At 63.9% G+C, this 56,907-nt stretch carries 52 protein-coding genes and 2 tRNA genes (1 of these 54 only partly in view); 26 read left to right on the forward strand and 28 right to left on the reverse strand.

Going from position 1 to position 56,907, the window contains the following annotated elements:
- Positions 1-72 precede the first annotated feature (72 nt).
- The 3 genes from dhaL to BM075_RS11450 form a co-directional block, all read right to left on the reverse strand.
- Positions 73-1,839 (reverse strand): dihydroxyacetone kinase subunit DhaL, encoded by a 1,767-nt coding sequence (dhaL, locus tag BM075_RS11440; RefSeq protein ID WP_093359998.1) that lies wholly within the window; start codon positions 1,837-1,839, stop codon positions 73-75.
- Positions 1,840-2,000: 161 nt separating this feature from the next.
- Positions 2,001-2,957, reverse strand: coding sequence for a sugar phosphate isomerase/epimerase family protein (locus tag BM075_RS11445; protein WP_093360827.1), 957 nt, complete (start codon positions 2,955-2,957; stop codon positions 2,001-2,003).
- A gap of 174 nt (positions 2,958-3,131) precedes the next feature.
- A complete protein-coding gene (locus BM075_RS11450) occupies positions 3,132-4,022 on the reverse strand; it encodes a 2-hydroxy-3-oxopropionate reductase (protein ID WP_093360828.1) in 891 nt (296 codons plus the stop codon).
- A gap of 98 nt (positions 4,023-4,120) precedes the next feature.
- Between BM075_RS11450 and BM075_RS11455 the strand changes: the two genes are divergently transcribed.
- From BM075_RS11455 to BM075_RS11495, 9 genes are all read left to right on the forward strand, one after another.
- Complete coding sequence (locus BM075_RS11455; protein WP_218152851.1) at positions 4,121-5,068, forward strand: FadR/GntR family transcriptional regulator; 948 nt, start codon at positions 4,121-4,123, stop codon at positions 5,066-5,068.
- Positions 5,069-5,082: 14 nt separating this feature from the next.
- On the forward strand, positions 5,083-6,132 hold the full coding sequence (locus tag BM075_RS11460) for a TRAP transporter substrate-binding protein (RefSeq protein WP_093360830.1): 1,050 nt from the start codon (positions 5,083-5,085) through the stop codon (positions 6,130-6,132).
- A gap of 108 nt (positions 6,133-6,240) precedes the next feature.
- Positions 6,241-6,852, forward strand: a complete 612-nt coding sequence (locus tag BM075_RS11465) for a TRAP transporter small permease subunit (RefSeq protein WP_093360831.1) — start codon at positions 6,241-6,243, stop codon at positions 6,850-6,852.
- A gap of 1 nt (position 6,853) precedes the next feature.
- A complete protein-coding gene (locus tag BM075_RS11470; RefSeq protein ID WP_218152852.1) occupies positions 6,854-8,182 on the forward strand; it encodes a TRAP transporter large permease in 1,329 nt (442 codons plus the stop codon).
- 397 nt (positions 8,183-8,579) lie between these two features.
- The gene (locus tag BM075_RS11475; protein WP_093360832.1) at positions 8,580-9,926 is read left to right on the forward strand and encodes an ABC transporter substrate-binding protein; all 1,347 of its coding nucleotides are present in this window, start codon (positions 8,580-8,582) and stop codon (positions 9,924-9,926) included.
- Positions 9,927-9,999: 73 nt separating this feature from the next.
- Positions 10,000-11,247, forward strand: coding sequence for a sugar ABC transporter permease (locus tag BM075_RS11480; RefSeq protein ID WP_093360833.1), 1,248 nt, complete (start codon positions 10,000-10,002; stop codon positions 11,245-11,247).
- Positions 11,248-11,305: 58 nt separating this feature from the next.
- Positions 11,306-12,520 carry a carbohydrate ABC transporter permease gene (locus BM075_RS11485; protein ID WP_093360998.1) on the forward strand — a complete coding sequence of 405 codons (1,215 nt, stop codon included), beginning with the start codon at positions 11,306-11,308 and terminating at the stop codon, positions 12,518-12,520.
- A gap of 3 nt (positions 12,521-12,523) precedes the next feature.
- Positions 12,524-13,780 (forward strand): MGH1-like glycoside hydrolase domain-containing protein, encoded by a 1,257-nt coding sequence (locus BM075_RS11490; RefSeq protein WP_093360834.1) that lies wholly within the window; start codon positions 12,524-12,526, stop codon positions 13,778-13,780.
- Positions 13,780-14,832 (forward strand): ABC transporter ATP-binding protein, encoded by a 1,053-nt coding sequence (locus tag BM075_RS11495; RefSeq protein WP_093360835.1) that lies wholly within the window; start codon positions 13,780-13,782, stop codon positions 14,830-14,832. Before BM075_RS11490 ends, BM075_RS11495 begins: the two co-directional genes overlap by 1 nt.
- Before the next feature lie 133 nt (positions 14,833-14,965).
- Here BM075_RS11495 and ubiV read toward each other — a convergent pair whose 3' ends face one another.
- From ubiV to BM075_RS11515, 4 genes are all read right to left on the reverse strand, one after another.
- On the reverse strand, positions 14,966-15,889 hold the full coding sequence (gene ubiV, locus BM075_RS11500) for a ubiquinone anaerobic biosynthesis protein UbiV (protein WP_093360836.1): 924 nt from the start codon (positions 15,887-15,889) through the stop codon (positions 14,966-14,968).
- Between the two features lie 4 nt (positions 15,890-15,893).
- Positions 15,894-16,892: a ubiquinone anaerobic biosynthesis protein UbiU gene (gene ubiU / locus BM075_RS11505; protein WP_093360837.1), complete on the reverse strand. Its 999-nt coding sequence runs from the start codon at positions 16,890-16,892 to the stop codon at positions 15,894-15,896.
- Positions 16,889-17,425, reverse strand: coding sequence for a ubiquinone anaerobic biosynthesis accessory factor UbiT (ubiT, locus tag BM075_RS11510; RefSeq protein WP_093360838.1), 537 nt, complete (start codon positions 17,423-17,425; stop codon positions 16,889-16,891). Before ubiT ends, ubiU begins: the two co-directional genes overlap by 4 nt.
- 153 nt (positions 17,426-17,578) lie before the next feature.
- On the reverse strand, positions 17,579-18,025 hold the full coding sequence (locus BM075_RS11515) for an iron-sulfur cluster assembly scaffold protein (protein ID WP_093360839.1): 447 nt from the start codon (positions 18,023-18,025) through the stop codon (positions 17,579-17,581).
- Positions 18,026-18,092: 67 nt separating this feature from the next.
- Between BM075_RS11515 and hisI the strand changes: the two genes are divergently transcribed.
- Positions 18,093-18,452 carry a phosphoribosyl-AMP cyclohydrolase gene (gene hisI / locus BM075_RS11520; protein ID WP_093360840.1) on the forward strand — a complete coding sequence of 120 codons (360 nt, stop codon included), beginning with the start codon at positions 18,093-18,095 and terminating at the stop codon, positions 18,450-18,452.
- A gap of 13 nt (positions 18,453-18,465) precedes the next feature.
- Here hisI and gluQRS read toward each other — a convergent pair whose 3' ends face one another.
- The 5 genes from gluQRS to gyrA form a co-directional block, all read right to left on the reverse strand.
- Positions 18,466-19,326 carry a tRNA glutamyl-Q(34) synthetase GluQRS gene (gene gluQRS / locus BM075_RS11525; RefSeq protein WP_093360841.1) on the reverse strand — a complete coding sequence of 287 codons (861 nt, stop codon included), beginning with the start codon at positions 19,324-19,326 and terminating at the stop codon, positions 18,466-18,468.
- A gap of 10 nt (positions 19,327-19,336) precedes the next feature.
- Complete coding sequence (locus BM075_RS11530) at positions 19,337-19,525, reverse strand: hypothetical protein (RefSeq protein WP_093360842.1); 189 nt, start codon at positions 19,523-19,525, stop codon at positions 19,337-19,339.
- Positions 19,526-19,541: 16 nt separating this feature from the next.
- The gene (gene trmFO, locus BM075_RS11535; RefSeq protein ID WP_093360843.1) at positions 19,542-20,909 is read right to left on the reverse strand and encodes a methylenetetrahydrofolate--tRNA-(uracil(54)-C(5))-methyltransferase (FADH(2)-oxidizing) TrmFO; all 1,368 of its coding nucleotides are present in this window, start codon (positions 20,907-20,909) and stop codon (positions 19,542-19,544) included.
- A 67-nt stretch (positions 20,910-20,976) separates the two neighbouring features.
- Entirely contained in the window at positions 20,977-21,498 is a 522-nt protein-coding gene (locus tag BM075_RS11540; RefSeq protein WP_143089863.1) for a hypothetical protein, read from the reverse strand.
- A gap of 334 nt (positions 21,499-21,832) precedes the next feature.
- Positions 21,833-24,601, reverse strand: a complete 2,769-nt coding sequence (gyrA, locus tag BM075_RS11545; protein WP_177208318.1) for a DNA gyrase subunit A — start codon at positions 24,599-24,601, stop codon at positions 21,833-21,835.
- Between the two features lie 188 nt (positions 24,602-24,789).
- Here gyrA and BM075_RS11550 point away from each other — a divergent pair, with 188 nt between their 5' ends.
- Positions 24,790-25,059 carry an usg protein gene (locus tag BM075_RS11550; protein WP_093360999.1) on the forward strand — a complete coding sequence of 90 codons (270 nt, stop codon included), beginning with the start codon at positions 24,790-24,792 and terminating at the stop codon, positions 25,057-25,059.
- 17 nt (positions 25,060-25,076) lie between these two features.
- On the opposite strand, the gene BM075_RS11555 is transcribed toward BM075_RS11550, so the two are convergent.
- Both BM075_RS11555 and BM075_RS11560 read right to left on the reverse strand, forming a co-directional pair.
- A complete protein-coding gene (locus tag BM075_RS11555; RefSeq protein ID WP_093360846.1) occupies positions 25,077-25,538 on the reverse strand; it encodes a disulfide bond formation protein B in 462 nt (153 codons plus the stop codon).
- Complete coding sequence (locus tag BM075_RS11560; protein WP_093360847.1) at positions 25,535-26,113, reverse strand: YqaA family protein; 579 nt, start codon at positions 26,111-26,113, stop codon at positions 25,535-25,537. Before BM075_RS11560 ends, BM075_RS11555 begins: the two co-directional genes overlap by 4 nt.
- A 69-nt stretch (positions 26,114-26,182) precedes the next feature.
- Between BM075_RS11560 and ypfJ the strand changes: the two genes are divergently transcribed.
- The 3 genes from ypfJ to BM075_RS11575 all read left to right on the forward strand — a co-directional run bounded on the left by ypfJ (position 26,183) and on the right by BM075_RS11575 (position 28,637).
- A complete protein-coding gene (gene ypfJ, locus BM075_RS11565; RefSeq protein WP_093360848.1) occupies positions 26,183-27,043 on the forward strand; it encodes a KPN_02809 family neutral zinc metallopeptidase in 861 nt (286 codons plus the stop codon).
- A 142-nt stretch (positions 27,044-27,185) separates the two neighbouring features.
- A complete protein-coding gene (locus BM075_RS11570) occupies positions 27,186-28,475 on the forward strand; it encodes a flavin-dependent oxidoreductase (protein ID WP_093360849.1) in 1,290 nt (429 codons plus the stop codon).
- A 76-nt stretch (positions 28,476-28,551) separates the two neighbouring features.
- A tRNA-Leu gene (locus tag BM075_RS11575) sits at positions 28,552-28,637 on the forward strand.
- Positions 28,638-28,874: 237 nt separating this feature from the next.
- Here the strand turns inward: BM075_RS11575 and BM075_RS11580 are convergent.
- The 9 genes from BM075_RS11580 to BM075_RS11620 form a co-directional block, all read right to left on the reverse strand.
- Positions 28,875-28,949: transfer RNA gene (locus BM075_RS11580), tRNA-Glu, on the reverse strand.
- A gap of 104 nt (positions 28,950-29,053) precedes the next feature.
- Positions 29,054-30,796, reverse strand: coding sequence for a single-stranded-DNA-specific exonuclease RecJ (gene recJ, locus BM075_RS11585; RefSeq protein WP_093360850.1), 1,743 nt, complete (start codon positions 30,794-30,796; stop codon positions 29,054-29,056).
- Positions 30,797-30,803: 7 nt separating this feature from the next.
- Complete coding sequence (glpX, locus tag BM075_RS11590) at positions 30,804-31,766, reverse strand: class II fructose-bisphosphatase (RefSeq protein ID WP_093360851.1); 963 nt, start codon at positions 31,764-31,766, stop codon at positions 30,804-30,806.
- Between the two features lie 177 nt (positions 31,767-31,943).
- The gene (locus BM075_RS11595; RefSeq protein WP_093360852.1) at positions 31,944-33,230 is read right to left on the reverse strand and encodes a homoserine dehydrogenase; all 1,287 of its coding nucleotides are present in this window, start codon (positions 33,228-33,230) and stop codon (positions 31,944-31,946) included.
- A gap of 64 nt (positions 33,231-33,294) precedes the next feature.
- The gene (locus tag BM075_RS11600; protein ID WP_093360853.1) at positions 33,295-33,636 is read right to left on the reverse strand and encodes a hypothetical protein; all 342 of its coding nucleotides are present in this window, start codon (positions 33,634-33,636) and stop codon (positions 33,295-33,297) included.
- A gap of 149 nt (positions 33,637-33,785) precedes the next feature.
- Entirely contained in the window at positions 33,786-34,697 is a 912-nt protein-coding gene (locus BM075_RS11605; RefSeq protein ID WP_093360854.1) for a pirin family protein, read from the reverse strand.
- A gap of 131 nt (positions 34,698-34,828) precedes the next feature.
- Complete coding sequence (locus tag BM075_RS11610; RefSeq protein WP_143089864.1) at positions 34,829-35,374, reverse strand: TadE/TadG family type IV pilus assembly protein; 546 nt, start codon at positions 35,372-35,374, stop codon at positions 34,829-34,831.
- A gap of 77 nt (positions 35,375-35,451) precedes the next feature.
- The gene (locus BM075_RS11615; RefSeq protein ID WP_093360856.1) at positions 35,452-36,039 is read right to left on the reverse strand and encodes a TadE/TadG family type IV pilus assembly protein; all 588 of its coding nucleotides are present in this window, start codon (positions 36,037-36,039) and stop codon (positions 35,452-35,454) included.
- Positions 36,036-37,688: a Tad domain-containing protein gene (locus BM075_RS11620; RefSeq protein ID WP_177208319.1), complete on the reverse strand. Its 1,653-nt coding sequence runs from the start codon at positions 37,686-37,688 to the stop codon at positions 36,036-36,038. The genes BM075_RS11615 and BM075_RS11620 overlap by 4 nt, the downstream gene beginning before the upstream one ends.
- A gap of 388 nt (positions 37,689-38,076) precedes the next feature.
- On the opposite strand from BM075_RS11620, the gene BM075_RS11625 reads away from it, so the two are divergent.
- Positions 38,077-39,507, forward strand: coding sequence for a Glu/Leu/Phe/Val family dehydrogenase (locus BM075_RS11625; RefSeq protein WP_093360858.1), 1,431 nt, complete (start codon positions 38,077-38,079; stop codon positions 39,505-39,507).
- Positions 39,508-39,626: 119 nt separating this feature from the next.
- On the opposite strand, the gene BM075_RS11630 is transcribed toward BM075_RS11625, so the two are convergent.
- Complete coding sequence (locus BM075_RS11630) at positions 39,627-39,926, reverse strand: SH3 domain-containing protein (protein WP_093360859.1); 300 nt, start codon at positions 39,924-39,926, stop codon at positions 39,627-39,629.
- Positions 39,927-40,121: 195 nt separating this feature from the next.
- Between BM075_RS11630 and dnaG the strand changes: the two genes are divergently transcribed.
- From dnaG to BM075_RS11655, 5 genes are all read left to right on the forward strand, one after another.
- Positions 40,122-42,086: a DNA primase gene (dnaG, locus tag BM075_RS11635; protein WP_093360860.1), complete on the forward strand. Its 1,965-nt coding sequence runs from the start codon at positions 40,122-40,124 to the stop codon at positions 42,084-42,086.
- Positions 42,087-42,218: 132 nt separating this feature from the next.
- Entirely contained in the window at positions 42,219-44,222 is a 2,004-nt protein-coding gene (gene rpoD, locus BM075_RS11640; protein WP_093360861.1) for an RNA polymerase sigma factor RpoD, read from the forward strand.
- 241 nt (positions 44,223-44,463) lie between these two features.
- Positions 44,464-44,895, forward strand: a complete 432-nt coding sequence (locus BM075_RS11645) for a hypothetical protein (protein ID WP_093360862.1) — start codon at positions 44,464-44,466, stop codon at positions 44,893-44,895.
- A gap of 11 nt (positions 44,896-44,906) precedes the next feature.
- The gene (locus tag BM075_RS11650) at positions 44,907-45,341 is read left to right on the forward strand and encodes a hypothetical protein (RefSeq protein WP_093360863.1); all 435 of its coding nucleotides are present in this window, start codon (positions 44,907-44,909) and stop codon (positions 45,339-45,341) included.
- A 3-nt stretch (positions 45,342-45,344) separates the two neighbouring features.
- Positions 45,345-45,764 (forward strand): secondary thiamine-phosphate synthase enzyme YjbQ, encoded by a 420-nt coding sequence (locus tag BM075_RS11655; RefSeq protein ID WP_093360864.1) that lies wholly within the window; start codon positions 45,345-45,347, stop codon positions 45,762-45,764.
- A gap of 3 nt (positions 45,765-45,767) precedes the next feature.
- Here BM075_RS11655 and BM075_RS11660 read toward each other — a convergent pair whose 3' ends face one another.
- Complete coding sequence (locus tag BM075_RS11660; protein WP_093360865.1) at positions 45,768-45,971, reverse strand: dodecin family protein; 204 nt, start codon at positions 45,969-45,971, stop codon at positions 45,768-45,770.
- A gap of 185 nt (positions 45,972-46,156) precedes the next feature.
- Here BM075_RS11660 and nrdR point away from each other — a divergent pair, with 185 nt between their 5' ends.
- Both nrdR and ribD read left to right on the forward strand, forming a co-directional pair.
- A complete protein-coding gene (gene nrdR, locus BM075_RS11665) occupies positions 46,157-46,624 on the forward strand; it encodes a transcriptional regulator NrdR (RefSeq protein ID WP_093360866.1) in 468 nt (155 codons plus the stop codon).
- Between the two features lie 7 nt (positions 46,625-46,631).
- Positions 46,632-47,765, forward strand: a complete 1,134-nt coding sequence (gene ribD / locus BM075_RS11670; RefSeq protein WP_245758825.1) for a bifunctional diaminohydroxyphosphoribosylaminopyrimidine deaminase/5-amino-6-(5-phosphoribosylamino)uracil reductase RibD — start codon at positions 46,632-46,634, stop codon at positions 47,763-47,765.
- Between the two features lie 26 nt (positions 47,766-47,791).
- Here ribD and BM075_RS11675 read toward each other — a convergent pair whose 3' ends face one another.
- From BM075_RS11675 to BM075_RS11685, 3 genes are all read right to left on the reverse strand, one after another.
- Positions 47,792-49,849, reverse strand: a complete 2,058-nt coding sequence (locus tag BM075_RS11675) for a capsular polysaccharide biosynthesis protein (RefSeq protein WP_093361002.1) — start codon at positions 49,847-49,849, stop codon at positions 47,792-47,794.
- A gap of 9 nt (positions 49,850-49,858) precedes the next feature.
- Positions 49,859-50,989 carry a polysaccharide biosynthesis/export family protein gene (locus BM075_RS11680; protein WP_245758826.1) on the reverse strand — a complete coding sequence of 377 codons (1,131 nt, stop codon included), beginning with the start codon at positions 50,987-50,989 and terminating at the stop codon, positions 49,859-49,861.
- Between the two features lie 172 nt (positions 50,990-51,161).
- Positions 51,162-51,881, reverse strand: coding sequence for a hypothetical protein (locus BM075_RS11685; RefSeq protein WP_093360867.1), 720 nt, complete (start codon positions 51,879-51,881; stop codon positions 51,162-51,164).
- A 468-nt stretch (positions 51,882-52,349) separates the two neighbouring features.
- On the opposite strand from BM075_RS11685, the gene BM075_RS11690 reads away from it, so the two are divergent.
- The 4 genes from BM075_RS11690 to BM075_RS11705 all read left to right on the forward strand — a co-directional run.
- Positions 52,350-52,937: a riboflavin synthase gene (locus tag BM075_RS11690; protein WP_093360868.1), complete on the forward strand. Its 588-nt coding sequence runs from the start codon at positions 52,350-52,352 to the stop codon at positions 52,935-52,937.
- Positions 52,938-53,257: 320 nt separating this feature from the next.
- On the forward strand, positions 53,258-53,605 hold the full coding sequence (locus BM075_RS11695; RefSeq protein WP_177208320.1) for a TadE/TadG family type IV pilus assembly protein: 348 nt from the start codon (positions 53,258-53,260) through the stop codon (positions 53,603-53,605).
- The gene (locus tag BM075_RS11700) at positions 53,605-55,032 is read left to right on the forward strand and encodes a hypothetical protein (protein WP_093360870.1); all 1,428 of its coding nucleotides are present in this window, start codon (positions 53,605-53,607) and stop codon (positions 55,030-55,032) included. Before BM075_RS11695 ends, BM075_RS11700 begins: the two co-directional genes overlap by 1 nt.
- Positions 55,033-55,203: 171 nt before the next feature.
- Positions 55,204-56,907, forward strand: partial view of a M3 family oligoendopeptidase gene (locus BM075_RS11705; RefSeq protein WP_093360871.1) — the 5' portion only. It continues 120 nt past the right edge of the window; the window shows 1,704 of its 1,824 coding nt (coding positions 1-1,704); the start codon lies at positions 55,204-55,206; the stop codon falls past the right edge of the window.

The following is a 56,907-nucleotide window of genomic DNA, read 5'->3' on the forward strand; positions in this document are numbered from 1 at the left end:
GGGCGGGGTGGCTTGGGGGTGTTGAGGGGTGCGGCGGCCGCCTTGGGGGGGCGGGCGCCGCGGTGGGTTGGGTCAGGCGGTGCCGGTGGCGAGCGCCTCGGTCATGGCGGCGAGCACCACGTGGGTGGAAGCGGCGCCGGGGTCGACGTGGCCGATGGAGCGGGTGCCGAGCTTTTTGGAGCGGCCGCGGCGGCTTTCCATGTCGCGGGTGGCCTCCGCGCCGGCCTTTGCGCCCTCGGCGGCCGCCTGAAGCACGCCCAGGGCGTCCGCCCCGTCTTTGGCCGCCTTGCGGGCGGCTTCGGCGGCGGGTTTCCAGGCGTCGATCATGGTCTTGTCGCCGGGGGCCGCGCCGCCGCGGCTCAGGATGCCGTCCAGCATCCCCTCGACCCAGGCCGCGGTGGCCTCCGCGTCGAGGTTGAGCCGGTCGGCCACCGCCTTGCCGGCGGTGTTGAAGGCGGTGGCGTAGAGCGGCCCGGAGGAGGCGCCGACAGCGTCGAGGAACGCCTTGGCCGCCCGGGTGCAGGTCTGGCTGATGGTGTCCTCGGGTGTGGCGGCGGCGAGTTCGGCGCGCACCGCGGTCCAGCCGATGTCCATCGTCACCCCGTGGTCGCCGTCGCCGATCACCCCGTCGAGTTCGCTCAGGTGGTCCTTCTCACGGGCGATCGCCTCGCCGGCGGCCTGCATCATCGCCCGGAAGAGTTCCGGCGTGACCGTGCCGCCGGCCTCCAGGCTAGCGCGGTCGACGCTCTCGGCGCGGGCGGCGGCGGCGTAGTCGCGGGCCGTGCGGGTGGCGCCGGCGACCGGTGCGGGCGGGGCGCCGACGGTGAGCGCGGGCGTCCGGCAGGGGTGGTCGAGGAGGCGCTTGAGGTCCGTGTCGAGCTTCATCAGCGTCACCGAGGCGCCGGCCATCTCCAGCGAGGTGCAGTATTCGCCGACCCAGCTGTGGTGGATCGTCACCTGCCGTTCGGCCAGGATCTGCGCCACCCGGCGGTGGACCAGGTAGAGCTCCATCGGGCCGGTGGAGCCCAGCCCGTTGACCAGCACCGCGACCTCGTCGCCCGCCGCGAGGGGCATCTCGCCCAGGATCTTCTCCATCATCTCGTCGGTGACGCTGTCGGCGGTATCGACCTTGGCGCGGCGCATGCCGGGTTCGCCGTGCAGGCCCATGCCGATTTCCATCTCGTCGTCGCCGATCTCGAAGTTGGGCTTGAGCGTCTGCGGCATCGAACAGGCCGAGAGCGCCACGCCCATGGAGAGCGTCGCGGCATTGGCGCGGCGGGCGGCGGCCTCCACCTCGAACAGGGAGAGCCCCATGTCCGCGGCGGCGCCGGCCACCTTGAAGACGAAGAAGTCGCCCGCGATGCCACGCCGTTCGCCCGCCCGTTCCGGCGGTGCGGAGGCCACGTCGTCGATCACCGCGACCGAGCGGACGTCGATGCCGATCTCGGCGCATTCCTCCGCCGCCATGTCGAAGTTCAGCACGTCACCGGTGTAGTTTCCGTAAAGAAAGACCACGCCCGCGCCGCCGTCGGCGGCCATCGCGGCCTCCTTGATGTGCTCCGGGCTCGGCGAGGCAAAGACGTTGCCGACCGCCGCCGCATCCGCCAGCCCACGGCCCACGTAGCCCGCAAACGCCGGCTCGTGACCGGAACCGCCACCCACGACGATGCCCACCTTCCCGTCGCGCGGCCCATCCACCGCCACAACGGCCCGGCCCGTCTCGCCCTCCAGCCGCAAAAGGTCCGGATGCGCCGACAGCATCCCCTCGATCATCTCGGGAATGATCGCCTCAGGCGAATTCATCAGCTTCTTCGTCGCGTGATCCCGGGTCTCAGACATCTCTCTCCTCCGTCAGTCCATATGCGGTCGGTGAACTCCATGCATATTGCATGGACCGATTTGCCGTCACTCTCATGCTGATCCGGCCGCCGGATGTCGGCGGCCGGTTTGCGTGGATCCCCGGGCGCAATCCGAGGGGTCAGGTCAATATGTGCCGAGGCTCAGGCCTTCATGCGCTCGCGGGGCAGGATGCGCCGGAGATAGGCACGGTTCCGGCCGCTGATGCTCAGGCCGTCGCCGCCGTAGTTTTCGCACAGGAACGGGCTGTTGAAACCGTATTCCAGCGCTTTCCGGATTGCCGCCCGGTAGTTGATGACGCCGAATTCGAGCGGGATCGGTGCGGTCACGATGGCGCCGGTTGTCTCGTCTTCGGTGCGCAGGTAGTTCTTCACGTGCCAGTAGCGGGCGAAGGGCGCGACCTTCTCCATCATGGACCACCAGTGCTCCACCGGGCGGTGCAGGCGCACAAGGTTGCCGAGGTCGGCGCAGATGCCGACGTTCGGCAGGTCGACATCCTGGACGAACTCCACCGAGCTGTCAGCCGTGCCCATGTAGGTGTCTTCGTACATCTCAAGGGCCAGTTCGAGGCCGACTTCTGCCGCGTGCTTGCCGAGTTCCTTCACTCGGGACACCGCCAGGTTCCAGGTGTCCTTGTCGGCGGGAGCCTTGTCGCCATCGACGGTCCAGAACCAGAGAGCTTTCTGCTGCGCGGGCGTCAGCAGATCGAAGAAGCCGAAGCAGACCGACTGCGCGCCGATCTTGGCGGCGGTGTCGATCACCCGGTGGGCGTATTCAACGTGCTCGGCACCCTTCTCAGGGTGGATCAGGTTCTTGCGGGAGGTCGAGATGCCGGGAATGGTCAGGCCCTTGCCGTGCACGACCGACATGAATTCGTCGAGGCGGGAGTCGCTGAGGTCGGCGACCCGGAGCCAGGCATCGGTCGGGTCGAGCTCGGTGAAGCCAGCGTCCGCCACGTCTTCAAGAGTCGCAGCCCATTCTTCCGCGGACTGGTCCTGAACCGAACTGCCATCGGGCAGGGTGCCGGGATAGTTGATCATGGCGGCCGCGATGGGCCAGTTGGCGCGCGTGTAAAGCTGCGAAGAGGGTTCGTACGACATTATCTGGAGTCCTTGTGGTTCACATTTCGCGCGACGGCCCCGGCTTGGGTCGTCTGGCGGTTGCGGCGCGGCGGTGTCGGACCTGGCCGGCACAGGTGCTGTCGGGGGCGTTCGCGGGCGTCCGAAGTGCCGGAGCGACCGGGCGGACGCGGCGTCCGCCCCCGAAGGGCCGGGTCAGGGTTTCTGGCCGATCTCGAACCCGGCCGCGGCTTCGAGCGCGCGCACGATGGCGGAGTGGTCCCAGGCGATCCCGCCTTGTCCGACGCAGCCATTCCAGAGCGCATGCGTGGTCGCGGTGTTGGGCAGCGGAACGCCGAGCGAATAGCTTTCGGCCAGCGCGAGGTTGAGGTCCTTGCGGTGCAGCTCGATCCGGCCGCCCGGCTCGAAGTTTCGTTCGATCATCCGCTTGCCGTGGATCTGAAGGATGAGCGAGTCGGCCCAGCCGCCGGTCAGCGCGTCGCGGACCTTCCACGGGTCGGCCCCTGCTTTCGCAGCGAGCAGCAGAGCCTCGGCCACTGCTTCGATGGTGTTGCCGACGATGATCTGGTTGCAGATCTTGGTCATCTGGCCGATGCCGTTCGGGCCCACCAGCGTGACGTTCTTTCCCATCAGGTCGAGGAACGGCTTGGCCCGGTCGAAGGCTTCCTGATTACCGCCGCACATGATGGCAAGCGTGCCCGCCTCGGCGCCGACATCTCCGCCCGACACGGGGGCGTCGATGTATTCGCAGCCCAACTCGTTAATCTTGCTGGCGAATTTGCGAGTCTCGGCCGGAGCGATGGAGCTGTTGTCCACGACGATCTTGCCGGCGCTGAGGCCCTCGGCAATGCCACCTTCCATGAACAGGACTTTTTCGACGTCGGGCGTGTTGGGCAGCATCGTGAAGATCACGTCGGCCTTCTCGGCCACTTCCTTGGGCGTGCCGCAGACGACCGCGCCTCCCTCCACGAGTACGTCCGGCACCTTCTTGATGTCGCAGACGAACAACTCGTGACCACCCTTCTGGAGATTGGCAGCCATACGGCCACCCATAATTCCCAGACCAACAAAGCCGAGCTTGCTCACGATAGCCTCCCTTAGAAGTTTACTAGCTGGACAATGTGTCGTAAAAGGTCTGACAAATGTCAACGCCATCTCTGACAATTGACGAGAACAAAGGGGATATGGCACGTTTTGACGCAGGCATGGTGGGTGGCTTGCAACTGCGTGTCAGTCTTAAGTACCATCATTGTCAGGCCAAGGGAGGGGCTGCGAAAATGGATCGGCCATCGGTCAACAAGGAAACGCCCCTCGGCCGGCAAATCGCGGCCGCTCTCGGACGCGACTTGCTGTCCGGAGTATACCGTCCCGGCGACGTCCTCCCAACGGAGATCGAACTGTCCGAGCGTTTCGGTGTCAGCCGGGCGTCTGTGCGCAGCGCTCTGCAGTCCCTGGCGGCCTGCGGTATCGTGGAACGCTACGTCGGGCAGGGAACGGTCGCGCAGGAGTTCTCGGATTGGAACGTGCTCGATCCCGTCGTGACGGCGATGCTCGCGGACCATGATACACCCCATCCCGAACTGGTCCGTAGCATTTTCGAGTTCCGGTACACGGCGGAGCCGCTGATCGCGGCGGTCGCGGCGAAGAATGCGCGTGCGCGCGACCTCCTTGCGATGGAAGAGGCCTACGAGGGGATGGAGCAATGCGTGGTGTCGAACGGTTCGCGCCGGGGCAGCTTCACGGAGCATGACGTCAGCTTCCATGTGGCCATCTACCGGGCGACTCACAACACGGTTTGGGCGCACCTGGCGCACATCCTGCGCCCCGCCATCACCATCGTGGTGAAGCGAAGCAACGACACCACCGAAGAGCTTCGCGAAACGCTGCAGCGGCACCGTGAACTGATGGAGTACATTCGGCTGCGGGACCCTGCGCGCGCCTTCAGCGCCGCGCTCTGGGTCATGCAACTGACCGCCCATGACCTTGGCGTGACACCGGAATTCGGGATTGCGTCCGAGTCGGACGCGACGGACCCCTTGCGCGCGTTTTTCGCCGGGGGAAAAGAAAACTTGCAGGGCGGCACTCGAATGCAGCCGCCTGCGGAAGGTTCAAACGAAGACGAAACCCCATAATGGAGGAGAGACCCATGGGAAGATCTGTGACGAGACGTGCGTTTGCGGGGCTTTGCGGCCTGGCCGCGACAGCTATTACGGCAACGGCCATCGCGCCTACGCCCGCCATGGCGCAGGCCGAATACCAATGGACGTTCCAAACGTCCGAAACCGCTGGTGAGCCCCAGTTCAAACTGAAAGAAAAGTGGGCCGAGAACGTCAAGAAGATGAGCGGCGGCCGGATCGAGATCACGATTCTGCCGATCGGCGCGGTGGTGCCCCACAACCAGACGCTGGACGCCGTGGGCGCCGGCATCCTGCAGGGCCACTTGACCGACCCGAGCTACTTCTCCGGCAAGGACCCGGCATTCGGCATGATCGGCAACCTGGTCGGCGCCTGGGGCGACCCGCTGGAATTCGTCGAATTCCTGAAGCACGGCGGCGGTGAAGAAATCTACGCCAAGCTGGTCGAACCCTACGGGCTGCACCTGATCGGCGGCGCTGCGACCGGCGTGGAAGCGCTCGTCAGCTCCAAACCGATCCGTACGGTTGACGACCTGAAAGGCCTCAAAGTGCGCGCACCCGAAGGGATGGTCTACGACATCTTCACCAAGGCTGGCGCGACCCCGGTCAACCTGCCTGGCTCGGAAGTCTACACCTCGCTCGAGAAAGGCGTGATCGACGCGGCCGACTACACGGTCTTCGCCACCAACCACGCGCAGGGCATGCACGAATTCGCGAACTATCCCAGCTATCCGGGCTTCCACTCGGCGCCCATGATCGACATCTCGATCAACAAGCAACTCTGGGACAGCCTCTCCGAAGACCTGCAGGCGATCCTCGATACGTCCATCGACGCCTTCGCATTCGACACGCTGTTCGAGCTCAAGAAGCTCGACCTCGCGGCGGTCGAGGAAGCCAATGCCGATCCGAACATCGAGATCATCGACCTTCCGGCGGAAGAGCGGGCGAAATTCCGCAACATCGCTCGTGAAGAGTGGAAGACCTGGGCCGACAAGAACGAGATCACCGCGGAATACTACGAAGCTGTGACCGAGTTCCTGACCTCCCGCGGCCTGATGTAGGTCAAACCAACGACGGGCGCGGGGAGGACGGAGACGTCCCTCCCGCGCCACTCTTCTTCACGACGTTCGCCAGCGGCCGCAACCGCGTATCGCCCGAAGGTACATCCAATGAAAAAAACACCCGACACGGTTCCCGTGGGCGTGTCGCCCGGGGAACCTGCGCCGCCGCGCAATCCCGAACCTACGCCGATAACCTGGCTGGACCGCATCATTGCGCGCTGCAGTACAGCGGTCGGCTGGCTCGCCTTCGTGGCAATGGCCATCTCCGTCTACGAAGTCTTCATGCGCTATGCGCTGCATTCGCCCACGTCCTGGGTGCACGAAACCACCGTCATGTTGATCGCGATCATCTTTGCGTTCGGTGGCCCGATTGCCCTGGCGCGGAACAAGCACATCCGTGTTCGCTTCGTATATGACAACGTCGGCCCGAAAGGACGGTATGTCCTCGACCTGATCAATGGTGTGCTGACGCTGATCTTCACCTTCGGTATCTCCTACGCCGCCTGGGTCATGTTCTGGACCGCCTCGCACAATCCGACCGGGGCCTGGCAGCTGGAACGGTCCGGCACCTCCTGGAACCCGCCGTTCCCGGCGCTGATCAAGGCGGTGATCCTGTTCGCCGTCGCGCTGATGATGGTGCAGGCGATACTTCACCTCATTCACACCCTGCGCCACGGCCCGGACTACTCGGCCGAGACGACAGACATGGAGGGCAACTGACATGGGCGGTCTCGGCATGAGTGCCATGGGTATCGAGGCAGGTACCTATATCCTGGTCAGCAGTATCTTCCTGCTGCTTCTGACTGGTCTTCCCCTGGCGTTCGTCACCGGCCTGGTGGCGATGGTCTTTACCTTCGGCTGGTTTGGACCCAACGCGCTGCCCCTCATCACCGGGCGGATTTACGGGTTCATTACGGAATATTCCCTTGTCGCGGTGCCAATGTTCGTCTTCATGGCGTCATTGCTCGACAGGTCGGGGATCGCGAGGGACCTATTCATATCCATGCGGATCCTCGCCGGGCGCCTTCCCGGCGGCGTCGCGGTGCAGACGATCGTCGTCGCATTCTTCCTGGCCGCAATGTCCGGGATCATCGGTGGGGAAATCGTGCTGCTTGGGGTGCTCGCCCTGCCGCAGATGCTTCGGTTGGGGTACGATAAGAGTATCGCCATCGGTGTTGTCTGCGCCGGCGGCTCGCTTGGGACAATGATCCCGCCGTCGATCGTACTCATCATCTATGGCCTGATCGCCAGCGTCTCGATCGCGGACACCTTCGCCGCCGCCGTGACCCCCGGCATCATCCTGATGGTGTCCTACGTCGCGTACGTGCTCTTCCGCTGCTTGCGCAACCCGGAGCTCGGCCCGCCGCTGCCCGACAGCGAACGGCTGCCGAAAGGCGAACGCGGCAAGGTCATCTTCACGGGTATGTTCTGGCCGGTCATCATCATCGGCACAGTGCTGGGGACGATCTACGGCGGTATCGCCTCCGTTACCGAAGCCGCGGCGATGGGCGTGATGGGCGTGCTCGTTGCGACGCTGTTCCGCGGAGAGTTCTCGACGAGGCTCCTGCGGGAAGGGGCGCAGCACACGATCGACACCTGCGGCATGATCATCTGGATCGGCATCGGGGCGGCGATCCTGGTAGGCGTCTACAACCTGATGGGCGGCAACCGCTTCGTCTCCGCCTCCATCCTGGGGCTGGACGCCTCGCCTACCGTCATCATTGTGGTCATGATGGTGATCCTCGGCATTCTGGGTCTGTTCCTGGACTGGATCGGGATCGCGATGCTGGCATTGCCAATCTTTGTGCCGATCATTGTCGAACTCGGCTACGACCCGGTGTGGTTCGGCGTCCTGTTCGCGATCAACATGCAGGTCTCGTTCCTCAGCCCGCCGTTCGGCCCGGCCGCCTTCTACCTCAAGGGCGTGGCCCCGCCGGAGATCTCTCTGGGCGACATCTTCAAGTCGCTGCTGCCGTTCATCGGGATCCAGATTGCTGTCTTGACGCTTCTGGTTGCCTTCCCGGAAATGGCGCTGTGGATCCTGGACTGACACTGGCATCACAGTTGCAGCAGAAACAAAGCGGGGCCAATCGGCCCCGCTTTTTCGTTTGCGGCGGGTGCGCGAGCTCTGGTGAACGATGCCGTGTGTCCTTCCTTGGCCACTTGGCTTTGACGTCGCAGACTCCCGCTGGGCCGTAGAGGGGCCATTTCAACGTCACCGGGATATTTGCGAAATACTGCATCCTCCGGTTGAACGAAGTTGCGCAAATCTTGGGCAAAAAGTCGATTTCTATTGATCAAACCGCTTTGGGCGCTGTTTCATGACCAAGAGGGAGGAGGCCGGCCGCGCGTTGGCCGGGTGCCGCATCGTGGCGGATTCTCCCGATATTCCCGGTACCTGTGCGCGCCGGGTCAGGTTGATCCTGAAGCATCTAGGGAGGAAAACAATGATCCGTACAACAGCTCTGCTTGGCGGGACTGCCATGTCGCTCGCGCTCTCGGCGCTCACTGCGCAGGCCGACAGTATCCGTTTTTGGACGACGGAGATTCAGCCCGCGCGCCTTGAGCGGCAGCAGGCCATGGCGGAGCAATTCACGGAGCAGACGGGTATCGACGTGGAGGTCATTCCCGTCGAGGAGAACGAACTCTCCACGCGCGCGACGGCTGCCTTCGCGGCGGGGGACCTGCCGGACGTGATCTATCATCCGCTGTCCTACGCGCTGCCCTGGGTCGAGGCGGGGATTCTTGATGCCGAGGCCGCGACCGAGGCGATCGAAGACCTCGATCCGGCGACCTTCGCGTCGGGCACCCTCGAGATGGCCCGCACGGAGGATGGCTGGGCCAGCGTTCCCTCCGACGGGTGGACGCAGATGATCATCTACCGCAAGGACCTATTCGACGAGGCCGGGCTGGAGCCGCCGACCACCTACGACACCGTGCTGGCCGCGGTCGAAGCGCTTCACAACCCGCCTGAGATGTACGGGTTCGTTGCCGCCACCAAGGTCGACGACAATTTCATGAGCCAGGTGCTGGAGCATGTGTTCCTGGCCAATGGCGTTTCGCCCGTTGGTGAGAACGGCTTCGAGCCACTGGACGTGGACAAGACGACAGAGGTGCTCGACTTCTACAAGGCGATTGCGGACGCTTCGCCCGCCGGCGAGCTGTACTGGAAGCAGTCGCGCGAGATCTACTTCGCGGGCAACGCGGCCATGATCATCTGGTCGCCGTTCATTCTCGACGAGCTTGCGGGCCTGCGCGACAGCAACCCGCCCACGATCAACGATGATCCGACCAGCACCGAGCTCGCGTCGCTCTCCGGCGTCGTGACAACGTTTGCCGGACCCTCGAACATGGATGGCGCTGCCTGGTCTAGCACCAACCTCTTCGGCATAACCAACGACGCCGACACGGAAAGTGCGATCGACTTCGTGAAGTTCTCGATGGACGAGGGCTATACGGAGACGCTGGCCATTGCACCCGAAGGCAAGTTTCCCGTGCGCAAGGGCACGGCAGAAGAGCCCAGCAAGTTCTCCGATGCCTGGGCGGAACTGCCGGTCGGTGTGGACCGCACGGCGCCTCTGTCGGAGCTTTATGCGCCGGAGATCATCGAGGAGATCGTTGCCGGTCTCGACGTGGCGCAGCGGTGGGGCGTGAAGGAGGGTCAGCTCGCGCTGGCGTCCAAGATGGTCAACTCACAGGCCATCAACCGCCTTGTCCGGGAGTACATCGACGAACAGCGAGATGCGGCTGCGACGGTCGAGGCCATGAATGAGGAACTGGGCAAGATCCAGTAACCGCTCCGGGCCGTGCGCCCGGCGCAAATCTGCCGGCGGCGTTCCGCGCCGTCGGCGGCAAACGGAGAGCACCATGACAGCCGCAGTCCCTCCCAAGGGCACCGGCCCGCTCGCCCGGCGCGAGGCGCGTCTGGCCTGGGGCCTTCTGTTCCCGACAATCTTCAGCGTGGCCGCAGTAATCATCCTGCCGCTGATGTCGATCTTCTGGATTTCGTTCAAGCCCATCGAACTGGCAGACCTGCGCCCACCGGCGCCGGTGGTGCGCGAATCCCTACGGGGCCGTCCGGCCGCGGCGGGGGACATGGCGGAGGTCGAATACAGGCTGCGTAACTCCAGCCAGCAGGAGGTGATCTCCGGCGTCACCCTGTCGGACGCCTGGCCCCCAGGTGTGACGCTGGTCGGAGATCTGCCGGAGGGATGCGACCTTACGGGGCAAAAGCTTTTCTGCGACTTCGGCGACATCGATCCCGGCTTCAGCGACCGCTTCCGCGTCGAGGTGCAGGTGGGGCAGGCGTTCTTCGATTGGGGCGGTGATCCGGAGGACAGCGAACCCGTCGTCACCGGCAGCGCCCAAAATGTGCTGACCAACGCGGATTTCACGTTGGAGAACTTTCACCGCATCTTCGACGGCGGGGAGTTCTGGTCGGTCCTCGGCGTGACCCTGGCCTATACGATCTTCGGCACAATCGGAGCACTGGTTGTCGGCCTCTTCGCCGCAATGCTGCTGAACCGCGAGTTTCGGGGGCAAGGTGTTCTACGCGGCCTCTACCTGTTTCCCTACGTGGCCCCGGTGATTGCCGTGGCCTTCACCTGGGTGACGCTCTTCGACCCGACCTCCGGCTCCGCCAATGAGCTGTTCGTCCGGATGGGGCTGACGGACACCGGCATCAACTTCTTCGGCCAGCGGCCGCTGGCGCTCATCATGGTGATCCTGTTCGAGATCTGGCGCTACTTCCCGCTCTCGTTCCTGTTCATCCTGGCGCGCCTGCAGTCGATAGACGACGACATGTACGAGGCGGCCGACATGGACGGGGCCTCTCCCTTCCAGAAGTTCTGGTATCTCAGCCTGCCGATGCTGCTGGGGATCCTGTCCGTCTTGTTCCTGCTGCGCTTCATCTGGACCTTCAACAAGTTCGACGACATCTTCCTGCTGACGGGGGGTAGCGCGGGCACGCGGACGCTGACGGTGAACGTCTACGAACAGGCCTTCGCCGTCTCCAATATCGGGGCAGGGGCCGCGGTCGCGGTGGTGATCTTCGGCATGTTGCTGCTGTTCTCGATCTTCTTCTTCAAGTTCATCAGCCGGGAGGAGGGGTTGTGATGCGCAGCCGACGGAAGTCCATGCCGTACACCTCTGTTCCGACGGGATGGAGGGTACCATGACGTCTCTCAGGCAGGGCCGGTTTGTCGCCCCGATCATAGGCATTCTCTGGCTTCTGGTGATCGCGACCACGGTCGCGGTGGCCATGTCCTTCGCCACGGGCGCCGCGTTCCGGCCGGCGCTGGCGGGGTCGGTCCTGATCGGGGCCGGGCTCGGGGTGGCGGCACTTGCCGTGGGCAACGTCTGGGCTCTGATCGGCGGCGGCACCGTCGCTGCCTTTTTGCTGACCCTCGCCGGGTTCGGCGCGGTACAAGTGGGCGAGGGCGTGGGCCTAGGCGGCATTCTGCTGGCGTCGGTGCTGACGGGCATAGGGGCGGGCTGGCCGCTGCATTCGATGCTGGACGGTCATCCTGTGGGCGACCTGACCCGGCACGAGTTCGAGGAGGTCGTGATCCGCTTCCTGACGGGCTTCGGCTATGTCTTCTTCACCGCCATCGTGGTCATTCCGTTTTATGTGATGGTCATGACCTCGCTGAAGTCGCAACAGGCGCTGCTCGCCAACCCGCTCGACTTCACCGTTGACCTCGGGGCGGGCTGGGACTTGTTCCGCAGCTACCGCGAGCTGTTCCAGGACTTCCACTTCGGCTCCTACCTCTGGACGTCGTTTTACGTCTCCGTCCTGACGGTGCTCATCACGCTCCTTTTCTCCGTCCCGGGGGCCTATGCGGTGGCGCGGCTGCGCTTCACCGGGCGGGCCGCATTCTCCCGCTCGATCCTGCTCATCTACATGGTACCGATGATCGTGGTCGCCCTGCCGATCTACATTGCCTATTCCGTCACCGGGCTGCGCAATACCATCCTGGGCATCGTGCTCATCTATCCGGTCACCACGATCCCGGTGTCTCTCTACATGTTGCAAGGCTACTTCCGGGGCCTTCCGTCGGAGGTGGAGGACGCCGGGTTGATGGACGGCCTCTCCCGCCTGCAGGTGATCTGGAAGATCACGCTGCCGCTCAGCCTGCCGGCGCTGGCATCGGTCTCGCTTTACGTCTTCATGATCGCGTGGAACGAGTTCCTGCTGGCCTTCATGCTGCTCGATGACCCGTCGAAATTCACGCTTACCCGGGGGGTGGCGATGCTGAATTCCTCCGAGGTGCCGCGACAGCACCTGATGGCGGGAGCGGTGATCGCTACGGTGCCGATCATGGTGCTGTTCCTGGGGCTGGAGAAGTTCATGACCCGCGGGCTGACCGCCGGCTCGGTGAAAGGCTAGGGCATGAGCGTCGCCGAAACGGATGCCGCGGCCCGGGAGATCCTGCGCGCCAACGACCGCGGGCGTTATACGGTCCCGACGGATATTCTCTACCCCTTCCAGTGGAACTGGGACAGTGCCTTCGCCGCCTGGGGGTTCGCCAGTTTCGACGTGCCGCGCGCCTGGGTGGAGCTGGAGACGCTCCTGTCCCACCAGTGGGAGAACGGCATGGTGCCGCACATGATCTTCCACGAGGAAGCGCCTGGCTACTTTCCAGGCCCCGGCGTCTGGGGGGTGAAGCGCAGCCCTCCCACCTCCGGCATCACCCAACCGCCGGTAGCCGCGACGCTGGCGCGCTCAATTCTGGTCGCCGATCCGGACTACGGGCGGCCACACATGGAGGCCATCTTTGACAAGCTCTTGCGCTGGCACCGATGGTTCATGACCGAGCGGGCGGAGCAGGGGATGATCGCGGTGACCCACCCATGGGAGACCGGCCGGGACAACGCGGCCGACTGGGACGCGGCGATGGCTCGGGTCGATACCTCCGGCGTCGGCTCTTACAAGCGACGCGACCTCGAGGAGGTGGCCGCCGAGCAGCGTCCGACCAAGGCCGAGTACGACCAGTATCTCGCCATGGTCTACTTCGGCCGCGACTGTGGCTGGGACGAGACGGAAATCCGTGCGAACGGGCCGTTCCGCGTGGCTGACGTGGGCATGACCTTCATCCTGCTGCGAGCCTGCCGGGACCTCCTCGTGCTGGCACAGGAGTTCGGCAGGCCTACGGATGAAATTGCCGGCTGGATCGAAACCCTGGAGCAGGGCGCGCGCAACCACTGGAACCCGGCGGGCTACTACGACTCCGTCGATCTCAGAACAGGTGCCTTCACCAACGCCCCCGGCAGCGCGAGTTGCCTCTGCTGGTACGCAGGCGTCGACGATGCGCGCATGTTGGAGCGCCTTGGCCGCTTCCGTTCCGCGGTGCGCTATACCGTGCCCTCGCTGGACCCCAGTCACCCCGGCTTCGCGCCGACGCGGTACTGGCGTGGTCCGGTGTGGGTGGTGATGAATGCGCTCGTCGGCGCAGGCCTTGCGGAGATGGGATACGTGGGAATGGCGGAGAGGGTCCGCAGCGACACCGCCAACGTCATCACCCGCTCCGGATTCTACGAATATTTCAGTCCGCTCGACGGGGCGCCGGCGGGCGGCGGGCGATTCACCTGGACGGCCGCCGTCTGGCTCGCCTGGGCCTCGCCTCATGCCAAAGGGAGAATGATCTGATGGGCTCGATCACGTTGGAGGCCGTCGAAAAGTGGTTCGGCGACGTGCAGGTCATCAAGGGCGTGGACCTTGAAATCAAGGACGGCGAATTCGTGATCTTCGTCGGCCCGTCCGGATGCGGCAAGTCCACGCTGCTTCGGATGATCGGCGGGCTGGAGGAGACGTCGCGCGGGCGTATCCTGATCGACGGCGCGGACGTGACCGCCCAGCCCCCCGCCAAGCGGGGGCTGACGATGGTGTTCCAGTCCTATGCGCTCTACCCGCACATGTCGGTGGCCGAAAACATGGGCTTCAGCCTGAAAACCGCGGGCGCACCAAAGGCGGAGATTGCCGAGAAGGTGACCCATGCGGCGCAGGTTCTGAAGTTGGAGCCCTATCTCGAACGGCGCCCGAAAGACCTGTCCGGCGGGCAGCGGCAGCGCGTGGCCATCGGACGCTCCATCGTACGGGATCCAACGGCGTTCCTCTTCGACGAACCGCTGTCGAACCTCGATGCCGCACTCAGGGTGGAGATGCGCTACGAGATCGCCAAGCTACACCAAACGCTGAACACCACGATGATCTACGTCACGCACGACCAGGTGGAGGCGATGACCCTGGCAGACCGGATCGTGGTGCTGGAGGCCGGCAGGATCGCCCAGATCGGCTCGCCCAAGGAACTCTACGAGCATCCCGGCAACCTCTTCGTCGCGCAGTTCATTGGCTCGCCGAAGATGAACATTCTGCCCTGCCGGACGGAGGGAGGGCGGTTCCACCTCGAAGGCGGCCGTGGCGGGGCGTACCCCCACAGCACGCCCGCGGCCTTCATCGGTGTTCGGCCGGAACACATCTCCATTGCCGAAACAGGCGCGGGGGCCTGTGACGGCGTGGTGGATGTGGTGGAATATCTTGGGGCGGACACGTTTCTGATCATCGACGCGGGGCCGCTCGAAAAGATCACGGTGCGCGTCTCGTCGGAAGATGGGCACCGGCCTGGAGACCGGGTGGGCCTGGTCTTCGACGCTCGATGGCAGCTCTTCTTCACCGAGGATGGGTTGGCGGTCACGGGGTGAAGGGGCAGGTGGGCTTTTTCGGATAGAACACGTAGCGGCGTTTTGGATGTGGATCGACGGCCCACGCATGGTCGGCCGTCGATCTTTTTTTATAGCTATTTAAGGTTCCAGATGGGTTTCCTGAGCCGTCACCTCAAGCCAATTCCCGAGACGCGGCCTGAATCCTGCGGTGCCCAGCCTCGCCGTGCCAGAAGCCATTTGAGAAGGGCGCGGTCATCTCGATGCCGTCGAACCGGGCCTGCGCCTCGTCCGGGCCGATCGTGCCCGTGCGGAGAGAGTCGAACACGGTGGCGACGGCAACCATATCGGCCTCCTGCGGCAGCAGGCGCAGGTCGGTGACGCCCATGCGCGCCATCTCGGGAACCTCGGCAAATAGGTTCACGTAGGAGTGCGACTGCGTCTGGATTCCGTTCACCCGCAGGAACGCCTCGCCGTTCCGGGTGTCCAAAGGCAAACCGTCGGCGTGTTCTTCACACACGAACTGGCAGTTGTCCTTCGTCCGCCCATAGGCCCGCGCGTGGTAGCAGCGGGCCGAGGTGGCGAGCCCCGCGCGGCCGAAGACCTGCACTTCAAGGCCGATGCCCAGTTCCGCCGCCCGCGCCGCCATTGCCTCGACCGATGCCGACGGCATTTCCACCGGCACCGTCACATGCGTGGCGCCCCGGTCGGCCAGGTGGGACATCGTCTGTTCGTTGTAGACATTCAGGAACGGCCCGATCCGGTGGGCCCGGCCGGCCGGCAGATGAAACAGGCCGGCGGCGTTGTTGATCTCGATCTCGAACGGCCCGTCCTGCGCCAGGTCGCGCTCCGCGTTCCGTTCGCGTTTGAGCATGACTTCCGCCAGCCCACACACCACGACCCGCTTGCCCCCGCGCTCTAGGCGTTCGGCGGTGGCCTCGATATGCTGGTCGAAGAACGGTTGGCGTTTGGAGCAGATCACTTCGCCTAGGTAGACCGTATCCACCGGGGCCTCATCGGCGATGCGGGCGTAGAAGTCCTGCTTCTTCTCGGCGGACCAGAAATAGTGAATCGGTCCGATCGTCAGTCTCGGGGTCATGATGTCACCGCCATTTCTTGGTCTGGAACGCGCCTTCGGTCTGCTTCTGGCCCTCTGTCAGGGCGGCAAGGTCCGCCAGGGCAGGCGCGCGACCGGCGCGGATATCGTCGACGGCTGCGCGGAAGGCTGCGACGACTTTCTTGACGTAAGCCCGGCTGCGTTGCCGCCCCTCGATCTTGAAGGCATTCACGCCAGCGTCCATCAACTCCGGCAGCAGCCGCGACAGGTTCAGGCTGATCGGCTCCTCGAAGGCATAATAGCCTTCCGGATGTGCCTCGTTACAGTAGCGGCCCTTGCAGATCGTGGGATAGCCCGCGCTCTCCTGCGGGTCGAACCGGTCGATGGTGAAGGGGCCGAGCCGGCTCGACATGCTGCCATCCGGATCGCGGCGGTATTCCACGAGGTGCGCGGGGGAGCAGACGCCGTCCATATTGGTCGACAGGCCGGTGGCATAGTTGGTCAGCGAGCACCGCCCTTCGACCATGAGCCCATGGTTGCCGAAGATGAACGTCTCGATCTCGCACGGGATCTCCTTCTTGATCTCGCGGATCTCCGGGATCGTCAGGATGCGCGGCAGCACCACCCGCTTCACCCCGAATTCCCGGACGTAATAACGGATTGCGTCCGGGCTGGCCGCGGCCGCCTGCACAGAGAGGTGGAGCCGGACGTCAGGGTGTGACTCGGCGATATAAGCGGCCACCCCCATGTCGGCGACGATGAAGGCATCGACGCCGAGCTGTGCGCCCAGGCCGGCCGCGTCCCGCCAGAGATCGAAGTTCCCGGCCGCCGGATAGGTGTTGAGTGCCAGCAGGACGCGCGAACCGCGTTCGTGCGCATATTGCACAGCTTTGCCAAGCTCTTGCGACGTGAAGTTGAGGCCCGGAAAGTTCCGTGCATTGGTCGCGTTCTGAAAGCCGCAATAGATCGAGTCCGCTCCCGCGTCCACGGCCGTCCGCAGGGATGCGGGCGTGCCGGCGGGGCAGACGAGTTCACCTGCCGTCATTCTGTCATTCCGTCGTTGTGATCGTTGGTGTCGGCGAGCCCGCGCAGTTGGGACAGGGCGAACCGCCCCGGCGCGCCGAACATTTTCGCCACGTCCTCCGCGATGGAGCCCTCCACGTCGTCAAGGGCGTTGCGCAAGGTGACAACCGCCTCCGTGTCGCCAGAGATGACGAGTTCGCGCGAGAAAAAGATCGCGTCTCCGTCTACATCTGCATCCAACAGCCGGAGGAGCGTAAAGACATCACCGGCGATATGGGCCCGGTGTGGCGGCAGGCGGTCCTTCCGCACCGCCCGAAGCAAGAGCGCCCGCGGGTTTGGCCGTAGATGCAACGCCAGCGGCAGGTCCGTCAGGTCGATGACGAAATCGGTCCGTTGGTGCGGACCGAGCCGATCGAAGAGTTCCGGGTGCAGGCGGGCGACGCGACGCACGATCCGGTAGAGCACCGGTTGCAGCGGCAGGAGCGGGACGGGCAGGTCGGCAAGGGCCGGCAGCGGCCAGGGGCGGCGGGATGTCTCGAGATCGGATGTCAACATAAAGCGCAGGTACCACAATGGGTTGGGCGGAGCCGCTGGGGCGCCCGCCGTACCGTGCGGGGGCGTTCCACGACAGGTCCGATCTACGCCTCCACTCCCGGGGGAACAATGGACAAGATGTATCAGCAAGGGGGTTTGCCAATAGGCGCGGGGTTACGCGGCCTTCTCTGCCTCGACAAATGCATCCGCCGCGGCTTCGAAAGCCAGGAGGATGGAGGCATGGCGGTTCTTGAACTCCCGCGCGGGCAGAAGCACTTCCAGATCCGTGAACGGCGCGTCGGGCACGGGGCCATCCTGCCGCAGCATCGCCGAAAGCTGATCCCGCGCGCGCTCGATGTCCGCCCGACCGCAGCCGATGACATGCGCTCCCAGAACCGACGCCGATGCCTGCCCAAGCGCGCACGCCTTCACGTCCTGCGCGAAATCGACGATACGGCCTTCGCGCACCAACAGGTCGACCGTGACCGTCGAGCCGCACAACGGCGCCCGCTTGCGCACGGTGGCAGTCGGCCGGTCCAACCGGCCCAGATGCGGGATGTCAGCGGCCAAGCTCAGGATACGTCCTGAATAAAGCTTGACGAGATCGAGATCGCTGGCCATGTCGTTTCCTCTGACGCGCGTATCCCAATAGATAATCCCCGACGCGCGAAATGCAAAGGAGCATCCTATGGCCTTTGATCCGCAGAGCCTGCGCTTCAACGCACAGGGGTTGATCCCCGCGATCGCACAGCAGGACGGTACCGGGGAGGTGCTTATGATGGCGTGGATGAACGCCGAGGCTGTAACGAAGACGCTTGAGTCTGGTCGCGTAACCTACTGGTCCCGCTCCCGCAAATCGTTCTGGGTGAAGGGTGAAACCTCAGGCCACGTCCAGGAACTCGTGGAGATGCGCGTGGACTGCGACCGTGATTGCTTGCTGCTCATCGTCCGCCAGACGGGGCCGGCCTGTCACACCAATCGCCGGAGCTGCTTCTACACCGCGGTGCAATCCGGCGAGGAAGTTGAAATCCTGACGCCAATCGATTGACGTTTCAGAGTTTTCAGGGTGTCGTCAGGCCGACAATCTCTCGAATGTCGTGCGGCGAAAGCCCCTGATCGCGATAAGCTGAAATTGCCCGAGCGTCATCGCGTTTTGCCAGGCGTTTCCCGGTTTCGTCCCGGATCAGCTTGTGATGCTGATAGGCCGGCACCGGCAGGTCGAGCAGGCGCTGCAGGACGACATGGATGGCTGTCGCCTCGAACAGATCCTGACCGCGGACAACATGGGAGATGCCTTGCGCGGCATCATCTATCACCACGGACAGGTGGTAGGACGTGCCCATGTCGCGGCGCGCTAACACAATATCCCCGACGCAGTCGATAAGGTGCACAGCGGAGCAGGACACTCGGCCAGTTTCGCCGTCGGGTCCGCTGCCGTTCTCGTTAAACTCAATTTTATCAATAAACTGCACTGCCTTCCTCATGTCGAGGCGCAATGCCTCGCCCGGGAGAGCGCCGATCCGATCGCCGTGACGGCAGGTACCGGGGTAAACGATGCCGTCGGGGCCTATGGGAGGGGCGCTGCCTTCCTGCGGCGCACTAGCGGCCTCCAGGATGTCGCGCCGGCGGCAGGAGCACGGGTAAAGCAGGCCGCGCTGCCAAAGGCGCTCCAACGCGGTCCGGTACACGTCGAGCCGTTCCGACTGACGCATCACCGGTACCGGCCAGTCGAGGCCGAGCCAGTGCAGGTCGTCATAGATCTGCGCCTCCCACTCCGGACGTGCGCGGCTCCGGTCAATGTCCTCAATCCGTAGGAGGAATTGCCCACCGGAGGCTTGTGCCAGCTCGTGTGCAAACATCGCCGAATAGGCGTGGCCAAGGTGCAGAGGTCCGGTGGGCGAAGGAGCGAAGCGCGTTCTCACGGGCGGGCGGTCACCCCGTGCGTTTCACGTTACTCTGGTGGATGATGAGCCACGCCAGGATGATGAACATCGGATGGGTCAGCCCGCCGCTGAAGATGATGGCGGGCACCCAGATCAGAAAAACCACGATGGATGTGATCGGCCAGCCGGCGAGCAGGATTGACAGGGGCGGCAACAGGATAGCGAGCAGGTAGTTCATCGATGGGTCCTTCCAGTCAGTCTGCCGTGGCGGGCTGGGGCTCGAACGAGGTCAGCCACTCGCGCCAGGCGGCCTTGGCACGGTCTGTATAGATTTTGTAGCGCTCCTTGCGCCCCTTGCGACCGCCTCGGGCCTCGACAGGTCGAAAAAGTCCGAAATTGACGTTCATCGGCTGGAACGTCTTGGCGTCCGCCCCGCCGGTGATGTGGCTGAGCAGCGCCCCCATGGCGGTGTCTTCAGGCACCTGTGGCAGCGTGCGCCCCTGAACCTCTGCCGCGGCCATGCGCCCGGCAAGCAGGCCCATCGCAGCGCTCTCCACGTAGCCCTCGACACCGGTGATCTGGCCGGCAAATCGAATGTGTGGCTTCGAGCGGAGGCGCATTTGCGCGTCGAGCAGCGTGGGCGAATTGATGAAGGTGTTGCGATGGATCCCGCCGAGCCGGGCGAAGCGTGCATTCTCCAGCCCCGGAATCATCCGAAACACCCGGGTCTGCGCCCCGTGCTTCATCTTCGTCTGGAACCCGACGATATTATAAAGCGTGCCCAATGCGTTATCACGGCGCAGTTGAACCACTGCGCAAGCTTTCTCGTCCGGCTTGTGGCTGTTCGTCAGCCCCACGGGCTTCATCGGGCCATGCCGCAATGTCTCCCGCCCGCGCTCCGCCATGACCTCGATCGGGAGGCAGCCGTCAAAATACTGCGCCGTCTCCCCGGGGCGGAACTCAGTTTTCTCGGCATCCAGCAGCGCGTCGATAAAGGTGTCGTATTGCTCGCGCGTCATCGGGCAGTTGAGATAGGCCGTGCGCTCTTCCTCCGTCTCGCCCTTGTCGTAGCGGGACTGCATCCAGGCAACGTCCATATCGACGGAATTGAAATGGACGATGGGGGCGATGGCGTCGAAGAAGGCAAGGCTCTGTTGACCGGTTTCGGCGGCAATGGCTTCGGCGAGCGCTCCAGAAGTCAATGGGCCCGTTGCGATGATAACAGGGCCGGCGTCGGGGCCGGGCAGGGCGGCGATCTCGTCTTCGACCACCTCAATCAGTGGATGCGACCGCAGCCGGCGTGTGATTTCCTCGGCGAACGCCTCCCTGTCGACGGCCAGCGCTCCACCCGCGGGCAGGGCGTGGGTGTCGGCGGTGGAGATGATTAGGCCACCAGCCGCACGCATCTCCCAATGCAACAGACCCACGGCGTTGTTCTCGTCGTCGTCGGACCGGAAGGAGTTGGAGCAGACCATCTCCGCGAGATTGCCCGTGCGGTGGGCGAACGTGCCAACCTTGGGCCGCATCTCGTGGAGCACCACGGGCACGCCGGCCTGCGCGGCCTGCCATGCGGCTTCGGAACCGGCCATGCCGCCGCCAACGATGTGAATTGCGCGTTTCATGGGGGCGATCTAGGGGATCGCGCGCTCGTTTGGAAGAAGCCCGAAAAAAGAAAGTGGAATTTCGCGCTCAGTTCGACCGCGCAATCTCGAATTCTTCACGGAAGATGTCCTCGAGCTCCTCAACCGAAACCGGCTGTCGCAAGTGCGACCCGCGAACTTCGGGGGGCTTCCTGCGGCTCCGGGCCGGGGGGGCAGTCGGCGTTTCGGGGACGACGACGGTGGGCGGTTCTGCCTGCCGGCGGACTGGCGTGCGTTTCGCGTAGTTTCGCGGATCGGTTTCGGCGTAGGTCAGGATGAGGGCAGCGATCAGGGCAAGGTCGCGCCAGAACCCGCCGAGCTCGCTCGCCATTCCCAGTTCGAGCATTTTGACGTAGCTCGAACAGAATGTGAGGATACCCAGGGTGAGCGCCGCGCCGCGCAACCACACGCCGATCATCACGAGATAGGCCAGGGCAAAGACAAGCGCACCGCCAGCCAGACGCGCCGCGTCGATCGGAATGAAATGGGCGAACAGGGGTGTCAGATCCGTGCCGGGAATAATGCCGATTGCGCCCGCCAGGAAATAGGACGCAATTACAATACGGAGCATATTCTGCACCGCGGAACTCAGAACCACTCTGTCCCTCGTAATGAAATACATAGGCTTGGCCCTGCGTTGCGCCGCTTTCGGGGCATCTAGCGAGCTGTCTTTCATGCAGCAATCCCCTGACGACAATTCCGGCTCTCTGGGCAGAATCGTGCCGAACTACGGCTAACAGAGGGTTAAAAAGGGGAAATAAAGGTGAATGAATGTGTTCACATCCGGCGACAGATTGTTTCCATGTGGCCAGATAATGGCGGGGCAGGCCGCCTGTCTCACAAGGACATGGGCCTGCCCCGATGCAATTGGGGACACATTGGCGCCCCCAATTTGGCAGATTCAATCAATCCTCGGCATGCTCGCCGTCGCTGTCTTCCAGCGCTTCGGACTCCGCCCCCTGTTCAGCAATGCGGGCGACCGAAACCACTTTCTCTCCCTCGGCGGTGTCGAAGACGCGCACCCCCCCGGCTGTGCGAGAGCGGAAAGAGATGCCCTCAACCGGGCATCGGATCGACTGGCCGGTGGATGTGGCTAGCATGATTTGGTCATCCGGATCGACCGGGAAGCAGGCCACCAGCGGGCCGCCCCTCATGGCACGGTCCATGGCCGTCACGCCGATGCCGCCGCGGCCGCGCACGGGGTAGTCGTGGCTCGAGCTGATCTTGCCTGAGCCGCCGGAGGTGATGGTCAGGATGAGATCCTCGGCCGCCGACATCTCGGCGTATCGCTCCGGGGAGAGCTGCCCGGCTTCCACCTCGACCTCGTCCTCATCGACCTCGGCTTCCTCGGTGGCACCGGCAACCAGGCGACGCTGTTTGAGGTAGGCCGCGCGCTCCTGCGGGCTGGCCTCGAAATGGCGAATGACCGACATGGAGACGACGCGGTCCCCATTGTTCAGGCGGATGCCCCTTACGCCCACGGACGCACGACTGTTGAAAACGCGAACGTCGGTTGTGGGGAACCTGATCGCGCGGCCGGAATCCGTGACGAGCATGATGTCGTCCTCTTCCGAACAGATGCGCGCGTTGATGAGGTGGGTGTCCTCATGCTCGCCCTCGAATTTCATCGCGATCTTGCCGTTGCGCATGACGTTGGTGAAATCCGACAGTCGATTGCGCCGGACGGTGCCCGCGTCGGTGGCAAAGACGATCTGAAGGTCGCCCCAGGCATCTTCCGGCCGATCCACCGGCATGATGGCGGCGATGGAGACGCCCGTGGGGATCGGCAGGATATTGACGATGGCCTTGCCGCGGGCGCCGCGCCCTCCGGAGGGCAGGCGCCACGTCTTGAGCTTGTAAGCCATTCCATCGGTGGTGAAGAACAGAAGCTGCGTGTGGGTGTTTGCGACGAACAGGGTCGTGACCACGTCGTCGTCCTTGAGCCCGCCACCAGACAGACCCTTGCCACCCCGCCGCTGGGAGCGGAAGTCGCTAAGCGGCGTGCGCTTGATGTAGCCGGACTGGGTGACCGTTACCACCATGTCTTCGCGCTCGATGAGGTCCTCGTCCTCCATGTCGCCGGCCCATTCCGCAATTTCGGTGCGGCGCGGTACAGCGAAGAGCTCTTTCACTTCCTTCAGCTCGTCGGCGATGATCCCCATGATCCGGTCCCGGGAACGCAGGATCGCGAGGTACTCCAGGATCTTGCCCGCCAACTCCTCCAACTCGTCGGTGACTTCCTTCACGCCCATCGCGGTGAGCCGCTGGAGACGCAAGTCTAGGATGGCACGGGCCTGGGTTTCGGACAGGTTGTAGGTCCCGTCCTCGTTCATCTTGTGGGTCGGATCGTCGATCAGCCGGATGTAGTCGGCAATATCTTCTGCCGGCCAGCGGCGGGTCATCAGCCGTTCGCGGGCCTCAGCGGGGTCGGCGGAGCTTCGGATCGTCGCGACGACCTCGTCCACGTTCGAGACCGCGACGGCGAGTCCGCAGAGGATATGGCTGCGTTCCCGTGCCTTGCGGAGTTCGTACGCGGTGCGCCGCGCCACGACTTCCTCGCGGAAGTCGATGAAGGCGGTCAGGAACTGGCGCAGGGTAAGCTGCTCCGGCCGGCCGCCGTTGAGCGCCAGCATGTTGCAGCCGAAGGACGTCTGCATCGGTGTAAAGCGGTAAAGCTGGTTCAGCACCACGTCCGGTGTCGCGTCGCGTTTCAGTTCGACCACGACGCGCACGCCGATGCGGTCCGACTCGTCCTGAACGTGGGCGATGCCCTCGATCTTCTTGTCGCGGGCCATCTCGGCGATCTTCTCGATCATCGTGGCCTTGTTCACCTGGTAGGGGATCTCGTCCACCACGATGGCATAGCGGTCTTTGCGGATTTCCTCGATGCGGGTCTTTGCCCGCAGAATGACGGAGCCGCGCCCTTCCATATACGCCTTCCGCGCGCCGGAACGGCCGAGCATCACGCCGCCGGTCGGAAAATCGGGGCCAGGGACGTATTCGATCAGGTCCTCGGTCGACAGGTCCGGGTCTTCGATCAGGGCAAGCGTCGCGTCCACCACCTCGCCCAGATTGTGCGGCGGAATATTCGTGGCCATGCCAACGGCGATACCGCCGGCGCCGTTGACCAGCATGTTGGGGAACCGCGCCGGCAGGACGGTGGGTTCCCTGTCCTTGCCGTCGTAGTTGTCCTGAAAATCGACCGTGTCCTTGTCGATGTCGGCCAGCAGGAAGGCGGCGGGTTTGTCCATCCGCACTTCGGTGTAGCGCATGGCTGCGGCCTGATCGCCGTCCATCGAGCCGAAGTTGCCTTGGCCGTCCAGCAGCGGCAGGGACATGGAGAAGTCCTGCGCCATCCGCACCAGCGCGTCATAGATCGCAGAGTCGCCGTGGGGGTGGTATTTCCCCATCGTGTCGCCAACCGGACGGGCCGACTTGCGATAGGGCTTGTCGTGCGTGTTTCCGGTCTCGTGCATCGCGTAGAGGATGCGCCGGTGCACCGGTTTCAATCCGTCGCGAAGGTCCGGAATCGCGCGCGCAACGATCACGCTCATGGCGTAATCGAGGTAGGAGGTCTTCATCTCCTCCGCGATGTCGATCGTCGGCCCGTCGTAGGTCGGGCGTTCCGGGCGGGCTTCTTCTTCGTTTTCAGGGGGTTCGGGTGTATCGGTCATTCTCTGCCTGCGATTTGGGCGCACCGCTATATTTTGTTGGCGCATCATAGCCGATCCGCGAGATCGGGTGCAATGGTCGCGGCGAAAAACCCTTGGCAGCCGGGGTGTCCCAGTGCCACCAGATTGTTTTCTTTGCCGAACGTATCGAAGGCGGCATCATTTATCCACAGGCGCGTTGCAGGAGCAAAATGATGTCACGAGAAACAGAGTTGATGCTGGCCGGGTACGGGCTCACAACGGCGGAGATGTTCTATCGCATGCCGGATTACCAGAACGTCCTGAACACCTTCATCTGGCAGGATTACGACCTGGCACCGGATCACCCGAAGCTCTTCCGCTTCATCGAGTTCTGGCAGGAGGAGATCGAAGGGCCGCTGCATTCGGTTCGCTTCGTTCATCGCAAGCAGATCTCGCCCGGAGAATGGCGCAACGTTCGCGGCGAATTCATCCTGCATTGACGGCACGGGCGCGCGCGTCAGGCCCGGCGCCACGCGAGCAGCCAAAGCACGATCAGCCCGAGCGACAGAAGCACGTTGTAGTTGGCGAAGCTGAGCCCGAGGATCGAATAGGAGATCTCGTCGCACTGCACCACGCCAACGGTAAAGTCCGTGCTCAGCAGGTCCTGCCCGGACAGCCCGGACAGGTCCTGTCCGCCGGTGCAGTCGGTCGGCCCGGCCCAGAGCTTCCGTTCGACCCCGCTGTGATAGATCGCCAGGCCAATGCTCACCGTGGCGACCAGCGCGCCGGCGGCAATCACAAGGCGTTTCGGCCAGATCAGCGCCAAGGCCGCCAGCACCACCAGAATGGCGTGCGGCCAGCGCTGAAGGATGCAAAGGTGGCACGGCAGGATCGCCATCACGTATTGAAAGAAGAACGCTCCGGCCAAGCTCGCAACCGAGCCTGCAAGGGCGAGAGCAAGGGGCAGTCTGGGGCTCACAGGTACCTCACCATGTAGGCGCCGCCGACGAGCAGCACGACGAACGCGGTCAGGACAAGTCCGAGCCGCTTCTCGATGAATTCACGCACCGGCGGGCCGAATTTCCACAGCAACGCCGCCACCAGGAAGAACCGTCCGCCCCGGGCGATGATCGAGGTTATCATGAAGGTCCAGAAGGGCATCCCCGTCCAGCCGGACATGATGGTGATGACCTTGTAGGGGAACGGTGTCAGCCCAGCGATCAGCACGGCCCAGAAGCCGAAATCGTTAAACCGCGTGTTGAAGGCTTCCATCTTGTCTGCCTTGCCGAGGTGCTCCAGTATGGGTCGGCCCACCTGTTCGAAGGCAAAGGCGCCGATCGCATATCCGAACATGCCCCCCAGCACGGACGCGACCATGGCCACCAGCGCAATACGGAAGGCGCGGTGGGGCGTGGCGAGGATCATGGGGATCATCAGCAGGTCCGGCGGGATCGGAAAGAAGGAGCTTTCGATAAATGCCACAGCCGCCAGAGCCCACATCGCGTGTTTTCCGGCTGCCAAGGAGATCGTCCAGTCGTAAAGTCCGCGTAGCAAGGGCCGAGATCCTGTTGTTACCATGTCGCAATCATCACGGGGCGGCCCCGGGGTCAAGGAGAGCGTAGAATGAAATGGCAAGGGCGGCGCGGAAGCCGCAACATCGAGGACCGGCGCGGCCGCTCCGCCAGCGTGGGACGGGTCGGCGGTGTGGGCGGCGTCGGCCTTTTGCTGATCGTCGTGATCGGCTGGTTTCTCGGCATCGACATGACGGCTCTGCTCGACCCGGGCGCGCAGTCGACGCCCGGCGGCTACTCCACGAGTCAGCCGCCGTCGGCCGAGGAGGAAGCCGCGGCGCAATTCGTGTCGGTCGTCCTCGCGGACACCGAAGACGTGTGGTCCCAGGTGTTCCAGCAGCAGGTGGGCGAGCCGTACCAGGAGCCTGTCCTCGTGCTGTTCTCCGGTGTCACGCAATCACCCTGCGGCAATGCTTCCGGGGCAACGGGGCCATTTTACTGCCCGCTCGACCAGAAGGCCTACCTCGACACCGCCTTCTTCGCGGAGCTCCGGGACCGGTTCGGCGCCAGCGGTGATTTTGCCGCTGCCTATGTCGTCGCCCACGAGATCGCCCACCATGTCCAGAACCAGCTCGGCATCCTCTCCCAGGCCAATCGCATTCGCGCGCAGGTCGGCCAGGCGGAGTCCAATGCGATTTCGGTGCGCATCGAGTTGCAGGCTGACTGCTTAGCTGGGGTCTGGGCGAGGCAGGCCAACGAGCAACTCGGCTCTCTGGAACGTGGCGACCTGCAGGAGGCGCTGAACGCCGCGCGCGAGATCGGCGACGACACGTTGCAGCGTGACGCCGGACGCGTTCCGCGCCCGCACACATTCACCCACGGCACCTCGGAGCAACGCCAGCGATGGTTCGCGACCGGCTTCGACACCGGCGATGTGCGCAGCTGCGATACATTTTCGCAGGATCAGCTGTGATGCACGCACAAAGCGCGATGCCGTGTTGCCTGCGACTCATGGCTCGCGGCTTTGTGCGGAATAGCCGGTTGCAATCCACGCGATGACAGCCGAATAGGTGAAATTCACCCATCCACGCCAAAATCCAGGGGACTAACCAGCGATGACTGTTCTGATCTGCGGCGCCGGTGTCGCCGGCCTCACTTTAGGTCTGTCGTTGCAACAGGTCGGGGTCCCCTTCCGTATCATCGAGGCGATCGCGGAACTCCGCCCGCTCGGCTTCGGTATCAACCTTCAGCCGCACGCGGTGCGCGAACTCTACGACCTTGGGCTCAAGTCCAAGCTCGACCGCGTCGGCCTTCGCACGGAACGCATCGCCTATTTCAACTCTCGCGGGCAGGAGATCTGGTCAGAGCCGCGCGGGGTCGAGGCGGGCTATCTCTATCCGCAATACTCCATCCACCGCGGCGGGCTGCAGATGATGCTGCACGAAACCCTTTTGGAGCGGTGCGGCCCCTCGGCCATCCTGGCCGGCGCGAAGGTGAGCGAATGGTACGAAACGCCCCGGGGGCTGGAAGTGGTGCTGACGGACCGCAAGTTCGGCTTCGAGCTGGACCGGCTGCGGGGCTCGGTTCTGGTCGCCTGCGACGGCGCCCGCTCCTCGATCCGCAAGACCGTGTTCCCCGATCAGGGCGCGCCGAACTGGCGGCGCACGATGATGTGGCGCGGAGTGTCCCACGGGCCGCGGTTCCTCGGCGGGCGGACGATGACCATCTCGGGCGAAAAAGGCCTGAAGTTCGTCGCCTATCCCATCGGCAACAAGGGGCGTGATCAGAGCTTTATCCACTGGATCGCGGATACGGCCGTGGCCCTTCATCCCGACCAGGACGGGCAGGGCCTCGGCGGCCACGGCAAGATCGAGGACGTCCTGCCGAGCTTCGAGGACTGGCATTTCGACTGGCTGGACGTGCCCGAGCTGATCCGCAGTTCCGAAACGCTCTGGGAATGGCCACTGACCGACCGGGACCCGATGCCGAGCTGGACCGAGGGCCGGATCGCCCTGCTGGGCGACGCGGCGCACTCCATGTATCCCATCGGCTCCAACGGCGCCTCCCAAGGTATTCTGGACGCCCGCGTGATGGCGCGCGAGCTCAGCCAATTGGGCGAGAACGCCCATGCGCTGCAGAGCTACGACGAGATCCGCAGGGAGGCCGTCAACGAGATCATCCTGGCCAACCGAGGCGAGGGCCCTGATGCGGTGCTCGACGCCGTGGCCGAACGTGCGCCCAACGGCTTCGAGGACATCGACGATGTGATGAGCGTTTCCGAGCGGCGGCACTTCTCGGACCATTACAAAGAGGCCACCGGCCTGACGGTGGAAGAGGTCAACGCCCAACCCTCCATTATCGGCCCGATCGGCAAGACCCCGGTGATCGGACCGTCGGGAGACTGAGGGCCGATTTTCGTGCAGTCCCGGCGCGCTTTGGGGCTGGCGCAATTTGGCGGCTGCGGCTAGACAGGCCCCGGTGGCCCGAGTGGCGGAATGGTAGACGCAGCGGATTCAAAATCCGCCGGTAGCGATACCGTGCGAGTTCGAGTCTCGCCTCGGGCACCAAAGCTTTCATTCTCATGCAAATCTGACAACCGACTGCCCTGCCGAAGGCGGGGCTTTGGCGGATATTGCGTTGGCAAGTTGCTATGGCTGGAAGCCTCCGGAAAACCAAAACTGCGCACGAGGCTGTCCTTCCACCAAGTGCATATAGTGCGAGGCGCTATGAAAAACCGTAGGTCGGAGGCCGGGCAAAACATCGCCAAAAGCCCTAGAGTGACGGTGTCGCGATTAGGGGGAAAGTGGCAGTCCGTAGGGGAATCGAACCCCTCTTTCCAGGTTGAAAACCTGGCGTCCTAACCGATAGACGAACGGACCGTGCCGGCTGGTGCGGCGTTTCTTAGAAAACCTCGCCCACCCACGCAAGGGGATTCGGACGATCATTCGAAGAAATCTGACGAGGGCACTAGGGCGGGCGGCCCTCAGGCGGGGGCGGCGTCTTCGAGCCTGAGTTGCGGGCTGCGGCGGCCGTTCCATTCGTTGATTTCCAGCCGCCCCGCGAGGTGGAACCGAGCCCCTCCATGTGACGATAGACGCTCCCCCAGAGGCGTATCGAAACAGCTGAAAGCGATCGCGTCCATACGGGCACCGAGGCCGTCGCCGAAACTCACCTTGAGGTGGTTCTCGCCCACCCGGCGCACATGCAAGATCTCCACGTCGGGGAGCGCGAAACGCGGGGCAGGGGCTGCGGCGCCAAAGGGGCCCGCGGCCTCGATCCGCTCGATCAGCTCGATATTGGCCGCACCGGGCATCAGGAGGCCGTCGAGCGTCAGGTCCCGTGGCCCGCCGGTTCCGGCGCCCTGCTTTTCCAACAGCTCGGAGAGCCGTTCCATCGCGGGTTCCAGCAGGTCTGCGGCGACCGTCAGGCCCGCTGCCATCTTGTGCCCGCCGCCCTTGATTAGCAGCCCCTCCTGCGCGACGCGCTGGATCGACGCGCCAAGGTCCACGCCGCTGATCGACCGTCCGGAGCCCTTCCCCTCGCCGTCGGCCAGACCGATCACCACGGAGGGGCGGTTGGTCGCTTCCTTCATGCGGGAGGCGACGATGCCCACCACGCCGGGGTGCCACCCTTCGCCGGCGGCCCAGACGAGCGGGCCGTCGAGGCCCCGGGCCTCGGCCTGTGCCATAGCTTCCTCGGAAACGCGGGCCTCGATCTCCCGACGCTCGTGGTTGAGCTGATCCAAACGTTCGGCGAGTGCCTGCGCTTCGGCCGGGTCATCGGTGGCAAGAAGGCGCGCACCAAAGTCGGCCTGTCCGATCCGCCCGCCGGCATTGATCCGCGGGCCGAGCATGTAGCCAAGGTGATAGGCGCGCGGCGCCTCCTTCATACCCGCCACATCTGCGAGGGCTCGAAGGCCCGGCCGCTCCCGGCGCGCCATGATTTGCAGGCCGGCACGGACGAGGGCGCGGTTCACTCCGACAAGTGGTGCTACGTCGGCCACTGTCGCCAGCGCAACGAGGTCGAGCAGCGCCATCAGGTCCGGCCCCGCCGAACCACCTTCGCGCATGAGGCGGTTCACCTCCACCAGCAACAGAAAGACGACCGCGGCGGCGCAGAGGTGCGCAAGATCCCCACTCTCGTCCTGTCGGTTGGGATTCACGACGGCAAGGGCGGGGGGAAGGGTCTCGCCGCCCAGGTGATGGTCGAGCACAACGACGTCCGCATCCGTCGCTGCCGCAATCGCCTCATGACTGAGCGTGCCGCAGTCGACGCAGACGATCAGGTCGTGCCGCGCGGCGAGCTGGCGCATGGCTGGCGGGTTGGGGCCGTAGCCTTCATCGATCCGGTCAGGAACATAAAGCGTAGCGCCGCGACCCACCTGTCGCAGCCAGGTCAGAAGCAGCGCGGCGGAGCTGCCGCCGTCCACGTCGTAATCCGCGAAAACCGCGATGCGCTCGCGCCGCTCCACCGCAGCAAGCACACGCGCGGCGGCCGTGCTCATGTCCTTGAGCGTTCGCGGGTCGGGCAGCAACTCGCGCAGGGTAGGCGCGAGGAACGCCTCGCACGTTTCCGCCGTCACGCCGCGGCGGACCAGAGTGTGGCACAGCGGCCCGGGGAGCCGGGTCGCCTGCGCCAATGCTTCCGCAAGGCGGTCCTGTTCGACGCTCGGACCGACCCACATCCGGCCGGTCAGTGAGCGGTCGACGCCGAGGAATGCCGCCATGCCCGCCTTACACCGGGTTGGAATAGGTGATGCGGCGCACCGATCCTGTCTTGGAGCGCATCAGAAGGGTCTCGGTGGTGAACATGTGCGGGCGGCGCTTGACGCCGGGCAGGATGCTGCCGTCGGTCACGCCGGTTGCCGCAAACACCACGTCGCGGGTCACCATCTCGTCCCGATTGTAAATCTTGTCGAGATCTTCGATGCCAGCCTTGCGGGCGCGGGCGATTTCGTCGTCGTTGCGGAACAGGAGCCGGCCGTACATCTGGCCGCCCATGCATTTAAGCGCGGAGGCTGCCAAGACGCCTTCGGGCGCACCGCCGGCTCCCATGTACATGTCGATTCCCGTCAGGTGCGGCTCGGCGCAGTGCATCACACCGGCCACGTCGCCGTCGGTGATCATTCGGATCGCCGCGCCGGTGGAGCGCACCTCGGCGATCAGGTCCTTGTGCCGTTCGCGTTCGAGAATGCAGACGTTGATATCGCGATTTTCACAGCCCTTCGCCCTGGCGAGCGCGCGCACACGTTCGGCCGGCTCCATCTTCAGCGTGACCACGTCTTGCGGATAGCCGGGGCCGATCGCAAGCTTGTCCATGTAGACGTCGGGTGCGTGCAGGAGCGAGCCGCGGGGGCCCATGGCGACCACGCAGAGCGCGTTCGGCATGTCGAGCGCGGTGAGGGTCGTGCCTTCGAGCGGGTCCAGCGCGATGTCGACCTCGGGGCCGACGCCCTCGCCGACTTCTTCGCCGATGTAGAGCATGGGCGCTTCGTCCCGCTCGCCTTCGCCGATCACCACGACGCCGCGGATTTCCAGCATGTTGAGCTGGTCGCGCATGGCATTCACCGCCGCTTGGTCGGCCGCCTTTTCGTCACCGTGGCCGATCAGGTGGGCCGAAGCCATGGCTGCCGCCTCCGATACACGGGCGAGGGCGAGCGAGAGCATACGGTCATGAAATTCGGGCGGGTGATGCATTTGTGTGGTCCTGCGTAATAAAACGGATGTTCAGCTTCGGGCGTATCTGTGCCCGTGGCGTCGGCGCAAGCGCTGATAGCGCTATAGCGGCAAACCGCCTCGCATATGCGTCAACTTTTCCTCTGGCGCACGCCGGCACGACGTTTTTCGAGCGGGCGAGGTGCACAGATGGCAAAATCAGACGTCTTCTATCCGGATCGCCACGGGCTCGCCTTGAACCACGCCAGTCCCGGGCAAAGCCGCGAGTGCAGTGTCGAGCGCGTCGCGCCCGGTTCTGTGGGTGACGATCACCACAGGTGCGGCCGTGGCGTCATGTTGCGTCTGGCGCATTCGGTCGATGCTGATTCCGGCATCGCCCAGAACGGTCGCGACCTTGGCCATCGCGCCCGGTTTGTCGGTCAGCAGCATCCGCAGGTAATAGGGTGCAGGCGCCGAGGTGCGTGCCGGAATGGCCTTCTCCAAGTGTTTGGCCGGCTGGCCGAATGTGGTGAGACGGGTGCCGCGGGCGATCTCCACGATGTCGCTCATCACCGCGCTGGCGGTTGGGCCTTCGCCCGCGCCCGCGCCGCGCAGCACGATCTGGCCGGCGGCGTCGCCTTCCAGCACGACCATGTTCGTGCCGCCCTGGAGTTGGCCCAGGGGGCTATCCGCGGGAACGAGGCAGGGCGACATGCGCTGCTCCAGCCCGCGGCCGGTCATCTGCGCGACGCCGAGAAGCTTGATCTTGAAACCCATGCGGGCGGCGGTGTGGATGTCCTCGATGGAGATTCGCTGAATGCCTTCGAGTTCGACCGCATGGAAGTCGACCTGCGTGCCATAGGCGATGGCCGAGAGCAGCGCGAGTTTGTGCCCGGCGTCGATCCCGCCCACGTCGAGGGTCGGGTCCGCCTCCAGATAACCGAGCTGGTTGGCCTCCTCGAACACCTGTTCGTAAGGCAGGCCGGAATCCTCCATCCGCGTCAGGATGTAGTTGCAGGTGCCGTTCATCACGCCCATGACGCGCGTCACTTCGTTGCCGGCAAGCCCTTCGGTCAGGGCCTTGACGACGGGGATGCCCCCAGCGACGGCCGCCTCGAAACGGATGACGTGGCCGCGCTCCTCGGCCAGTTCGGCCAGCTCCTGTCCGTGAAGGGCGAGCATTGCCTTGTTTGCGGTGACGACGTCCTTGCCCGCGGTCAGCGCGGCCTCGGCGGCGGCCTTGGCCGACCCATCGGCCCCGCCGATGAGCTCCACGAACACGTCCACGTCCTCGCGGGTTGCGAGTTTTACCGGATCGTCCTCCCAGGCGTAGCCGGTCAGGGAGACGCCGCGATCCTTGTCGCGGGTGCGCGCGGATACTGCGGTGATCTGGATCGGCCGCCCAGTGCGGGCCGCCAGGAGGTTTGCCTTTTGCCGAACGATTTTCACCACGCCCGTGCCGACGGTGCCGAGCCCTGCGATGCCGAGGCGGAGGGGGGTGGTCATGGTCGAGTCTCCGGTGGTTTCAGGCGTGCAAAACGGCCGCCGGGGTCCGGCGGTGCGGCGTGCATTACCGCGTTCCGGGCTCCGGTGCAACGCGACCGGTTTCGGCGCGCAGGCGGCCGTGCGCGGCTTCGATCTCTGCCAGCTCCGCCGGATCGATGACCGGACCGGCCAGGGCCGTGGATCGCGCCTGCAGGGTGGCGGCGCGCGATTGCAGCGATGATCGCGTGGTCGTGTCGACCGATCCGGTCGCTGCCGCCGAGATCAAGGGTCGGTTGTCGACTAGCACGGGCTCCGGCGCTGCCTTGCCTTCCTCCGTGATTGCCTTGTCCAACTCTGGAAAGCGGGCGCACCCCGTCAGCGACAGGGCGACCAGCAGAAGGAGGGCGGAACGGTAATTCGTTGTCATGACAAGTCCGGATGCCAGATTGGCCGCACCCTAACGGCGCGGCCTACCGGAGAGCAACCGTCACGCAAGCCGGGCGGGCACGCCTGCAGCAGGAAGCGGTCCGTGCCAGTCCGCCCCGGCATGAAACAGAGCCGGGGCGGATGCATCATTTAATGTTGGGACCGTATGAAGGTTCCGTTGCGCAACTCGCGGAAGGCTGTCTCCAGCTCGGCGCGCGTGTTCATCACGATCGGGCCGTGCCAGGCGACCGGCTCCTGGATCGGGGCGCCGGAGATCAGCAGGAAGCGCACGCCTTCCGGCCCGGCCTGTACGGTCACTTCGTCGCCGGTGCCGAAGCGGACGAGCGTCCGGTTGCCGGACATGTCGCGAATATTCACTTCCTGCCCCGCGACCTCCTTTTCGAGCAGCACGCCGGTGGGTTGCGATGCGTCGGCAAAGGCTCCAGCCCCCTCGAAGATATAGGCGAAGGCGCGCCGGTACGTGTCGACCGGGAAGGTCTTCTTCACGCCCGCGGGGACGAATATGTCGAGGAACTGCGGATCGGCGGCGATGCCGTCGACGGGGCCGGTCTTGCCCCAGAACGAGCCGACCACCACGCGAACCCGCGTGCCGTCGTCATCGAGGACCTCCGGGATCTCCCCGCCCTGAACGTCCTGGTACCTCGGCGCGGTCATCTTGAGCGACGACGGCAAGTTGGCCCAGAGCTGGAAGCCGTGCATCTGCCCCTTCGCATTCCCCTGAGGCATCTCCTGGTGCAGGATGCCCGATCCGGCGGTCATCCACTGCACGTCGCCGGAGCCGAGACGGCCGGTGTTGCCCAGGCTGTCGGAATGCTCCACCGTGCCGCTCAGCACATAGGTCACGGTCTCGATGCCCCGGTGGGGGTGCCAGGGAAAGCCCGAGGCAAAATCCTCCGGCCGGTCGTTGCGGAAATCGTCCAGCAACAGGAACGGGTCGGTCTGGCCCGCATCCCCGAAACCGAACGCGCGATGCAGGTGAACGCCCGCGCCTTCAAGCGTGGGCCGAGCCTGGCTCATATGGTCGACTGGTCTGATAGACATGGGTGCGTCTCCTTTGACCCCAAGGTAGGGGTTTGCCGGCGTTCCAACAATCCGTGCGCCTGAGCATGGGCACTCAGAGACTGTGCGAATTTGTTGCGATCACGTCGGCGGGAGGCGCAATGGTGCCTTTTTCAATCGTTGTTGAAGCAATCGTCGAAGGAGCCGTCTCCCTTGTCCCACTTGATCTGACCGGTGACGCCGCGTGGCCTGGTGAAGATTTCGTTTTTAAACACACGCGGCCCCATGCCGATGTTGAACAGTGGGGTATAGGCCATGAAGGTTTCCGTGACGATTGTTTGATCGCCCTTTGCAAAATACGGAATGCGATCTTCCATTTTGGCGATGTCAGTGTCTTCGAGAGGCGGGCGGCCCGCCGTCCCCGTCGACCAGCAGACGGCGAGTTCGCGGGAGTCGGACGAGGTGCAGTCCTTAGTGCATTCGACGATCGATAGGCGCAGTTGCGTGGGGTGCGCTCCGTTGGTCAGGAACTGGTACACACTGTGCAGTCCCTCGAAATAGTCCTGGTCGATTCCGTTCTGTTCGCGGCTTACCATATCGGAGATCGCGTAGATTGCGCTCAGATTGGTGTACTGTGTTCGGAAGGCGTCGAACCACACCACGCCAGCAATATATACGAAACACAGGATAGGAAGGATGATCACGGTTTCGACCGACAACGATCCGTCCGACTGCGACCGGAAAGCGCGTACGGTCGACGCAATGCGGGAAAGCGACAGGAGAGGAGAGCGGACAGTCATGATCCTGGCTCGTTCACGAATGCCGCAGTGCTGACGAGTGCGTAGTGGTCTTTCCCGACCCGTGGCAGCATCGCGCCGATCCCCGCAAGCGGAAACATCGGGCTTTGGAGCGCGCAAACCCGGATGACCATCATTTCGTTCTGGACGCCCGGCTTGAAGTTTCGCGGCGGGTTTACCTCAGCATTTCTGTCGACGCAGCCCGCCCCCTGAGGAAGTGGACCCCAAGTGTCGGTCTCAACAGGGTTGAGGGCGATGAGCATGTTCCGTTCGCAGTCGGGGAGAATGGTGGCGAATTCGCATATCATCTTTTTCATAGCTTCATGGACCTCGAGTTGCTTGGCCGGGTCATCTTCGGGGATATCCCATTGACCCAGCCGGAGCGTCCGTACGGTTTCGTCCGTGCCGCGATCCAGCATGACCTGTCGGACCATCAAGAGCCCAATCTCGAAGGTCGAGGTGAAGAGCAGGATGAAGAATGGAAAGAGGATTACGAATTCGATCGTGGCATTCGCTCTCTCGCTACGGAGGAAACGCGAACGTTTTAACCGCCTGAACACGGCAACTACGGCTTGCAACGGCTTCATTGCGTCAACCTCAATTGGTTGATCTGGCGCGCGATGGAGGCGAACGCCGACGAGATGTCCAAGCTACGGACGTCATAGAAGAAACTCGGTGAGGACGCACATTCGGAGAGCGTCTTGTCGCCTTGGCCGTAGGTGTCCATTCCGATGGTGAAAACGAGAATGCCCGCATTCTTCGCCGATCTGCAGATATCCTGAGTGCGGTCGTTCTTGGTCGTGTTCCGCGTCGTCTTCACGATCTGATCGAAATAACTGCCTGCATTGCCGCCGAGCGCGCCTTCTTTCAGATGCCTGGCAAAGTCGATAACGCGCATCTCCTGCCAAACTTCGCTCCATGACAGCCTTTCAGCGTTGTCTCCGGCATCAGAATGCCAGTCGGAGTCGAAATGATACCAATAGTTGTGGTTGCCTGATCGATTCTCATCGTAGTAGACGTAAGTTTCCACCGTTTTCGGCTCGTGCTTATCCTTATCCTTACCTTTGCCTTTACCTTTGCCCTTTCCTTTCCCTTTTCCGTTGCCGGGCCCGCCGGGATCCGGCCTGTCATCGGACTCAGATAAGCTGGACCAAAAGATCGGAGACTCTCCGCTCCGGTATTGATCGGCGACATCCCAGCTCGTGGTGTTCTCTCCGTCGGACATGATCACGAGTATTTTCATGGTGTTGTCCCGGGTGTAGTCGAACGGTTGTCCCCGAAGTTCCTCGTCCACGACGCCCGCGTCCGCGAGTGCCGTCAGAACGTCACGGGAGCTCGGGTCCAGCAGGGCTGCACCCCATTTGGCCCCGATTTCAATTGACGTATTGCCTTCGGCATACATTCGATCGATGCGCTGTTTCAGATAATCGGCATCGACAGACCATGGCGTTATGTGTCGGTCTGTGGCATCGGCCGGCGGGCAGTTGATCCGAAGATAGTAGTCCTGTGGGTCCCAGGTGTTACGGTAGTCCTCGGACCAGTCAAAATAGGCCGTTTGCCGATATTCCGGAAATTTTTCCAGCCGCGTCGTGGTGTAGTCATCCTCCGTGAAGGTCAGGCAGTAAGAATTGTCGTGATCCGCCGTCGTGTTGATCGCGGCGAAAAGATCCCGGCCAGCGCTAACCTGAGTCGCGAATGGAATGATCGAGACTGCCGTTTTTCCGTTGCTGGCCTCGTCGTCGCGCACCACGGCGTCGATGAATTCTTTCGCTGCGGGTTTCAAAAGGCGCAGGCGTCGGTCGTTGTAGTTTCCCATAGAGCCCGAGTTATCCAACACGAGCGAAATTTCTATGTCGGCAACCGATTCCATCGCAGCGCCAGCGACCGGCACGGTGAGCTCGTCAATGCCGATGATCCTCAGGAAGAAAGTTTTGACGTCCGCTTCCGCCCGTCCGGCGACCGCTCGATAATTGAATCCCTTGTCCACGTTGACTGACTTGAGTGTTCCGGAAAGGCCAGCTTTCTTGAAGCTGTCGTTCATGACGTCGCGCGGTTCGAGGCTCTGCTCCAGGTCTGTGGACGCAAGAGTGGCGGTGTCCATGGTATTTTGTAATCTGATGCGCATATTTTCGGATTGCGCCGTGTCCACTGCGAGCCCGATTGCCAGCAACATTCCAATGATAAGGAAGAGGGACAGGATGATCATTCCGCCGTCTTCGGTCTGAAGGGCCGTCATCAAGCGGCTCTTTAGGCGTTTGGTCACTTTGGACGTGCTGATACCACGCTTTGTAAGAAAAGCATTCACTCTGCAAAACATTACTGACTCCATGCAGCCTGCAAACCCGCAGGCTTCGCCAATTGTCACTGTGGGGTTTCTCGTGGGCGACTTTGTTCTTAGGTGGGCGCAATCGGGGAATCTGTATCACAATTTTTAATAATCGGACGGATCAGGGCGGTTCCTGGCGGTCGTTCGTGCCATGCACGCACGTGGGCCGCGTGCGCGTCATTTTACGTAGGGATAGTGCGTGTCATCGTCGTCATAAGGCGCTAGGGTCTGCGGACGAGTGCAGGCGTGGAACCGGCGGGAGAAGCGGTGCCGATTCTGCCGCAGGGAGGACATCGAGATGAAACAAAACCGAGAACCGACGTTCCGCGAATCCGTCGATCTCATGTTCAACCGCGCAGTCTCTGCGATGGATCTTCCACCCGGGCTCGAAGAAAAGATCCGTGTTTGCAACGCCACCTATACGGTTCGATTCGGTGTACGGCTGCGCGGCGGAATCCAGACGTTCACCGGATATCGGTCGGTTCACTCGGAGCACATGGAGCCGGTCAAGGGTGGGATCCGTTTTGCTCTGGCCGTGACCCAGGACGAGGTGGAGGCGCTGGCCGCCCTCATGACCTATAAGTGCGCACTTGTGGAGGCGCCATTCGGCGGCTCCAAGGGCGGGCTCTGCATCGATCCGCGGGAGTACGAGGAGCACGAACTGGAGCGGATCACCCGCCGGTTCGCCTATGAACTGGCCAAGAGGGACCTCATCAACCCAAGCCAGAACGTGCCGGCGCCCGACATGGGCACCGGGGAGCGCGAGATGGCCTGGATCGCCGACCAGTACCGCCGCATGAACACGACCGACATCAATGCTTATGCCTGCGTGACCGGCAAGCCCATCCACTCCGGCGGCATCCACGGCCGCGTGGAGGCGACGGGGCGCGGCGTGCAATACGCGCTTCAGGAGTTCTTCCGGCACCCGGAAGACGTGGCGACGGCAAACCTTGCGGGCAGTCTGGAGGGCAAGCGGATCGTCGTCCAAGGCTTGGGCAACGTGGGATACCACGCGGCGAAATTCCTCAGCGAGGAGGACGGCGCCCGGATCACGGCCATCGTGGAGCGCGACGGCGCAATCGTGGACGACAACGGGCTGGACGTGGAAGCGGTGCGGAACTGGATCGGCACGCACGGCGGTGTGGAGGGCTATGCGGACGGCACCTATGTGCCCGATGGCGGCAGCGTGCTGGAGAAGGAATGCGATATTCTCATCCCGGCCGCGCTGGAGGGAGTCATCACCACGAGCAACGCAGACCGTCTGAACGCGCGGCTGATCATCGAAGCGGCCAACGGGCCGGTTACCGCGGGCGCCGACGAGATCCTCCGCCAGAAAGGCGTGGTCATCATACCAGACCTTTACGCCAACGCCGGCGGTGTGACGGTGTCCTACTTCGAATGGGTCAAGAACCTCAGCCACATCCGCTTTGGACGGATGCAGCGGCGGCAGGAGGAGGCACGGCATCGCCTGTTGGTGAACGAGCTGGAGCGCCTGGATCGGTATCTGGGGGACTCCTGGACGATGACGCCGACCTTCAAGGACCGGTATCTCAAAGGGGCGGACGAACTTGAGCTTGTGCGGTCGGGCCTCGATGACACGATGCGGATCGCCTACCAATCCATGCGCGAGGTTTGGCATGGGCGCGATGACATCAGTGACCTGCGCACGGCCGCCTATCTGGTGGCAATCCAGCGGGTCGCTCTCAGTTATCGCGAAAAGGGCCTCTGAGGGCTCCCGCCCGTCGTCAGCGCATCTGCAGATGCGCCTCCTCCCGTTGGGCCGGGATCGCGGGTGCCGCGCGCAGCGATTTTTCGGCCGAATAAATCATGCCCCCGGCAGGCGAAGCGCTACCGCTCTTTCAGGTAGTGACCGGATACATAGCCCTGCAAACCGCGAACCTCCCGGAGCGAAACCTTGCACCACGGCGTTCCGCCGATGCGGTCGCACCCGTGGTTGCGCAAAATCGCGCCGTTGGGCAGCCCGACGATCACCCGGTATCCGGTGCCCGGGCCGCTTCGAAGCTTCAACATTTCGTCTCCAGTCAAACCCGAAACCTCGACGGTTCCGGTCGCGGCGGCTGGGCTGGCGATAGCCGCAAGGGCGCAGACGGCCGCAAGGGCCACGATTGATCGCGTTGCCTGCAACATGAAATTTCTCCTGCTCGGTCTTCTTTGTCGTGATCCTAGCATGGGCGTCGGATGAGGGGCAGGGGCCATGGCGCCGACGGATTTGCACAGACCACGTCGGAAGTGACTGGGGCTTATGCCCGCGACGCAGATATTTAGCGCGAACCGCGGCGGGACGCTCTGGACTTGCGGGCCGCCCGGACCGATATTGAGGCAATGTCCCTGCCGCCCGGATTCCTCGACGAGCTTCGCTCCCGCCTTTCGCTCGCCCAGGTTGTGGGGCGCAAGGTCACTTGGGACATGCGAAAGTCGAATCAGGGCCGGGGTGACTGGTGGGCGCCATGCCCCTTTCACCAGGAAAAGACGGCCTCGTTCCACGTCGAGGATCGCAAGGGCTTCTACTATTGCTTCGGCTGCCACGCCAAGGGTGACGCCATCTCCTTCGTTCAGGAAACTGAAAACGTGAGCTTCATCGAGGCCATCGAGATTCTTGCGCAGGAAGCCGGCCTGCCCATGCCCGAACGCGACCCCCGGGCTCAGGAAAAGGCGGGTCAGAGAACGCAACTGACCGAGGTGATGGAGGAGGCGGTGAAGTTTTACCGCCTGCAACTGAAGACGGCCGCAGCCGCCACTGCACGCGAGTACCTGCTGAAGGCGCGTGGCCTGTCACCGGACGTGTTGGAACGCTGGCATCTCGGGTTCGCGCCGGACGGATGGCAGGCGCTTTGGGATCACCTGACCGGGAAAGGAATTGCGCCCGATCTGATCTTGCAGTGTGGCCTGGCCCGCCCGTCTGACAAGGGCCGCCAACCCTACGACACCTTCCGCAATCGGATCATCTTCCCGATCCGGGACGCCAGGGGGCGGGCGATCGCATTCGGCGGGCGGGCGATGGACCCCGGTGACAAGGCGAAATACCTCAATTCTCCGGAGACGGACCTGTTCGACAAGGGGCGCAGCCTCTACAACCACGGCCCTGCCCGCGAGGCTGCTGGCAAGGGGCAGACATTGCTGGTCGCCGAAGGCTACATGGATGTCATCGCGCTCAGTGAGGCGGGGTTCGGGGCAACGGTGGCGCCGCTTGGCACCGCGATCACAGAAGACCAGTTGCGCCTGCTGTGGCGAATCTCTCCCGAACCCGTGATTGCGCTCGATGGCGATACGGCCGGGCTGCGCGCCGGGCTTCGTCTGATCGATCTGGCTTTGCCGCTGCTCGAAGCTGGCCAATCGCTGCGCTTCTGTCTGTTGCCGGAAGGTCAGGACCCCGACGAGTATCTGAAGGCGCACGGTGCCGAGGCGATGCAAGCCCTGCTCGATGAGGCGCAGCCGATGGTGTCGTTGCTTTGGCAGCGTGAGACCGAGGGGAAGGTGCTCGACAGCCCGGAACGCCGCGCGGCGTTGGACAGAGACCTGCGCGCGGTGATCCGTCGGATCGGCGATCCGGCGATCCGGGCGCATTATGCTGAAGAAATCCGCCGACGCAGGGGCGAGCTGTTCGGATTCGGGAGCCCGCGTCGCGCTGCAACGCCGCGGCGCGGTCGCGCGAGGGCGCCTGAGGTCGCTCCCGTGGCCGGGACGCGCGCGTCGATGTTTGCTGCGGCGGGCGACGACGATGCGCTCGCGCTCCGCGAGGCGGTGATTCTCGCCACGTTGATCCGGACGCCCGCCGCGCTGGATGAATTCGCGCATGTCCTTGAAGAGCTCGAATTTTCCGCGCCCGGGCACGCGGCGCTCGCGGCCGTGCTGCTGGGTTGTGACCCAGACGACACACGAGAGACTATCGAATCGCGAATCAGCGAATCCCTTGGTACGCGGGCTCTTGAATCGCTGCTGGGTCCACGCCATGTCACGCTGGCTCCGTCGGTTCGAAAGTCCGGCGATCTGGACCTGGCCCGCCTGTGCCTGAGCGAGGAAATCGCAAAGCTCGCCGCGTTGCGCGGCGCACGACGCGAAATCGAAGAGGCGATGGCCGGTTTCGGGGAAACGCCGGAAGCGTGGATCGACTATCGCCTGAAACTGTCCGCACGGGCTCAGGAGATGGCTGGACGAAACCAGGAAACCGATAGGACGGAATATGAAATTGCCGAGAACGGTGCCCGCCTCGACCGGGACGAACGCTCGGATCTGGACGCGCTGCTGAATGCGATCGGTTTCGATCGACCCAAGCGGCGGAGAGAGTGACCCCAGGGACCCGAGACATGGAATCTCGGGCCGCCAGACGGAGGGGGGGTGGCGCTCGGCGATTCGTGCGCTATTGATTCGAGTTGAGCTAACTGCGTGAACGAATCAGCCTCCCCGAAACAGGAGTTCTGAATGGCCGCCAAGGACACGGACGACCGCAAGACCGACGATGCCGAGCAGGAAATGACGCTCGACATGAGTCAGGCGGCGGTGAAGAAGATGATCGCCGAAGCCCGCGAGAAGGGCTACATAACCTATGACCAGCTGAATCAGGTCTTACCGCCTGACCAGGTTTCCTCGGAACAGATCGAAGACGTGATGTCGATGCTCTCGGAGATGGGCATCAATGTCATCGAGGGCGAGGAAGCCGACGACGACGACGACGAGGGCGACGCGAAGGCGTCCGGCTCGACTGAGGTGGTCGAAGCATCGACGTCGCGCGAGGTCGCGGTTGCCACGACCGAGACCGAGAAGCTCGACCGCACGGACGACCCGGTCCGCATGTATCTGCGCGAGATGGGGTCCGTGGAGCTTCTGTCGCGCGAGGGCGAAATCGCGATCGCCAAGCGGATCGAGGCCGGCCGCAACACGATGATCGCCGGTCTCTGCGAAAGCCCGCTGACCTTCCAGGCCATCACGATCTGGCGCGACGAACTGTTGGCCGAGGAGATCCTGCTGCGCGACGTCATCGACCTGGAGACGACGTTCGGGCGGGGCATCGACGAGGACGGCGAGGAAGAGGAGCCCGTCGTGCAAGGCGTCGCCGTGGAGGCGAAGCCCGAGGCCAAGGAGGACGAGCCGGAGTACGACGCGGACGGCAATCCGATCAAGCGCGACGACGACGAAGACGATGACGACCAGGCCAACATGTCCCTGGCCGCGATGGAGGCCGCGCTCAAGCCGCGTGTCCTCGAAATCTTGGACCGGATTGCCCGCGACTTCACGGACCTGGAGGAGATGCAGGACGCGCGGATGTCCGCGACCCTCAACGAGGACGGTTCTTTCTCCGCCTCCGAAGAGGCGCGGTATCAGAAGTTGCGGTCCGAGATAGTCGAACTGGTCAACGAGCTTCATCTGCACGCCAACCGGATCGAGGCGCTGATCGACCAGCTTTACGGCATCAACCGCAAGATCATGTCCATCGACAGCGCGATGGTGAAGCTGGCGGACCAGGCCCGGATCAACCGCCGGGAGTTCATCGACGCCTACAAAGGCTACGAACTGGACCCGACGTGGATCGACCGCATGGGGCAGCAGCCCGGACGCGGCTGGGCCGCCCTGTTCGAGCGGTCGACCGACAAGGTGGCCGAGCTGCGGGGCGAGATGGCGCAAGTGGGCACCTATGTGGGCGTGGACATCCCTGAGTTCCGTCGTATCGTCCAGCAGGTGCAAAAGGGCGAGAAAGAGGCCCGTCAGGCCAAGAAGGAAATGGTGGAGGCGAACCTCCGCCTCGTGATCTCCATCGCCAAGAAATACACCAACCGCGGCCTGCAGTTCCTAGACCTCATCCAGGAGGGCAACATCGGCCTGATGAAGGCGGTGGACAAGTTCGAATACCGCCGCGGCTACAAGTTCTCCACCTACGCCACGTGGTGGATTCGTCAGGCGATCACACGGTCCATCGCGGACCAGGCGCGGACCATCCGCATCCCGGTCCACATGATCGAGACGATCAACAAGCTGGTCCGCACCGGCCGTCAGATGCTCCACGAGATTGGCCGCGAGCCGACGCCGGAGGAACTCGCGGACAAGTTGCAGATGCCGTTGGAAAAGGTTCGCAAGGTGATGAAGATCGCCAAGGAACCGATCAGCCTCGAAACGCCCATCGGCGACGAAGAGGACAGCCAACTCGGTGATTTCATCGAGGACAAGAACGCCGTCCTGCCGCTCGACTCGGCCATTCAGGAGAACCTGAAGGAAACGACGACCCGCGTTCTGGCCTCGCTGACTCCACGGGAGGAGCGGGTTCTGCGGATGCGCTTCGGCATCGGTATGAACACCGATCACACGTTGGAGGAAGTGGGCCAGCAGTTCAGCGTGACCCGCGAACGGATCCGGCAGATCGAGGCGAAAGCGCTCCGGAAGCTCAAGCACCCGAGCCGCAGCCGCAAGCTCCGTAGCTTCCTCGACCAGTAAGACATCGGATAATACGGAAAAAGGCCGGCGCCAACGCGTCGGCCTTTTCCGTGGTGGACGCAGTGAAATCTCCGGCCCTCGACGAGGCTGCCGCCACTCGCTCGCGAAAAGTTTGCAGAAAGAGGGTGAGACTCGAAAACGTCGCGTGCTAGCGTGCATGTCAGGCGCACGCCCCTGATCACAGTGTCCGGACTGTATGCGCCACGGGGCATATTAGCCTTTGATGACTTGGAGTTGACCTATGCGTAAATCGGCTATTGGCGCAATCCTCTGCGTTCTGATGATGGGTGCCGTGCCGGTCGCGGCGGCGCAGCAGATACACCGGCTTTCCACCCAGGCCGACCTTCTGGCCATCGGTACCTCCGAGGTTTTCGAAGTGCTGACTCGGGCCGGTATGGGCAAGGCGGATTACCTCTGCGCAGCAGGGGACTTCGCAAAGGTCCGGCTCAATGCCAGCAACAACGATCGGCTTGTCGTCGTGTATTCCCGGTCGCCGAGCCAGTTCGTCGCGAACCGATCGGCCATCGGCTTCCGACTTGCCGGATCCGACGTAAAGACCCGGAGCAACTGGTTACTGGGCCCGCGGGAAGGGCAGGTTACGAGCGTCGGTCATGCGCGTGGCTTGTGCAACGTGGCGCGTGCAAACCGCAGACTGGACGACGACGACGACTGAGGAGGATCGCAATGAAGGCTCGCATCGCCATTTTCGCAACCGTCCTATCCTTGGCGGCCGGGGTTGCGCAGGCCGACTATCTCGCGCGTAACGGTATGATCGCGGTCGGAAATCCCGCTCGTGCCGGATATGTGGAGGTGTTCCAAAAGGCACTCGCCGGACCGTCGGACTACTGGTGCGCTGCCGGGGAATATGTCCGCTACGCCGCGCGCCAGCCCGGAACCACGCGGATGTACATCGTCCGCGGCCTTGGGCCGAGCCAGGTCCGCCGCGGGCGCTCCGCTGTCGTCTTTTCCTTCGTGAAGTACGACGATATTCCCACGATGAGCGATGCGGAGAAGGGCTATTCGGTGTCAGACAGCCGGCCGGGCTATAATCTGAGTGCGGGACACGCAACGGCCTTTTGCAGTGACAGCCTCAAGAAATTTCGCAAGTACGGCTTCTAAGGAATGATCGAGGCCTTCCGGATCGAGACCCATGGCCCGGGTCTCTATGAGTTCACGCCTGAGTTGGTGGATTGGGTCGCTGCCAAGTCGGTCGGCACCGCGCTTCTGACACTTCTGGTGCGCCACACCTCGGCGTCCCTCCTGATCCAGGAGAACGCGGACCCGGAGGTGCGCGACGACCTCCACGCGTTCTTCCACCGCCTCGTGCCGCCGGCGACCGACCCGTCCATGGGTTACCTGCGGCACACTTACGAAGGTCCGGACGACATGCCGGCCCACATCAAGGCGGCGATGTTGCCGGTCTCGCTTGGCATTCCGGTCGTGGACGGGCGCATGGCGCTCGGCACCTGGCAGGGCGTCTACCTGTTCGAACACCGCAACCGACCGCACCGGCGCCAGGTCGTCGCGCATCTGGCGGGCTGAGGATCAGTCCTCCAGCACGAAGGTGATCATCATGTTCACCCGGTAGCCTGTGATGCTTCCGTTCTCGACGCTGACCTGCTGCTCCTTCACCCAGGCGCCGGAGACGTTGCGCAGGGTGTCGGAGGCGCGCTGAATGCCCATCTGGATCGCATCCTCGAAGCTCTTCGTGGATGTCGAGGAAATTTCCGTAACGCGTGCAATGCTCATGTAATCCTCCCTGTTGAGCGTTCACCATACCACGCCGGCCCGTTGCGCGGATACAGCACGCATGGCCGAATTATCGCCCCTATCTTGCGGCCCGAATTCCCCTCTACCCAATTTGTGGAGGCTCCCCTATAGTCGTCGCGACAAGAGGGAAAAATCCCCCAAGAGCAGGAACGGAAGGGGACACGATGCGCTGTCCGTTTTGTGGAAATGTCGATACCCAGGTGAAAGATTCCCGCCCGGCCGAGGATCACGTCGCGATCCGAAGGCGCCGGTTTTGCCCGGCCTGCGGCGGCCGGTTTACCACCTATGAGCGGGTGCAGTTGCGCGACCTGGTGGTCATCAAGTCGAACGGACGGCGCGAGGATTTCGACCGGGACAAGCTGGAACGCTCGATCCGCATCGCACTCCAGAAGCGCCCGGTGGAGCCAGAACGGATCGACCAGATGATTTCCGGAATCGTGCGGCGGCTGGAGAGCATGGGCGAGACGGACATTTCCTCCAAGGTGATCGGCGAGATCGTGATGGAGAGCCTGGCTCGCATCGACACGGTGGCCTACGTGCGCTTCGCGAGCGTCTACAAGAACTTCCAGGAAGCGGGCGATTTCGACAAGTTCGTCAGCGAGCTGCGACCGAAAGAAACCCCCCAGGAGTAGGCCCGGAATGGGGCCCGTACCCGACGCCGACCAACGGTGGATGGCCATGGCGCTTGGTCTGGGCGCCCGGGGGCTGGGCCGCGTCTGGCCGAACCCAGCGGTCGGGTGCGTGATCGTGCGCGATGGCCGAGTGGTCGGTCGTGGGTGGACGCAGCGCGGCGGCCGACCGCACGCTGAAACAGAAGCCCTTGCCCAGGCGGGCGACGACGCACGTGGGGCCACGGCCTATGTCACGCTCGAACCCTGCGCCCACCATGGTCAGACCCCACCCTGCGCCTCCGCTTTGGTCGCGGCTGGTGTGGCGCGCGTCGTAACTGCTCTGACCGATCCGGACCCGCGGGTGGCGGGCGGCGGTCACGAGATCCTGCGGGTGGCAGGGGTCGAGGTGACGACTGGCGTGCTTGAAGATAAGGCGCGCCAGGCCAACGATGGGTTCCTGCGCCGAGTGACGGAGGGGCGCCCGCACCTGACGCTCAAGCTGGCCACGTCGCTGGATGGTCGCATCGCCACCGCAACGGGTGAGAGTCAGTGGATCACAGGCCCTGCGGCCCGCCGCGCCGTGCACGCCATGCGCGCGCGGCACGATGCGGTGCTCGTTGGCGCGGGCACGGCACGGGCGGACGATCCCTCGCTCACGGTCCGTGGACTCGGGGTGTCTTGGCAGCCGGTGCGCATCGTCGCCTCCCGCCACCTCGACATTCCAACCGACGGCGCGCTGTTTCGCGAGATCGACGCCGCGCCGGTCTGGCTGTGCCACGGCCCGGATGCCGCGGCGGATCGGCAGGAGCGGTGGAGGACGCGCGGTGCCCGGTTGATAAGTGTGCCGTCCAGCCGGAGCCGTCAGATCGACGTGGCGACCATGTTCCGGGAACTGGGCACCGCCGGCCTGACGCGCGTATTCTGCGAGGGGGGCGGCAGCCTTGCGGCGTCGCTTCTTGCGGCGGGGGTGGTGGACGAGCTCGTCACCTTCACCGCCGGTCTCGCGCTCGGTGCGGAGGGGCAGCCGGGGCTGGGCGCCATGGGGATCGACCGGCTGGCGGACGCGCCGCGTTTCAGGCTCGACAAGCTCACGACAGTTGGACCGGACGTGTTGGCCGTCTGGAGGCCGGTGTCGGCCGACAGATCGGGGGGTGCCGGCTGAAGGGCGATCTCAGACGGTCTCTGAGCCTAGCGCCATACGGGCAGGCGGCTGGCGAGCAGGCCCTGCACTTTCGACAGCGTTCTGTTCACGGGCCCTCCGTGCGATGCTGGGATGTGCTCCAGATGGTCCAGGACCACTTCGACAGGGCACGGCAAGCCGCTTACCGGGTCTCGGTAGCGCGGATAGGCGATGAGCGCGGCATGGACCAACGCGGCGAGAGGCGGCCGGGCCATGCGCCGCGCGGGTACGGGACCAAGGTCCCGCGTCAGGCCCCAGCCTGCGTAAAATGGTGCGCCGAGGCAGGTGACGGCCCGGCCGCGGATCAGCGCCTCGAAACCCAGCAGGGAGGTCAGGGTCCAGACCTCCTCCACCACGTCGATCAGCGCAGCGGGATCGGCGCCCTCCATCACCATGTCCGCCAACGCATCCATCTGCTCCGGTTCGATTGCGCCCGGCCGTAAGCCCGCCTCGACGTCGGGGTGCGGTTTGTAAAGAATGACACAATCGGGGTTGGCCTCGCGCGCGGCGCGCAGCAGGCCGAGGTTGCTGTTGATGTCGCCACATCCCAGTCGCACCGAAGCGTCGTCCTCCACCTGACCGGCGACGAGCACGCGCGGGCCGTCGGTCAGGGGGGGAAGGGTCGATGTCCCAACATTGTATTTTGTCACGCCGGAGGAGATGAGCCGCGCCATCAGGCGCTCCGCGCGGCGTATCTCGCTTTCCGGCAAGCTTTCGGACGCCGCGATTAAATGCTCCAGTCGGCTCTCGGCGGACGGATCGTAGTGGATGCCGAGATCGTCGGTCACGAACGACAGCGGGGGAACGAGCGCCGCGCCGAGGCCGCGTGAGCGCAGGAACCCGTCTTCCACGCGGATCAGCGGGACGCTTGCTTTGGCAACTGAGGTCGCCACTTCCGGGGTGACCGCACTTGCCCAGGCAAGCAGGGGGCGGCCAGACACACGTGCACCCCGTGCCGCCCGGTGCGGCGACGCGACGAAGCGGAGGCGTTGTTCACGGCCGAACATCCCCTTCAGTGCACGTCTTTTCCGAAGCCGTATACCGGTGGCAACGTAGCCTGCTCGATCCTCCCGAAAGGCGCGGACGCGCGCTTCCTGCCCGTCGAGCGCCTCTTCGAAGCTACAGAGCCGGTCGCGGTACGGGTCGTACCAGATCGGGTAAAGGATCATGGCCGCCGCGAAAAGTTGCGCCCGGGTGAGGTGGCGGCCGCGCCGAGCCGGCGGCTCCCTGTCCTCGGTCAGGCCCCAGCCGGCGTAGTACGGCTGACCGTAGACGTGCGGCCGGTGCCCCGCGAAGATCGCCTCGAACCCCATCTGGGAGGAAACCGTGTAGACCGCAATTGCGCCCTCCAGCAGATGCCACGGGGAAAGGGGAGCGGTACAGGCTTCCACGCCTTCGGGTAGGGCGGCGGGGTCGTAATGCCCACTCCGACGCCCGGCAGCGGTCTCCGGGTGAGACTTGACGAGAATGCGCGCGCCGGGGTTGTCGAGCCGCGCGTCTGTCAGCATCTCCGCGAAGGTGACCTCCGACGCGCCGCCGTGGGCGATGGAGGCGTCGCCGCGCGGCTGGTCGATTACCAGAACATAGCCCGGGGCCGGTGGCTCCAGTTCGGGGTCGAGGGCGTTGTATTGGCTGAGGTGGGCCCGCCTGAGCCTATCTATTCCGGCGCGGGCGCGGTTAAGCAGAGGAGTATCGTCCAGCGGTGCGCCTGCCAGCAGCAGTTCGAGGTCGGACGGTTGACCGCTGTCGAAATGGACGCCGCTTTCGTCCAGCAACAGCCCCATGGGAGCCGCGCCTCTGCGTCCCGTGCGAACGGAGCGCAGGAAGGCGTCTTCCACCCGCATTAGCTTTGCTCCCATGCGGTCGGCCATGGCTTCGCCACGCCGGGCCGTGGGGCTTCGGCCCCAGACGCCAACCCAATCGTCGGGTCCCGGGCGCCCGGTGGTCACCTGCCAGCCCGACAGGCGGAGAATTCGGCGCAGGCTGGGGGCAAGAAAGCCGGCGTCATAAACGAACAACCGCCGCGGAAGTTGCTCCGCGGCGGGATCGTCCGAGCCTGGCGTCACCCGGCTCACCTAGCGGTTGGCGAGGGTGGAATAGTTCGCCACCGGGTTGAGCGTGCCGGTGATGGCCGATAGCGTCTTGCGCCATTGCACGAACGGCGCTTCGGTCACGTAGAGCGTGTCGCCGTCCCGAATGGAGAAGTCGCGCGCCTCGAAAAGGCCGTTGGGTTCGGTCAGGTCGAGCACGTAGACCATGCGCTGATCGCCAACGAGATCGGTCCGGCCGAGCACATTGCGGGCGATCTCCTCGGGCTCGTTACGGAAGACGAAGACGCCCGTCGGGTCAGCAAAGTTGCTGTTCAGCCCGCCCACCTGGGCGATGGCCTCGACGGCGCTGAGGGTCTGGGTCTGGAAGCGGACGCGGTCCTGCGTGCCGGTGGCGCCAAGCACGGAGAATGTGCGGCTGTCTTCCTCGATCAGAATGCGGTCGCCGTTGCGCAGGGCGATGTCGAGCCGCGGGTCGGTGAAAAGATCCTGGAACCAGACCCGGGACCGGTGACCGCCGCGCATGACGTTGATCTGCGCCACCTCGGGTTCGATGGTCAGCCCGCCCGCCCGCGCCAGCATGGCCGAGAGTTGCCGGGTCGGCCGTTCGATCGGGTAGACGCCCTGAGAGGCCACGCCGCCCATGACGGAAACGGACGCGCCGTCGCCGGAGAGGCGGGTGACGAGAACCTGCGGGTCCGGCGTCTGTGCGTCGAGCCTTTCCGTGATGATCTGGCGCAGCCGTTCCGGCGTGTTGCCTGCGGCCCGAATGCGTCCGGCGTAGGGGACGAAAATGAAGCCCGCGTCGTCCACCTGCACCGCGTTGAGTTCCGTCGCCGCCTGGCCTGCGCTGGACAGCAGGCCGTTGGAGACGTTCTCCCAGACGGTCAGGCCGAGCGTGTCGCCCGGGCGGATGGTGTCCGAGCCGATCTGTCCGGCGTTGAGAAACGTGTTGGAAAAGCCCAGCACGGGCGTGACGGAGGTCGCGCGGGTCACCCGGTCGTTGACCGAAACCACGAATGCGTCGCCTTCCCTCAGCACCGACCCGGCAAAGATTTCTTTCTTGTGAGGGCCGGACCGGGGCAAGCCACATCCGACGAGTGCGGCCACGAGCAAAAGGGCCAATGCCTTGGCCCACGGGAAAGGTCTGATACTCACTGCACGGGCTCCTTGACGGAAATCTGCCTCATGTTTTTTGGCAAACCCTACAGGAGAGGGCCGAAAAGGGAAGTGCGCGGCGCAGCGCAGACCGGAGTGTTGCTGCGGGAACGCGGTGCAAACGGCGCCAGTCTGGCACCTTATGGACGCCTATGGGCACGCTCTCCCGGCGTTACAGGACCAACAGACCGGCGTAGGTTGCCGCGCCCAGGGCAAACGCCCAGAAACGCGCCTCGCGCTCTTCCGGCAACTCCTCCTTGATGACGTTGAGAGTCACAGATCCCGCCAGGAGCGCGATGCAACAGGCGATCCACTTGGTGTCAATCTCGACCACAAGACCTAGAGCCCAACCGGCGAACGCGGCCACGGCGAGAATCCAGCGCCCTGGCGCCAGATAGAGCGTTCCGTGATGCCGATAGAGCGCGCGGTCGTTGACGACGAAATGCACCGCCATGGCAATGGCATAGAGCGCCATGCCGCCAGCGCCTTCCAGCCGGGCCTGCTCTTCGAGCAGGTAGCCGATGAGCATGTTGTAAAAGGCGAAGGAGCCCAGATGGAGCCAGAACACGGCGGCAGGCGTCTTTCGGTCCGGACCACCCCCACGATGCTTGGCGAGCTGTTCGAGGCCGTAATACCCTACCAGCCCCACGACCGCGAAGAGGTAGAGAAACGCGTCGATCCCGGTTTGGCCGAAGTGCTCCTCCTGCAGGCGCGCAAGTTCAGGGAAGAGATGCACGAAGACGTAGGCGACCGAGATTCCCCCCGCGATGGAGAGCCAGATGCTTCGGGGCGTCTTGTCGAGAAACGCGAGCCAGGGGCTGCAGACGTGAACGGAGGCCATGATCACTGCCGCGGCGAGCGCCAGTAGCGTTGTGTTTTCCAATCCGATCATCGTTCCCCCGCACGCTTTGGTCGCGGGTGGCGTTCAGTCCGGCCCGTGGGTGACAGGTTAGTGCCAGAAAGGGGGCGCGCAAGTCGCTGGGGCAAGTGCTGTCAGAGTGGCGGTGCCGGGTCTCCAGATAAAGGAGCGAGCGCGGGGTCGGGGGCGCCAAGAGCGAGTCGTGCGGCTCGCACTCGAAGATTATCCGATACATGACCTGAAGACAGCCCCGCCCGGATACCGCCGTGGATATCGGCGTCTCAGGCTCTACCGGCCGGCTTCAGGACTTAATCGTCACCTCCCTGCCTGCTTGGTCGGGGAGGAGGGCAAGCAGGCCGCCGCGGATGAAATGCGCCCGGGCTGCCAGCCCTGCAGCAATTCCGTGCAAGCTATCCAGAGCCGCGGATAGTCCGCGCGATTGATGCTTGCTGCCGAAGCGTCGGCGCTTTACCCCGAGTTCAACGACAGAAGGAGCCCGCCATGTTCACCGGAATCGTGACCGACATCGGAGACGTCAGGGTGCTGGAGCGACGCGGTGATCTGCGCGCCCGCATCGGCACCTCATATGACATGCAGACCGTGGCCGTTGGCGCCTCGATTGCCTGCAGCGGCGTCTGCCTGACGGTGGTCGACCGCGGTACGGACTGGTTCGACGTGGATATCTCGGCCGAGACCGTCAGCAAGACCAATATCGGCGCCTGGGTCGAGGGGAGCCGCGTCAATCTGGAGCGCGCCCTTCGGGTTGGCGACGAGCTCGGCGGGCATATCGTATCCGGTCACGTCGACGGTGTTGCCGAGGTCGTGGCCATGGCCGAGGAAGGCGACAGCACCCGCATGACCTTCCGCGCGCCGTCCGATCTCGCACGTTTCGTTGCGCCCAAGGGGTCCGTGGCGCTGGATGGCGCCTCTCTCACGGTGAACGAGGTAGAGGGCGATACCTTTGGCATCAACGTCATTCCCCACACAAAGGAGGTGACCACGCTCGGCGCGGTGCAGGTGGGGGACAGGGTGAACCTGGAGATCGACACCCTCGCCCGGTACGTGGCGCGCCTTGCGGAGGTTGGCTGATCGCGGGCCGATGGCCGCAGGGCCATTGGATATGTCTCCGCGACCGTTTGCTCGGTGGCAGGCACGGGGGGTAAAAAGAGCGTGCTGCCCTCCGGCCGCCAATGTGTTCAGTCCAAAACGACTGGCCGAAAAAAACAGGTTGTCCATAACCTGAGAAAGGCGGAATCGCCTTAAAATCACCTTAGAGTCAGCTCTAATCGTCGGATTTTCATCAGATTCAAAGGGCAGGGTGGCGTAAATACGTTGCCGTACGAGAATCAGGTGTGCCGATGATCAAGTTTAACAAGTCCCCTCGCTTCACGAAGTCAGAGGACGGGTCCGTGACCATCGAATTCGTTCTTTGGTTGCCGCTCTTCGCTTTGCTCCTCCTCCTGGCCGCGGATGCCACGCTGGCCTTCATGCGACAGAGCCAGATGTGGCAAGTGTCCCGCGAAACGGCGCGGGTTGTCTCGCGGTACGGTATGGACGAGCAAACCGCGGAGGCGTTCGCTGCATCCGCCGCCGGCATGGGCGCCACGACACCAGACGTCGATGTGACGCTCCAGGATGCCTTCGTAACTGTCGATATGGCGATGCCGCTCCGGGCCATGGCACCGTTCGGTATCCTGCGGTTCGTTGGCGGCGACGAGATCTCGGTTCGCGTCACCCATGCGATGGAGCCGATCTGATGGTCCGCGCGATAGCTTCTCGCCCGACGTTCCGAGAAGACGAGGCTGGCGCCGGGACGGTGTTCGGCCTTTTCATGTTCGTCACCTTTGCGGTTCTTCTCGGCCTCATGCTCGACGGCACGCAAGGCTGGTGGAACAAGACCCGGCTCGCGGCCGCAGCTGACATCGGCGCGCACGCCGGTGCCGTCGCGATGGCAAACGGGAAAACCGAAGACGAAATCGTGTCCTTCGCGGTCAGCGCCGTTGAAACGAACTTGCCCAGTTCGATTTTCGGTAATGTCATCGACGCCAGCACCGACGTGATCCTCACCCATTACGACCCGGTCTCCCGCAAGTTCGAGGGTGTGGGCGACCCCAACGCCGTGATGGTGCGCGTTCAGCGTTCCGAGGGATATAAAAATGCGATCCCGACATTCCTTCTGAAACTCGCCGGCTTCGGGTCCCTGGAAACTTCGGCAGTCAGCGCGAGCGTCTTCGACATCAACGGCGCCTGTAGCTCGATCGACGGCATCTATTCCTACGAAAAACTGACCCTGACGAGCCAGACGGACGTGGGCGCGGGGTTCTGCCTGCACTCGAAAGACGTCGTCTGGCTGCCACAGCAGAATACGTTCGAGGAAGGCAGCTTCGTGTCGATGCCGGACCTGGACAAGTGCAAGAACAAGTGCACCGACTCCGCGAACCCGGGCATCGTCGCGCTGGAACTCAACATGATCCTGCCGGACTACGGTGAGTGGATTCAGGACACCTACAACGCCTTTGCCGCCAGTACACCTTATGACGTTTCCGGGATCGCGTACGACTTCTTCAAGGATGTCACGCTCGGTGATCAGTCGGAACTGATCGCGAAGAAGATCCTGAAGAAGCCGGTTGCCAAGGGGACCGTGGTACCGTTGACCACGGATGACTTCCACGACCTGAGCGCTTTGCCGGCGGGTTTGGTTTACCTCGTGAACTGCAACGGGAACGGGAAGAGTTCGCGGCTGTACTTCAGCGACACTACCGGTCAGATGAGTCATGCTGCCTTGATCTCCGACTGCAATTTCGATTTCGAAGACGGCGCACGCGCGGTCGGCTCTGTCCTGATCACGATGCGCGAAAGCTCGTCGGCTACCGTGACGGCGAAATCGAAGGTGACGATCGCCGATCCCTTCCGGGCGTGCGATCCGAACGATCGAACGATCCTGATGTCGATGTCCAAGGTCAAGGTGCCTGCGAACTTCGTCATGTCCAACGTGACGCTGGTGGTCGACGACGATGTCGATATTGCTTCGGCGACCTCCAAGTCGGACTCCTCGGTCGGGTTCTCGATCCACGCCTCGGGGACGGTTCATGTCTCGTCGCAGCACACCTTCCGGGTGTGTGGAAGTGGCGAAAGCGCCCTGACGCCGAAGGGCAAGATTGTCCGGCTCGTGAACCTGCCTTAGACTCCGACCTTGATCGACATACTCAAGGGGATCGGATTGTGGTCCCAAATGCCCCGCCGTACGGCGGGGCGTGACGTTTTACGGACTTCGTTGGCGAATTCCGCCCCCATCGGGTTGAAGCGCGCAGGCGCAGTCGCTTATGTGAGGTCCACCAAAAGGAGAGGTGCAGCCATGCAACGTTTCATTCCCGACCGCGTCTTCGACGCCGACATGTCCACCGCGGGCAGGTTCGGCGACCTGCCGGACTGGGACCTGAGCGACCTCTACACCGCGCCGGACGCGCCGGAATTGAAGCGGGACATCGATTGGCTGGAGCAGGCCTGCCTGAGCTTCGCCAAGGAGTACGAGGGCCAGCTTGCAGGGTTGGACGCCAAGCAGATGCTCGATTGCGTGCTGCGTTACGAAAAGATCGAGATCATCGCCGGGCGCATCATGTCCTACGCGGGTCTGCGGTACTACCAGAACACGACGGACGGCGAGCGATCGCAGTTCCTCGGAAACTGCCAGGAAAAGATAACCGTCTTCACCACGCCGCTGGTGTTCTTCAGCCTCGAACTGAACCGCATCGAGGACGAGGCCCTTGCCACGCTGTTCGCGGAAAACGAGGACCTCGCCCGATATAAGCCCATCTTCGACAAACTGCGGGCCATGAAGCCCTATCAGCTCTCCGACGAGCTGGAAAAATTCCTGCATGACCAGTCGACTGTTGGCGCCGCAGCCTGGAACCGGCTGTTCGACGAGACGATGGCGGGGCTCGAGTTCGAGGTGAACGGGGAGGCGTACACGCTTGAATCGACACTTAATTTCCTGACCGAACAGAATCGAGACCTCCGCGAGGCGGCGGCGCGCGAGTTGGCGCGGGTTTTTGGAAGTCAGATCAAGCTCTTCGCTCGCGTTCATAATACGCTTGCCAAGGAGAAGGAGATCGAGGACCGCTGGCGTGGGATGCCAACGCCGCAGACCGGGCGACATCTGGCGAACCAGGTGGAGCCGGAAGTCGTGGAAGCGCTGCGCAATGCGGTGGTCTCCGCATACCCTCGACTCAGCCACCGGTATTACGACCTCAAGCGCAAGTGGCTCCGGCTGAATGCGCTGGAAGTGTGGGACCGCAACGCACCGCTGCCGATGGAGGACGAGCGCGTCATCGGCTGGCAGGAGGCGAAGGACACCGTTCTGTCCGCCTATTCCGGCTTCAGCCCGCGGATGGCGGACCTCGCCGAGCCGTTCTTCAGCAAGGGGTGGATCGACGCCGGGGTAAAGCCGGGCAAAGCGCCGGGCGCCTTCGCGCATCCGACGGTGGTGGAAGTGCACCCCTACGTCATGCTCAACTACCTCGGCAAACCGCGGGACGTGATGACGCTTGCCCATGAACTGGGCCACGGCGTCCATCAGGTGCTGGCGGCGGGGCAAGGTGAGTTGCTGGCCTCAACGCCGCTCACGCTGGCCGAAACTGCGAGCGTCTTTGGCGAGATGCTGACCTTCCGCAAGCTTCTGGCGCAGGCCGAAACGCCGATGCAGCGCAAGGTGCTGCTGGCGGGCAAGGTGGAGGACATGATCAACACAGTCGTCCGCCAGATCGCTTTCTACGACTTCGAGTGCAAGCTTCATGAGGCCCGCGCCCGCACCGAACTGACCCCGGACGACATCAACGCGCTCTGGATGTCGGTGCAGGGGGAAAGCCTCGGGCCGGCGTTTTCCTTCATGGAGGGCTACGAGACCTTCTGGTCCTACATTCCGCATTTCGTGCATTCGCCGTTCTACGTCTATGCCTATGCCTTCGGCGACGGGCTCGTGAATGCGCTTTACGCTGTTTACGAAGAGGGTGATCCGGACTTTCAGGAGAAGTATTTCGATATGCTCAAGGCGGGCGGCTCG

Source organism: Tropicimonas isoalkanivorans (genome assembly GCF_900112335.1).
Classification (GTDB): Bacteria; Pseudomonadota; Alphaproteobacteria; order Rhodobacterales; family Rhodobacteraceae; genus Tropicimonas; species Tropicimonas isoalkanivorans.

Coding starts and splice junctions, on each gene's coding strand:
- dhaL (WP_093359998.1), bottom strand. CDS start 1,839: ATGTCTGAGACCCGGGATCACGCGACGAAGAAGCTGATGAATTCGCCT.
- BM075_RS11445 (WP_093360827.1), bottom strand. CDS start 2,957: ATGTCGTACGAACCCTCTTCGCAGCTTTACACGCGCGCCAACTGGCCC.
- BM075_RS11455 (WP_218152851.1), top strand. CDS start 4,121: ATGGCACGTTTTGACGCAGGCATGGTGGGTGGCTTGCAACTGCGTGTC.
- BM075_RS11460 (WP_093360830.1), top strand. CDS start 5,083: ATGGGAAGATCTGTGACGAGACGTGCGTTTGCGGGGCTTTGCGGCCTG.
- BM075_RS11465 (WP_093360831.1), top strand. CDS start 6,241: ATGAAAAAAACACCCGACACGGTTCCCGTGGGCGTGTCGCCCGGGGAA.
- BM075_RS11470 (WP_218152852.1), top strand. CDS start 6,854: ATGGGCGGTCTCGGCATGAGTGCCATGGGTATCGAGGCAGGTACCTAT.
- BM075_RS11475 (WP_093360832.1), top strand. CDS start 8,580: ATGATCCGTACAACAGCTCTGCTTGGCGGGACTGCCATGTCGCTCGCG.
- BM075_RS11480 (WP_093360833.1), top strand. CDS start 10,000: ATGACAGCCGCAGTCCCTCCCAAGGGCACCGGCCCGCTCGCCCGGCGC.
- BM075_RS11485 (WP_093360998.1), top strand. CDS start 11,306: ATGACGTCTCTCAGGCAGGGCCGGTTTGTCGCCCCGATCATAGGCATT.
- BM075_RS11490 (WP_093360834.1), top strand. CDS start 12,524: ATGAGCGTCGCCGAAACGGATGCCGCGGCCCGGGAGATCCTGCGCGCC.
- BM075_RS11495 (WP_093360835.1), top strand. CDS start 13,780: ATGGGCTCGATCACGTTGGAGGCCGTCGAAAAGTGGTTCGGCGACGTG.
- ubiV (WP_093360836.1), bottom strand. CDS start 15,889: ATGACCCCGAGACTGACGATCGGACCGATTCACTATTTCTGGTCCGCC.
- ubiU (WP_093360837.1), bottom strand. CDS start 16,892: ATGACGGCAGGTGAACTCGTCTGCCCCGCCGGCACGCCCGCATCCCTG.
- ubiT (WP_093360838.1), bottom strand. CDS start 17,425: ATGTTGACATCCGATCTCGAGACATCCCGCCGCCCCTGGCCGCTGCCG.
- BM075_RS11515 (WP_093360839.1), bottom strand. CDS start 18,025: ATGGCCAGCGATCTCGATCTCGTCAAGCTTTATTCAGGACGTATCCTG.
- hisI (WP_093360840.1), top strand. CDS start 18,093: ATGGCCTTTGATCCGCAGAGCCTGCGCTTCAACGCACAGGGGTTGATC.
- BM075_RS11530 (WP_093360842.1), bottom strand. CDS start 19,525: ATGAACTACCTGCTCGCTATCCTGTTGCCGCCCCTGTCAATCCTGCTC.
- trmFO (WP_093360843.1), bottom strand. CDS start 20,909: ATGAAACGCGCAATTCACATCGTTGGCGGCGGCATGGCCGGTTCCGAA.
- BM075_RS11540 (WP_143089863.1), bottom strand. CDS start 21,498: ATGCTCCGTATTGTAATTGCGTCCTATTTCCTGGCGGGCGCAATCGGC.
- gyrA (WP_177208318.1), bottom strand. CDS start 24,601: ATGACCGATACACCCGAACCCCCTGAAAACGAAGAAGAAGCCCGCCCG.
- BM075_RS11550 (WP_093360999.1), top strand. CDS start 24,790: ATGATGTCACGAGAAACAGAGTTGATGCTGGCCGGGTACGGGCTCACA.
- ypfJ (WP_093360848.1), top strand. CDS start 26,183: ATGAAATGGCAAGGGCGGCGCGGAAGCCGCAACATCGAGGACCGGCGC.
- BM075_RS11570 (WP_093360849.1), top strand. CDS start 27,186: ATGACTGTTCTGATCTGCGGCGCCGGTGTCGCCGGCCTCACTTTAGGT.
- recJ (WP_093360850.1), bottom strand. CDS start 30,796: ATGGCGGCATTCCTCGGCGTCGACCGCTCACTGACCGGCCGGATGTGG.
- glpX (WP_093360851.1), bottom strand. CDS start 31,766: ATGCATCACCCGCCCGAATTTCATGACCGTATGCTCTCGCTCGCCCTC.
- BM075_RS11595 (WP_093360852.1), bottom strand. CDS start 33,230: ATGACCACCCCCCTCCGCCTCGGCATCGCAGGGCTCGGCACCGTCGGC.
- BM075_RS11600 (WP_093360853.1), bottom strand. CDS start 33,636: ATGACAACGAATTACCGTTCCGCCCTCCTTCTGCTGGTCGCCCTGTCG.
- BM075_RS11605 (WP_093360854.1), bottom strand. CDS start 34,697: ATGTCTATCAGACCAGTCGACCATATGAGCCAGGCTCGGCCCACGCTT.
- BM075_RS11615 (WP_093360856.1), bottom strand. CDS start 36,039: ATGAAGCCGTTGCAAGCCGTAGTTGCCGTGTTCAGGCGGTTAAAACGT.
- BM075_RS11620 (WP_177208319.1), bottom strand. CDS start 37,688: ATGACGGCCCTTCAGACCGAAGACGGCGGAATGATCATCCTGTCCCTC.
- BM075_RS11625 (WP_093360858.1), top strand. CDS start 38,077: ATGAAACAAAACCGAGAACCGACGTTCCGCGAATCCGTCGATCTCATG.
- BM075_RS11630 (WP_093360859.1), bottom strand. CDS start 39,926: ATGTTGCAGGCAACGCGATCAATCGTGGCCCTTGCGGCCGTCTGCGCC.
- dnaG (WP_093360860.1), top strand. CDS start 40,122: ATGTCCCTGCCGCCCGGATTCCTCGACGAGCTTCGCTCCCGCCTTTCG.
- rpoD (WP_093360861.1), top strand. CDS start 42,219: ATGGCCGCCAAGGACACGGACGACCGCAAGACCGACGATGCCGAGCAG.
- BM075_RS11645 (WP_093360862.1), top strand. CDS start 44,464: ATGCGTAAATCGGCTATTGGCGCAATCCTCTGCGTTCTGATGATGGGT.
- BM075_RS11650 (WP_093360863.1), top strand. CDS start 44,907: ATGAAGGCTCGCATCGCCATTTTCGCAACCGTCCTATCCTTGGCGGCC.
- BM075_RS11655 (WP_093360864.1), top strand. CDS start 45,345: ATGATCGAGGCCTTCCGGATCGAGACCCATGGCCCGGGTCTCTATGAG.
- BM075_RS11660 (WP_093360865.1), bottom strand. CDS start 45,971: ATGAGCATTGCACGCGTTACGGAAATTTCCTCGACATCCACGAAGAGC.
- nrdR (WP_093360866.1), top strand. CDS start 46,157: ATGCGCTGTCCGTTTTGTGGAAATGTCGATACCCAGGTGAAAGATTCC.
- ribD (WP_245758825.1), top strand. CDS start 46,632: ATGGGGCCCGTACCCGACGCCGACCAACGGTGGATGGCCATGGCGCTT.
- BM075_RS11685 (WP_093360867.1), bottom strand. CDS start 51,881: ATGATCGGATTGGAAAACACAACGCTACTGGCGCTCGCCGCGGCAGTG.
- BM075_RS11690 (WP_093360868.1), top strand. CDS start 52,350: ATGTTCACCGGAATCGTGACCGACATCGGAGACGTCAGGGTGCTGGAG.
- BM075_RS11700 (WP_093360870.1), top strand. CDS start 53,605: ATGGTCCGCGCGATAGCTTCTCGCCCGACGTTCCGAGAAGACGAGGCT.